General features: G+C 66.9%; 52 protein-coding genes and 2 pseudogenes (2 of these 54 running past the window's edge). 29 read left to right on the forward strand and 25 right to left on the reverse strand.

Annotated features, from left to right (window positions below):
• Window positions 1-208, forward strand: the final stretch of a protein-coding gene (locus tag DID96_RS38835; RefSeq protein WP_260463850.1) for a hypothetical protein. The gene continues 341 nt to the left of window position 1, outside the view; only the last 208 of its 549 coding nucleotides appear in the window; its start codon lies beyond the left edge, outside the window; its stop codon occupies window positions 206-208.
• A 396-nt stretch (window positions 209-604) separates the two neighbouring features.
• Here DID96_RS38835 and DID96_RS11155 read toward each other — a convergent pair whose 3' ends face one another.
• Genes DID96_RS11155 through DID96_RS11165 form a run of 3 tightly spaced genes read right to left on the reverse strand, consistent with a single transcriptional unit; the run spans window position 605 to window position 2709 of the window.
• Entirely contained in the window at window positions 605-916 is a 312-nt protein-coding gene (locus tag DID96_RS11155; protein ID WP_124599378.1) for a hypothetical protein, read from the reverse strand.
• Between the two features lie 7 nt (window positions 917-923).
• Entirely contained in the window at window positions 924-1652 is a 729-nt protein-coding gene (locus tag DID96_RS11160; protein WP_124599379.1) for a LytTR family DNA-binding domain-containing protein, read from the reverse strand.
• A gap of 1 nt (window position 1653) precedes the next feature.
• Window positions 1654-2709 carry a sensor histidine kinase gene (locus DID96_RS11165; RefSeq protein WP_260463851.1) on the reverse strand — a complete coding sequence of 352 codons (1056 nt, stop codon included), beginning with the start codon at window positions 2707-2709 and terminating at the stop codon, window positions 1654-1656.
• Between the two features lie 360 nt (window positions 2710-3069).
• Between DID96_RS11165 and DID96_RS11170 the strand changes: the two genes are divergently transcribed.
• From DID96_RS11170 to DID96_RS11180, 3 genes are all read left to right on the forward strand, one after another.
• A complete protein-coding gene (locus DID96_RS11170; protein ID WP_124599381.1) occupies window positions 3070-3621 on the forward strand; it encodes a DUF6622 family protein in 552 nt (183 codons plus the stop codon).
• Between the two features lie 289 nt (window positions 3622-3910).
• Window positions 3911-4171: a hypothetical protein gene (locus DID96_RS11175; RefSeq protein WP_124599382.1), complete on the forward strand. Its 261-nt coding sequence runs from the start codon at window positions 3911-3913 to the stop codon at window positions 4169-4171.
• Between the two features lie 351 nt (window positions 4172-4522).
• On the forward strand, window positions 4523-4726 hold the full coding sequence (locus DID96_RS11180) for a hypothetical protein (protein WP_124599383.1): 204 nt from the start codon (window positions 4523-4525) through the stop codon (window positions 4724-4726).
• 271 nt (window positions 4727-4997) lie between these two features.
• Here DID96_RS11180 and DID96_RS11185 read toward each other — a convergent pair whose 3' ends face one another.
• A complete protein-coding gene (locus DID96_RS11185) occupies window positions 4998-5798 on the reverse strand; it encodes a transporter substrate-binding domain-containing protein (protein ID WP_124599384.1) in 801 nt (266 codons plus the stop codon).
• 430 nt (window positions 5799-6228) lie between these two features.
• Between DID96_RS11185 and DID96_RS11190 the strand changes: the two genes are divergently transcribed.
• The gene (locus tag DID96_RS11190; RefSeq protein ID WP_124599385.1) at window positions 6229-6552 is read left to right on the forward strand and encodes a hypothetical protein; all 324 of its coding nucleotides are present in this window, start codon (window positions 6229-6231) and stop codon (window positions 6550-6552) included.
• Between the two features lie 193 nt (window positions 6553-6745).
• Here the strand turns inward: DID96_RS11190 and icmH are convergent, their stop codons facing one another.
• The 3 genes from icmH to tssJ form a co-directional block, all read right to left on the reverse strand.
• On the reverse strand, window positions 6746-7528 hold the full coding sequence (gene icmH, locus DID96_RS11195) for a type IVB secretion system protein IcmH/DotU (protein ID WP_124599386.1): 783 nt from the start codon (window positions 7526-7528) through the stop codon (window positions 6746-6748).
• On the reverse strand, window positions 7525-8871 hold the full coding sequence (gene tssK / locus DID96_RS11200) for a type VI secretion system baseplate subunit TssK (RefSeq protein ID WP_124599387.1): 1347 nt from the start codon (window positions 8869-8871) through the stop codon (window positions 7525-7527). The genes icmH and tssK overlap by 4 nt, the downstream gene beginning before the upstream one ends.
• Window positions 8872-8973: 102 nt before the next feature.
• Complete coding sequence (gene tssJ, locus DID96_RS11205) at window positions 8974-9585, reverse strand: type VI secretion system lipoprotein TssJ (protein ID WP_124599388.1); 612 nt, start codon at window positions 9583-9585, stop codon at window positions 8974-8976.
• Here tssJ and DID96_RS38255 point away from each other — a divergent pair.
• From DID96_RS38255 to tssA, 10 genes are all read left to right on the forward strand, one after another.
• Window positions 9572-9742, forward strand: a complete 171-nt coding sequence (locus DID96_RS38255) for a hypothetical protein (protein WP_185732220.1) — start codon at window positions 9572-9574, stop codon at window positions 9740-9742. The genes tssJ and DID96_RS38255 overlap by 14 nt on opposite strands.
• Window positions 9743-9958: 216 nt before the next feature.
• Window positions 9959-10597: a M48 family metallopeptidase gene (locus DID96_RS11210; RefSeq protein WP_124599389.1), complete on the forward strand. Its 639-nt coding sequence runs from the start codon at window positions 9959-9961 to the stop codon at window positions 10595-10597.
• Window positions 10598-10634: 37 nt separating this feature from the next.
• Window positions 10635-11150, forward strand: a complete 516-nt coding sequence (gene tssB / locus DID96_RS11215; protein ID WP_124599390.1) for a type VI secretion system contractile sheath small subunit — start codon at window positions 10635-10637, stop codon at window positions 11148-11150.
• Between the two features lie 15 nt (window positions 11151-11165).
• The gene (gene tssC, locus DID96_RS11220) at window positions 11166-12656 is read left to right on the forward strand and encodes a type VI secretion system contractile sheath large subunit (RefSeq protein ID WP_124599391.1); all 1491 of its coding nucleotides are present in this window, start codon (window positions 11166-11168) and stop codon (window positions 12654-12656) included.
• A 72-nt stretch (window positions 12657-12728) separates the two neighbouring features.
• On the forward strand, window positions 12729-13232 hold the full coding sequence (locus tag DID96_RS11225) for a type VI secretion system tube protein Hcp (protein ID WP_026045069.1): 504 nt from the start codon (window positions 12729-12731) through the stop codon (window positions 13230-13232).
• Between the two features lie 63 nt (window positions 13233-13295).
• Window positions 13296-13781, forward strand: coding sequence for a type VI secretion system baseplate subunit TssE (gene tssE, locus DID96_RS11230; RefSeq protein WP_124599392.1), 486 nt, complete (start codon window positions 13296-13298; stop codon window positions 13779-13781).
• Window positions 13782-13887: 106 nt separating this feature from the next.
• A complete protein-coding gene (gene tssF / locus DID96_RS11235) occupies window positions 13888-15723 on the forward strand; it encodes a type VI secretion system baseplate subunit TssF (RefSeq protein WP_124599393.1) in 1836 nt (611 codons plus the stop codon).
• Entirely contained in the window at window positions 15687-16790 is a 1104-nt protein-coding gene (gene tssG / locus DID96_RS11240; RefSeq protein ID WP_124599394.1) for a type VI secretion system baseplate subunit TssG, read from the forward strand. The genes tssF and tssG overlap by 37 nt, the downstream gene beginning before the upstream one ends.
• A 56-nt stretch (window positions 16791-16846) precedes the next feature.
• The gene (gene tssH / locus DID96_RS11245; protein ID WP_124599395.1) at window positions 16847-19522 is read left to right on the forward strand and encodes a type VI secretion system ATPase TssH; all 2676 of its coding nucleotides are present in this window, start codon (window positions 16847-16849) and stop codon (window positions 19520-19522) included.
• A gap of 65 nt (window positions 19523-19587) precedes the next feature.
• The gene (gene tssA / locus DID96_RS11250) at window positions 19588-20715 is read left to right on the forward strand and encodes a type VI secretion system protein TssA (RefSeq protein ID WP_124599396.1); all 1128 of its coding nucleotides are present in this window, start codon (window positions 19588-19590) and stop codon (window positions 20713-20715) included.
• 134 nt (window positions 20716-20849) lie between these two features.
• Here the strand turns inward: tssA and DID96_RS11255 are convergent, their stop codons facing one another.
• From DID96_RS11255 to DID96_RS11270, 4 genes are all read right to left on the reverse strand, one after another.
• Window positions 20850-21830, reverse strand: coding sequence for an OmpA family protein (locus DID96_RS11255; protein WP_124599397.1), 981 nt, complete (start codon window positions 21828-21830; stop codon window positions 20850-20852).
• Between the two features lie 4 nt (window positions 21831-21834).
• Window positions 21835-22827, reverse strand: coding sequence for a type VI secretion system-associated protein TagF (gene tagF, locus DID96_RS11260; RefSeq protein WP_124599398.1), 993 nt, complete (start codon window positions 22825-22827; stop codon window positions 21835-21837).
• Window positions 22824-26741 carry a type VI secretion system membrane subunit TssM gene (tssM, locus tag DID96_RS11265; protein WP_124599399.1) on the reverse strand — a complete coding sequence of 1306 codons (3918 nt, stop codon included), beginning with the start codon at window positions 26739-26741 and terminating at the stop codon, window positions 22824-22826. Before tssM ends, tagF begins: the two co-directional genes overlap by 4 nt.
• A 300-nt stretch (window positions 26742-27041) precedes the next feature.
• Window positions 27042-27887 (reverse strand): M15 family metallopeptidase, encoded by an 846-nt coding sequence (locus DID96_RS11270; RefSeq protein WP_185732221.1) that lies wholly within the window; start codon window positions 27885-27887, stop codon window positions 27042-27044.
• A 122-nt stretch (window positions 27888-28009) separates the two neighbouring features.
• Here DID96_RS11270 and DID96_RS11275 point away from each other — a divergent pair, with 122 nt between their 5' ends.
• Both DID96_RS11275 and DID96_RS11280 read left to right on the forward strand, forming a co-directional pair.
• Complete coding sequence (locus DID96_RS11275; RefSeq protein ID WP_124599401.1) at window positions 28010-28945, forward strand: phage tail protein; 936 nt, start codon at window positions 28010-28012, stop codon at window positions 28943-28945.
• Between the two features lie 206 nt (window positions 28946-29151).
• Complete coding sequence (locus tag DID96_RS11280; protein ID WP_124599402.1) at window positions 29152-30171, forward strand: transporter; 1020 nt, start codon at window positions 29152-29154, stop codon at window positions 30169-30171.
• Between the two features lie 89 nt (window positions 30172-30260).
• On the opposite strand, the gene DID96_RS11285 is transcribed toward DID96_RS11280, so the two are convergent.
• Window positions 30261-32426 (reverse strand): M1 family metallopeptidase, encoded by a 2166-nt coding sequence (locus DID96_RS11285; protein ID WP_124599403.1) that lies wholly within the window; start codon window positions 32424-32426, stop codon window positions 30261-30263.
• Between the two features lie 644 nt (window positions 32427-33070).
• Here DID96_RS11285 and DID96_RS11290 point away from each other — a divergent pair.
• The 3 genes from DID96_RS11290 to DID96_RS11300 all read left to right on the forward strand — a co-directional run bounded on the left by DID96_RS11290 (window position 33071) and on the right by DID96_RS11300 (window position 35848).
• Complete coding sequence (locus DID96_RS11290; protein WP_124599404.1) at window positions 33071-33577, forward strand: LEA type 2 family protein; 507 nt, start codon at window positions 33071-33073, stop codon at window positions 33575-33577.
• A gap of 104 nt (window positions 33578-33681) precedes the next feature.
• Entirely contained in the window at window positions 33682-34815 is a 1134-nt protein-coding gene (locus DID96_RS11295) for a class I SAM-dependent methyltransferase (protein ID WP_124599405.1), read from the forward strand.
• A 142-nt stretch (window positions 34816-34957) separates the two neighbouring features.
• Window positions 34958-35848 (forward strand): SAM-dependent methyltransferase, encoded by an 891-nt coding sequence (locus DID96_RS11300; RefSeq protein WP_124599406.1) that lies wholly within the window; start codon window positions 34958-34960, stop codon window positions 35846-35848.
• A 25-nt stretch (window positions 35849-35873) separates the two neighbouring features.
• Here the strand turns inward: DID96_RS11300 and DID96_RS11305 are convergent, their stop codons facing one another.
• Both DID96_RS11305 and DID96_RS11310 read right to left on the reverse strand, forming a co-directional pair.
• A complete protein-coding gene (locus DID96_RS11305) occupies window positions 35874-36458 on the reverse strand; it encodes a DUF1415 domain-containing protein (RefSeq protein ID WP_124599407.1) in 585 nt (194 codons plus the stop codon).
• A gap of 98 nt (window positions 36459-36556) precedes the next feature.
• The gene (locus DID96_RS11310; protein ID WP_124599408.1) at window positions 36557-37177 is read right to left on the reverse strand and encodes a TetR/AcrR family transcriptional regulator; all 621 of its coding nucleotides are present in this window, start codon (window positions 37175-37177) and stop codon (window positions 36557-36559) included.
• Between the two features lie 264 nt (window positions 37178-37441).
• Between DID96_RS11310 and DID96_RS11315 the strand changes: the two genes are divergently transcribed.
• From DID96_RS11315 to DID96_RS11325, 3 genes are all read left to right on the forward strand, one after another.
• Complete coding sequence (locus tag DID96_RS11315; protein ID WP_124599409.1) at window positions 37442-38725, forward strand: MFS transporter; 1284 nt, start codon at window positions 37442-37444, stop codon at window positions 38723-38725.
• A gap of 191 nt (window positions 38726-38916) precedes the next feature.
• Window positions 38917-39522, forward strand: coding sequence for a nitroreductase family protein (locus DID96_RS11320; protein ID WP_124599410.1), 606 nt, complete (start codon window positions 38917-38919; stop codon window positions 39520-39522).
• Between the two features lie 155 nt (window positions 39523-39677).
• Window positions 39678-40928, forward strand: coding sequence for an Hsp70 family protein (locus DID96_RS11325; RefSeq protein WP_124599411.1), 1251 nt, complete (start codon window positions 39678-39680; stop codon window positions 40926-40928).
• Window positions 40929-41003: 75 nt separating this feature from the next.
• Here the strand turns inward: DID96_RS11325 and DID96_RS11330 are convergent, their stop codons facing one another.
• Window positions 41004-41207, reverse strand: coding sequence for a cold-shock protein (locus DID96_RS11330; protein ID WP_006400508.1), 204 nt, complete (start codon window positions 41205-41207; stop codon window positions 41004-41006).
• A 421-nt stretch (window positions 41208-41628) separates the two neighbouring features.
• On the opposite strand from DID96_RS11330, the gene DID96_RS11335 reads away from it, so the two are divergent.
• Window positions 41629-43227, forward strand: coding sequence for an APC family permease (locus DID96_RS11335; protein WP_124599412.1), 1599 nt, complete (start codon window positions 41629-41631; stop codon window positions 43225-43227).
• Window positions 43228-43363: 136 nt separating this feature from the next.
• Here the strand turns inward: DID96_RS11335 and DID96_RS11340 are convergent, their stop codons facing one another.
• The 7 genes from DID96_RS11340 to DID96_RS11370 all read right to left on the reverse strand — a co-directional run bounded on the left by DID96_RS11340 (window position 43364) and on the right by DID96_RS11370 (window position 49492).
• On the reverse strand, window positions 43364-44155 hold the full coding sequence (locus DID96_RS11340) for a class III extradiol ring-cleavage dioxygenase (RefSeq protein ID WP_124599413.1): 792 nt from the start codon (window positions 44153-44155) through the stop codon (window positions 43364-43366).
• Window positions 44156-44391: 236 nt separating this feature from the next.
• A complete protein-coding gene (locus DID96_RS11345; protein ID WP_124599414.1) occupies window positions 44392-44988 on the reverse strand; it encodes a UbiX family flavin prenyltransferase in 597 nt (198 codons plus the stop codon).
• 13 nt (window positions 44989-45001) lie between these two features.
• Entirely contained in the window at window positions 45002-45313 is a 312-nt protein-coding gene (gene grxD, locus DID96_RS11350; protein WP_124599415.1) for a Grx4 family monothiol glutaredoxin, read from the reverse strand.
• 77 nt (window positions 45314-45390) lie between these two features.
• Window positions 45391-46233 carry a peptide chain release factor N(5)-glutamine methyltransferase gene (gene prmC / locus DID96_RS11355; protein WP_124599416.1) on the reverse strand — a complete coding sequence of 281 codons (843 nt, stop codon included), beginning with the start codon at window positions 46231-46233 and terminating at the stop codon, window positions 45391-45393.
• Between the two features lie 7 nt (window positions 46234-46240).
• Complete coding sequence (gene prfA / locus DID96_RS11360; protein ID WP_124599417.1) at window positions 46241-47323, reverse strand: peptide chain release factor 1; 1083 nt, start codon at window positions 47321-47323, stop codon at window positions 46241-46243.
• Between the two features lie 82 nt (window positions 47324-47405).
• Window positions 47406-48704, reverse strand: a complete 1299-nt coding sequence (gene hemA, locus DID96_RS11365; protein ID WP_124599418.1) for a glutamyl-tRNA reductase — start codon at window positions 48702-48704, stop codon at window positions 47406-47408.
• Between the two features lie 26 nt (window positions 48705-48730).
• On the reverse strand, window positions 48731-49492 hold the full coding sequence (locus DID96_RS11370; RefSeq protein WP_124599419.1) for a response regulator transcription factor: 762 nt from the start codon (window positions 49490-49492) through the stop codon (window positions 48731-48733).
• Window positions 49493-49754: 262 nt separating this feature from the next.
• Here DID96_RS11370 and DID96_RS11375 point away from each other — a divergent pair, with 262 nt between their 5' ends.
• The 4 genes and pseudogenes from DID96_RS11375 (at window position 49755) to DID96_RS11390 (ending at window position 52644) form a co-directional block, all read left to right on the forward strand.
• Entirely contained in the window at window positions 49755-50009 is a 255-nt protein-coding gene (locus DID96_RS11375) for a hypothetical protein (RefSeq protein ID WP_124599420.1), read from the forward strand.
• Between the two features lie 16 nt (window positions 50010-50025).
• Window positions 50026-51840: an aminopeptidase P family protein gene (locus DID96_RS11380; protein ID WP_124599421.1), complete on the forward strand. Its 1815-nt coding sequence runs from the start codon at window positions 50026-50028 to the stop codon at window positions 51838-51840.
• A 6-nt stretch (window positions 51841-51846) separates the two neighbouring features.
• A pseudogene (locus DID96_RS38840) lies at window positions 51847-52024 on the forward strand (cysteine hydrolase); the annotation flags it as partial.
• Window positions 52021-52644 carry an HAD family hydrolase gene (locus DID96_RS11390; protein WP_124599422.1) on the forward strand — a complete coding sequence of 208 codons (624 nt, stop codon included), beginning with the start codon at window positions 52021-52023 and terminating at the stop codon, window positions 52642-52644. The pseudogene DID96_RS38840 and the gene DID96_RS11390, both read left to right, overlap by 4 nt.
• Window positions 52645-52695: 51 nt before the next feature.
• On the opposite strand, the gene ettA is transcribed toward DID96_RS11390, so the two are convergent.
• From ettA to gcvA, 3 genes and pseudogenes are all read right to left on the reverse strand, one after another.
• Window positions 52696-54363 carry an energy-dependent translational throttle protein EttA gene (gene ettA / locus DID96_RS11395; protein ID WP_124599423.1) on the reverse strand — a complete coding sequence of 556 codons (1668 nt, stop codon included), beginning with the start codon at window positions 54361-54363 and terminating at the stop codon, window positions 52696-52698.
• A gap of 210 nt (window positions 54364-54573) precedes the next feature.
• Window positions 54574-54651 (reverse strand): annotated as a pseudogene (locus tag DID96_RS11400) (DUF3761 domain-containing protein); the annotation flags it as partial.
• Window positions 54652-55569 carry a transcriptional regulator GcvA gene (gcvA, locus tag DID96_RS11405; protein WP_124599424.1) on the reverse strand — a complete coding sequence of 306 codons (918 nt, stop codon included), beginning with the start codon at window positions 55567-55569 and terminating at the stop codon, window positions 54652-54654. It lies immediately after the preceding pseudogene.
• Between the two features lie 197 nt (window positions 55570-55766).
• Here gcvA and DID96_RS11410 point away from each other — a divergent pair, with 197 nt between their 5' ends.
• A protein-coding gene (locus DID96_RS11410; protein ID WP_124599425.1) for an MFS transporter crosses the window boundary here: on the forward strand, window positions 55767-56286 show its start. 767 nt of this gene lie beyond the right edge of the window; only the first 520 of its 1287 coding nucleotides appear in the window; the start codon lies at window positions 55767-55769; its stop codon lies off the right edge, out of view.

A 56286-nucleotide genomic window follows, 5' to 3' on the forward strand; every position in this document is an offset into this window, starting at 1 on the left:
GCCGGAGCTTGAGCCGTCACTGCCTCCGCCGCCGCAGGCTGCGAGCACAGCGGTAGCGGCAATGCACAGCGTAAGCCGTGCGATCCCCGAGGAGTCTTTCTTCTTCATGTTGTTGTTCCAGTTGAAGTGGCGGGTTTCGACGGAAACCCGAATGAGCATCTGTCACGCCGCTTCTGGCATCTGGTTCTCAGTGACTTGTGGTGCTTGATCGACAGATACGTGCGCACTACGGCTGGCGTGCCATATACCCACTCGCCGCAATATCGACTCCGCAATGTATTGCCGAATATTAAATAACTCAATAAATAATTTCTTACTGATTCGAAATTAAATCGTCGGAATTTTGCAAGGTGACGCGTTATGCAATGTGCAAGATGAAAGGCTGCGAAGCGTTTCGTTTTCCGCCAGTGATGTATGGTGGTTGTCGAGGGGGTAATAAATCGCCGTCAATTTTCTGCGTCACGATGAGCCGCTCGCACGCACGCAACACGGGCCCGTCGGTGACCTGTCGGGATGCCGGCGACCAGGCGGGATAGTCGAATTCCTCGAAGTAGTTGACGGTCCGTGACGCGAAAGCGCACGCACGCCATCGAGTGATGTAGCGTCACTCAAGACCCCGGTTATTTAGATTCAGGCCTCTAAAATAAGCCGTTGCATCAACTCTGGTTCTGATCCCCAAATCTGGCTGGAAACGAAAATTGAAATGCGTGTGTAATTGTTTGATGTGTGGTGTGTGTTTTCGAGTGGCCTTATACGCGATGGCCGGATGCGCACCAAACAGCAATTCGATGGGCCGCCAGGAGAATTTCAAATCGAGATGACGAAATGGCGATTGGCCGCTGCGCTTCGATCTTTGGCCGGTCTCGTTGCCGGAGCCTTTCGCGTGCATGCCGCAAGATGTGCGATCCTCGCCCACGCCCACCTCACATCTGCCTGAACAACCCCGCATAAGCGCGGCTGACCGGCAGCACGCTCCCCAGCCCGCGCACGTGAATGCGAAGCCTGCCGAGCAGATCGCGTTCGACGCGATCGATCGCCGTGTACGCGACGATCACGCCGCGATGCACCTGCGCAAAGCACGCAGGATCGAGCCGCTGCAGCAGTTCTTTCAACGGCGTGCGAATCACGTGCCGTTCGCTTGCCGTCACGACTTCCGTGTACTTGTCGAGCGCCTGGAAATACAGCACATCGTCGATCGGCACGAGCCGTGTCGCATCTTTCACGCCCACCGTCAGCCAGCGAATCGGCGCAGATTCCGCAGACGGGCGATGCGCGGGCACATCGCCCCGCGCCGCCGCCGGCCCGCCGCGCTGCAGCTTCGCGATGCAGCGCAGCAGCCGTTCATCCGTCACGGGCTTCAGCAGGTAGTCGACGGCCGCGCGATCGAACGCATCGACCGCATACTCGTCGTACGCCGTGACGAACACGACATGCACGCCGGGTACCAGCGAAGCGAGCTTCAACCCGTCGATGCCCGGCATCCGGATGTCGAGGAACGCGATGTCCGGACGCGATGCGTTGAGCGCGGCCAGCGCGTCGACGCCATTGCGCGGCATCGCGACGATCTCCAGTTCGGGCCACAGCTGGCCCAGCCGTTCGGCGAGTTGCGCGGACAGGTTCGGTTCGTCGTCGGCGATGAGGGCGGTCGGCATCTCAGTCGATTGGAATCAGCAAGGTGGCGGCGACGCCATGCGCGGCTTCGGCGTTCGTTGCGACGGTCACGCTGCCGCGCTCGCCGTGGAGGGTCCTGATGCGTGCGGCGACGTTCGCGAGCCCGACGCCGCCACGCAGGCCGGCGTCATCGTCGCCGAGACCGACGCCCGTGTCGAGCACGCTCAATTCGAGCATGTCGTTGCGGCGCCGGCCGCGAATGTGGATCGTGCCGCCGTCGATCGACGGCTCGATCCCGTGCAGCAGCGCATTTTCGACGAGCGGCTGCAGCAGTAGCGGCGAGAACGGCAGCGCCTGCAATTGCGAAGGCACGTCGATCGAATACGCGAGCCGCTCGCCGAGCCGGATCGATGCGATCTTCAGTAGCGCGTCGACGAGTTCGAGCTCTTCGCCGAGCGTCGACGTCGCTTTCCGCGTGCGGCCGAGGCTCGCGCGCAGATAGCGGTTCAGGCTGTCGAGCATCGTCGACGCGCGGGCCGGATCGCGTTCGATCAGGCTCTGCACGTTCGCCAGCGTGTTGAACAGGAAATGCGGTTCGATCTGTGCCTGCAGCAGCGCGAGCCGTGCCGCGGTTTCCGCCTGGCGGGCCTCGGCGGCCTCGCGGCGCTCGGTTTCGAGCGTCGCGCGCATCCGCGCGGCCTGCGTGTACAGCGACACGCACGCGAACGTGATGCCCGCGACGAGGAACGACAGCCCGTAGCTCTGCCATGCACCGGCGCTGGCCGGCGCGAACACGTGCGGAATGTTGCCGCCAAGCGTCGATGCGGCGATTTCGAAACCGATGACCACGCTCAGCGGCGCGAGCACGAATACCTTCAGGGCAAGTCCGTATTTGCGCCGCGTCAGGTGGTCGAGGCCGACACCGAGCAGCAGCGCGCAGAAGCCGATCGCATTCGCGACGAACAGGTACGGAAGCAAGGCGTCGCGGCTGTGGCCGATCCAGAAACCGACCCCGACGATGCTGTTGAAGCATGCGAGCCCGAGCAGCGCGCGGATGTCGTGCAGCCGCGGCGGCGTGCCGCGACCGGATTCCCGCATGCGGAAAGAGAACAAAGACCTGTGTTGCATGGTGTCGAATGAGCGTGGACGCGCACGGCGCGCATGTCTCAACCCTAGCTTCGGACGGTGCGGACCGGTGCTCGATGCGACGGACGGCACCGTAGGCCGACGAGTGGCGCGATCGGCCGATGGCCGGCCGCGTTCGCTAACGAGTGTAGTGGAACGCCGGGACGCTGCCTACGCGGCGCATGGAGCGCGGCACAATCGTGCGCCAGCGCATCCGTCGGCCCGTGCCGCAATTCGTCCGCGAAAACCGTCACCCCGTCGCAAGCGACGCCGCGCACGATTCTCCGGCGGTACCGTGGCGCCGTCTTCAACCCGGCCAATGCGCTTCCGACCATGAACCCGATCCTTCACCTCAAGAGCTACGTCTACGTACTGTTTTGCGCGCTGCTTTACATCGGCATCAAGCGCTGCTTTCCGCGCGAAGTACCGGCCGCGCGCCAGTTGCTGACGCCGGTCGCGCTGGTCGCATTCGCGCTGCTGGGCCTGTCCAGCCTGAACCGGCTGTTTCCGCACGCCGGCAGCGACGCCAACGCGATCGCGCTGGCGTCGCTCGTGGTCGGCGCGACGCTGGGCTGGCTTCATGCGCGCCGCTGGCGGCTGCACTTTCGCGACGGAGTGTCGGGGCTGCGCGTGCGACTGCCCGGTGACGCGAGCCTGCTGGTCACGCTGATGCTGACGTTCGCCGCCGAAAGCTGCATGCACTACGCGGTCGACTCGGGGCAGCCGTGGGCGCAGGCGAGCGGTTTCGTCGCGCTGTCGTTTGCGGTTTGGGGCGTGCTGGTCGGCATGCCGCTCGGGCGCGCGCTCAACGTGGTCGTGCGTTGCCTGCGGCATGCGAACGGATCGCTGCACGACAGCGCGCGTTACACGGCCGATCCGCGCTGACGCTTTCAGACGACGGGAGCGGGGCATACGAACGCGTGCTGCCGCGGTCCATCCGTTCCGGCCGCAGACACATGGTCGACTCGCGTCGAGACCGGATGCGTGGATGGCCCCGCAGGGCGACGTGCATCGCCGCCGCAAAGGCGTATGCTGACACGGTGTCGTGCAACGGTGGCCGAGTTCCTGCTCCGGCCGCCGCGTGAGCGCGGCCGGCCGCTCGTGCACATCGCCCGCAACCGTTCGGGCCTGCGACGTCCGGCATGCCGCGCGCGTCTTTAATGGGGGCGTCATCATGCAAGTCACGCACCATTCCGCAGGCTCCTTTGCGACCGCCAGCGAGATACGCGCGATCGTCGGTCCGATCGAAGACGAAATCATCGCGCAGATTCTCGACGTCGGCCCGACCAGCACCGAAGTGCTCGATGCGTACACATGGCTGCGGGCAGACGACTACCTGGAAGGCAGGCTCGAGCGCGAATTGCACGGCAAGGCCGCGCGCGTGCTCGAGATTCTCGAACAGGACGAAGCCGACGGCGACGACCGAACACGCTGAGCGTCGAGCCCGTCGTTGTGTGTGCCGCGTGCCACATGCCCCGCGCGGCGGGTGTTCTTGCGCCCCATTTTGGCTGTCACGCGAGCGTCACGCTCACCCAATATGGTTTGCGTTCTCGTCGCAGCGGCGCGTCTGACGTGCACGCGAGCGGGCTGTCCCGGACCGTGCCGGCCGGGAACGTTTCCGCGCGACGGCGTGCGATCCGACATGCGGCGGTGCCGCATCCATGCCGAACGGGTCGCCGCAAACTTGCGCGCTACAAGTGCGCCGACAGCGCATGCGCGACATTTCATTCAAAAAAGGATCGATGACGGCTCGTGTCGAACCGTCGGAGACCAGGGAGACAGGACCATGCTGAGTCCGCATGAATTCTCGATGCTGTTGCGCATTGCGCGTGCGCCGGACAGCGTCGATCTATCCAATCCGGCTTATACCGTGCTCGTTGAGAAGCGTCTCGTCGACGACGCGCAGCTTTGTGCGAATCCGGTCGCCGCGCGCCCGGCGCTGACGCCGGTCGGACAGGCGCTGCTCGCCCGTTTCGACGAGGCTGCGTAAGCGGGAACAAAGGGGACGCGTGGGGAAAAGACACGGAGCAGGCGGTGGTGGACGGTGCCGGCACCGGGCGCGCGCTGGCGGAAGGGCACCGTCCGCGCCCGTTGCGTTGACGGTCGGCCCTGAGCAGGCGGCCTGCGCGTGACCGAACTGCGGACATCGACCGCCGCCCGATAAATGCCCGATCGATGTCCGGAGGTGATGCGCGCCACGCACGACCGGCCGGCGTGACGCGCGTGGCGATGTAATCGATTACCGCGCGATTACTGTGCGATTACTGCGCAAGCGGCACCGTCACATCGCTGCCGAACCAGTGCATCGAGATCTTCTTCAGCGTGCCGTCTTGCTTGAGCGATGCCAGCGCGTCGTTGATCGCCTTCTCGAACTTTGGATTGCCCTTGCGGAACGGGATCGCCATTTCCTGCTTGCCGCCGTTCAGCACGGCGCCCGGGCGCAGCGGCAGGTTCGACGTCTTGATCATGTATGGCAGCATCAGGCGATCGTCGAGCGTTGCCTCGATGCGGCCGGCCGCGAGGTCGCGCAGCTTCTCCGGCGCGCCCGGATAGGTCTGCACCTCGATGCCGGGCACGCCGCGCGCCATCTGGTCATAGTTGGTGCCGAGCGTCACGCCGAGCTTCTTTCCCTTGAAATCCTCGAGCGACTTGAAGTCGCGCGTGTCGTCCTTGCGCTGGATCAGCTGCGCGGCCGAGTACGTGTACGGCTGGCTGAAGTCGAGCGCTTCCTTGCGCTGCGGCGTGATGGTGACCTGATTGACGATCACGTCGAACTTGCCGGCCTGCAGGCCCGCGATGATGCCGCTCCATTCGGTCGGAATGAACTCCGGCTTGACGCCGAGCTTGCCCGCGACGGCCTTCGCGACATCGACGTCGAAGCCGACGAGCTGCCCCGAGCTGTCGCGGGAGTCGAACGGCGGATACGTGCCTTCCAGACCGACCCTCAGCACGCCGGCCTTCTTCACCGAATCCAGCAGGTCCTCCGCGTGGGCGGCAACGGCGGTGAAGCCCAGGACCGAAGCGAGCAGCAAGCCCGAGAGCAGGAACTTCTTAGCTTTCATCACACATCTCCTGTTTTGTCTGTGAGCGTCTGGCAGCGACGATGTCCCGGTGCGGCAGGTGGCCCGGACGCCGGCGGCCGATCAGGCCGACGACGGGCGCGGCGCGAATGCCGCGGCCTGCGCGCTTCCGGCACCCGGGATACGGGGCAGATAGACACTACTCGCAACCGGGCGCGACCGGAAGCGGAATTGGCCCTGATTGCAAGCGGATACGAGCCGTCGCATGTCGAGCCGCGCGGTTCATTGGCATAATCTCGGCCTTTGACGATGCGGTGCCGCGCCACGCGCGCCGGTTCCGTGTTCCGTCTCCCGCCGGGCAGGGGGCGCGCCGCGAAGCGCGCGCAAGCATGCGTCGACGACACCCGCACCGGGCGTCCCGCCGCAGCGCGATCCTCCTCGGCGGACGCCTTTACCCAATGATATGCAAACGATGTCCACCACGACTGATCCGGCGACCGTAGTCAGCCTGAAACACATCCTCGAAACCCCCGGCGATTTTTCCGGATGGCTGTACTTGCCGCCGATGCCGTGGACGCTCGAAACCGAAGGGGCGTTCTCGCCTGACACGAAGGACCCGGACGAACACATCGTCCCGGACGTCGCGATGCAGCCCGGCTGGCGCATCACGCTCGACAGCGCGACGATCGAGGACATCGTCATCAACGCGCACGATCAGGTCGACGATCCGAGTCTCGCGCAGTTGCTCGACGCATTCGTCTTCTACGTCGAGCACGACGCGTTCATTCTGCTTTGACGCCCGCGGCGAAACCGTCCGCGTTCGCCGCGTGAAGCGTGCAGGGTGCCGCTTGCCGCGCATCCGGCGCGAAGCGATGACGGCGGCATCTGCCCCGTTTCCGGCTTGCCGCCCGACCGGCAGGCCGCAACAAAAAAGGACCGCCCGTGCGGTCCTTTTCCGTGTGTAGCGACGTTCGCTCGACGCCGAGCACTTACGGCAGCGAAATCGTCAAATTCGCCGATTCCGGCCCGACCTTGATGATCTGCGAATACGGCGCGAGCGTCTGCAGCGTCTTGTTCTTCAGGTACGTGTTGAGCCCGAGATACGCGAGCAGCGCGACGAGCCCGAACACCGCGCCGATCGCCCACACGGGCACTTCGCGCTTCAGCCGGTGCGCGATCTGGTCCGGCAGCGGCCAGTTCGGCGCGAACGGCGCGCGCTTGCCCTTCATGTGCGCGATCTCGTCGCCGAGGCGCGCCGTCAGGTAAGCGAGCTTCTCTGGCCCTTCGAGCAGGTACTTGCCCTGGAACCCGAGCAGCAGGCACATGTGGAACACCTCGAGCGACTGCAGCCGCGCCGCGCCCTGCGCGCGGCACTCCTCGAGATACTGGTAGAACTTCTCGCCCGCGAGCTGCTCGCCGAACAGCACGAGCTGCAGCGGCCGGCGCTCCCAGTCCGCGCGGATCCTGAACTGCGACGACAGCACCATCTCGTCGACGGCCGCGCAGTACGCGAACTTCGCGCTGTATACGTCCTCGGCGGCGATGTTCAGCTTCTTCGCGCCGCGCTCGAAGTCGGTGAGGAATTCCTGGATGCGCGTGCTGAATTCGCTCGCGCTCTCCGGCTCTCGGCCGTTCTTCAGCAGGAACAGCATGAAGAAGCCGTCGTACAGCAGGTCGAGCAGCGAGCGGGCCTGGAACGCGGCATCCGTCGACGCCGGGGAGTGCACGGGAGTCGGCGCGTTGTCGCCGAACAGGGAAGGCGCGTAGCTCATGATGTGACCGCGATCAGTTCGAATTTCAGGTCATTGATGCCAGTCGGCGCGTAGATCATCGCGGACTGGGCCTGCAGCATGCGCTCGTATAGCGCGCCGCGCGAATCGAGCGCGAAGTAGCACGCGCCCGGGCGGACCGGAATCGCGGGCGGCACCTGCGGCGTGTACGCGAGCCGCACGCCGGGCATCGCCGACAGCACGAGCTTGTCGACGTCGTCGGGCGCGCCGACCTTGAAGCGCGCGGGCACCGCATCGACGAGTTCGACGCTCGGCATGTCCGCTGACACCGCGAGGTAGAACGCGGTCTTCTCGTCGATCTTGCCGGAATCGAGGCGGCCGAGGTGGAACGACGGGCGCACCTCGTCGAGCGTGATCGCGAAGTAGCGCGTCGAGATCACGGTGTCGAGCAGCTCGCGCAGCATCAGGTCGAGACGCGCGAACGCGGGGCCCGGATCGTCGTGACGGTACACGGGCAGGTCCGCGAGCGTATAGCCCTTCGAGAACGTCATCAGCTGGCCGGCGAGGCGCAGCAGTTCCTGGAACAGCCGCTCCGGATGCAGCGCCGCATGCTGGTGCAGGTGCGCGAGCGTCGCGAACGCGGCGTTCGCGGTGTGCAGCAGCCAGAACGACGCGATATCGCCCGAGCGGAATTCGATGATGTTTTTCGACGGCTCGCGGTGAAAGCCGTACAGCGCGTTCACCTTCGCCTGCAGCGCGTCGATCAGCTGGCGCAGCCGCTGGTGCAGGATCGGCGATGCGTCGATCGCGAGGCACGGCGGCACGAAGCTGTCGTCGATCTCGAAGCCGGACGTCGCAGTGCGGCGCACGCGCACGAGCGGCACCGACAGCAGCTGGTCGCGCGGTTCGCTGTGCGCGATCAGCTTGACCTGCGTCTTCAGGAACGTGACGTCGGCCTCGGCCGCGTCGGTGAAGTTGTCGGCAACGCTCGACTGCTCGCTGACGAAGCGCGTGATGAAGCCGGCGGCCACATCGTCGCTGTAGTTCGTGCCGTTCTCGCGCAGCGGGTGCAGCGCGAGATAGAACACGAACTCGTTGATGCCTTCGGGCAGCGTGTCGAGCGCGACGGGCGGCGGCAGGTCGTCCGCCTGCGGCGCCGCGTACAGCGCGCCGTCGGGGAACACGAGCGCCAGATCCGCCAGGCGCAGCACGTTGCTGCCGAGCGCGTCGCGGTCGAAGCGCACCGAGCGCACGCCCCAGTTGTACGGCTGGATCGCCTGGATGGATTCGAACAGGCGCGCCTCATGGTACGCATCCTGTCGCTGGAAGTGTTGAGGCCGGAGGAACAGCCCTTCCCCCCACAGCACCTTGGCCGAATAACTCATGTCAAACCCGGTTAATGTCGTGATGCGATGTATTCGATTTGGTCGCGCCCGAATTAAATCGCCAAATGTTAACTCTTGTTAATTGACATTCATGCGTCATGTTTAACCGCAGCTGACAGACGAAAGCAAATTGAGCGGTTGCGAGGGCGCACCTTGTTGCGGCGCGATGACGGTGCCGTTGGTGACCGTCATCGCGCAATTATGCAGGCCGATGATTATGCCGGATTTCTCCGACTTCGCCGGATCGAATGTCAGTTTCCAGCGCTGAAGCGCCGGGTCGCGGAACAGCGCGACGATACCGAATGCCTGCGCTTCGTGCGACACCTTCTCGGTTGCCGTATAGCGCTGGCCGGGAATCAGCGTGATTTCTCGCACATTCAGCAGGTCGGCGCCCAATGCGGCCTTTTCCTTGTCCGGATCGGTAAAACTGTCGAACGGCGCCTGCTGGAACGACGTCGGGTCCTTCAGCGCATAGAGTCGCACGACGAGCGCGAGCGGCTTGTTGTCGTTCGCGGCATTCAGGTTCGGCGCCGCAGCGAGCGTGATGCCGATACTGCGCGGCGGCTTCTGCGCGTCGGGCACGTCGGGCTTGCCGACCCCGGCGGCCTGCATCACGGCGCTGGCGGCCGAGCCGAGCAGCGGGGCGGCCGCGCAGCCGGCCAGGAGTGCGCAGGCAGCGAGCGGCAGCGCATGGCGAATCATGGATGCTTTCATCGTGTTTCCGGCTTGCCGCCTTTTACTCCCTGTCAAAACTACCGGCTATTTCCGCGATCGGCGGCAATGGCGGGCTTTATACGTTTCAGCAATTAAGCACGTGCGCGTTGCGGCAGTGTCCGGCAAATTTTTCCGCCAGGCGGTCGATGCCCCGTGAAATGAGTAAAACTTGCGCATTCCGGGCGAAATCGGCCGCGCCGCGCAGCTGCCCCGAGAGGCCACTCGAAGGGGTAGCGCGCGGATTTAAAAGGAATTACTCTGCACGTGACGATTGAATTATGAAAAATTGATCGGTACTATACCCGCGCGCTTCTCTCAAAGCAAAAGAAGCAGATTCTCAACGATTTAAATCTCACGCGCCGGTGATATAACGATGAAAGACCGTCTGTTCGCAAAACTTTCCGGGGTAGTAGTAGCTTGCGGCGTGATCGCCGGTTGTGCGAGTCAGCCCACACCGCCGACCGCGGACGTATTCAACAAGTCGCTTGCCGACGCCGATGCCGTTGCGAAGTCGGGCGACCAGGAGCGCGCGCTCGGTCTGTACCAGGCACTGGCGAAGTCGGATCCGACGCGTGAGGAACCGTGGTCGCGCATCGCGCAGATCCAGTTCGCGCAGAACCATTACGGCCAGGCGATTGTCGCCGCGCAGGAAGCGCTGCAGCGCGACCAGACCGACCGCCAGGCAAAGAGCGTGCTGGCTGTTGCTGGCCTGCGGATCGCGACGCAGTCGCTCGGCGAACTGCGTCAGGATGCGTCGCTCGCGGGCGACGCGAAGTCGGATGCGCAGACGCTCGCGAAGCAGTTGCGCGACACGCTCGGCGAAAACGCGCTGTTCCCGCCGGAGCAGCAGACGCGGACGCCGGCGAAGAAGAAGTACCGCACCCCCGTGCACGCGAAGAAGAGCGTCGTGGCGCCGGCCACGGAAAGCGCCAATGCCGCGACGACGCCCGCGAACGCGTCGGCCGGCACGCCGCAGAAGGGCGGGGCCGATCCGTTCAGCGCGCTGCGCTGACCGGAGCGGATAACCACATCTAACCGGGAGCCGTCGAATGGCCAAGAACGAAAGCATCCAGAAGCGCTTGCAGAAAATACGGCCGCCGCGCGTCCAGCTGACCTACGAGGTCGAGAAAGGCGACGCGATCGAGGTGAAGGAACTGCCGTTCGTCGTCGGGGTCGTCGGCGATCTGGCGGGCCAGTCGGAAGTCGAGCAGCCGAAGCTGCGCGACCGCAAGTTCGTCAATATCGACCGCGACAACTTCGACGACGTGATGAAGGCGATCGAGCCGCGCGCCGCGTTCCAGGTGGAAAACCGCCTGAGCGAAGACGGCGGCAAGTTCGCGGTCGACCTGAAGTTCCGCTCGCTCGCGGATTTCAGTCCGGACGACGTGGTCCAGCAGGTCGAGCCGCTGCGCCGGCTGCTCGAGGCGCGCTCGAAGCTCGCCGACCTGCGCAACAAGCTTGCCGGCAACGACAAGCTCGAGGATCTGCTGTCCGACGTGCTGAAGAACACGCAGCAGCTGCAGGCGCTCGCGAAGGGCACGGGCGACGGCAAAGACGGCGAATGACGACGGGGTGTTGAGATGAATCAGCAAACGGCTGCGGCCGAGACAAACGGCGCGGAATATGCCGCCGGGACCACGCTGCTCGACGAGATCGTCGAGAAGAGCAAGGTTGCGAAATCCGATTCCGAGCATGCGCGCGCGAAGGACCTGATCGGCGAACTCGTGCACCAGGTGCTCGACGGCACGGTGATCGTGTCGGACAACCTGTCGGCGACGATCGACGCGCGCGTCGCGGAACTCGACCGCCTGATCTCCGCGCAGCTTTCCGCCGTGATGCACGCGCCGGAATTCCAGCGCCTGGAAAGCACGTGGCGCGGCCTCGACTATCTGGTCAAGGAAAGCAACACGGGCCAGACGATCAAGATCAAGGCGCTGCACGCGCCGAAGCGCGACCTCGTGCGCGACTTCAAGAGCGCGACCGAGTTCGACCAGAGCGCGCTGTTCAAGAAGGTCTACGAAGAAGAATTCGGCACGTTCGGCGGCGCGCCATTCGGCACGCTGATCGGCGACTACGAGATCTCCCGCCAGCCGGAAGACATGTACTTCATCGAGCAGATGTCGCACGTCGCGGCGGCCGCGCACGCGCCGTTCATCGCGTCGGGCTCGCCGGAGCTGCTCGGCCTCGAATCGTTCGCCGACCTCGGCAAGCCGCGCGACCTCGGCAAGGTGTTCGATACGGTCGAATACACGAAGTGGAAGTCGTTCCGCGATTCCGAGGATTCGCGCTACGTCGGCCTCACGCTGCCGCGCTTCCTCGGCCGCCTGCCGTTCAATCCGAAGGACGGCCAGATTGCCGAGAGCTTCAACTTCGTCGAGGACGTCGACGGCACCGACCACGACAAGTACCTGTGGTGCAACGCCGCGTGGGCGTTCGCCGCGCGCCTGACGGCCGCGTTCGACGACTTCGGCTGGTGTGCGGCGATCCGTGGCGTCGAAGGCGGCGGCCTCGTCGAGGACCTGCCGACCCACACGTTCAAGACCGACGACGGCGAGATCGCGCTGAAGTGCCCGACCGAAATCGCGATCACCGACCGCCGCGAGAAGGAGCTGAGCGACCTCGGCTTCATCCCGCTCGTGCATTGCAAGAATTCCGACTACGCCGCGTTCTTCGCCGCGCAATCGGTGCAGAAACCGAAGAAATACAGCACCGACAGCGCGAATGCGAACGCCGTCCTGTCTGCCCAGCTTCAGTACATCTTCTCGGTATCGCGCGTCGCGCACTACCTGAAGGCGATGATGCGGGACAAGATCGGCAGCTTCGCATCGGCCCAGAACGTCGAGACGTTCCTCAACCGGTGGATTTCGCAATACGTCCTGCTCGACGACAACGCGACGCAGGAACAGAAGGCGCAATTCCCGCTGCGCGAGGCCTCCGTACAAGTGTCAGAGATTCCGGGCAAGCCGGGCTCGTATCGTTCGGTCGCGTTCCTGCGGCCGCACTTTCAGCTCGACGAACTTTCGATTTCTCTGCGACTTGTCGCTGATCTGCCCAAACCGGCAAATTCATAAGCGAGCAAATCTCGCCCGGGCGGGCCGCCTGGGTAGGACGTTAAAACCACCTCTTTGGGGAGTCGAAGGGCCATGTTAGACATGTATCTGAAGTTCGGTAATCCGGCGATCAAAGGCGAGTCCGCAGACAAGGACCACGCCAGCTGGATTGAACTGAAATCCTGGGACCATTCCATCATCCAGCCGCGTTCGGCGACCGCGTCGACGGCCGGCGGCCATACGTCGGAGCGCTGCGAGCACGGCGACATGGTGTTCACGAAGGAGATCGACTCGTCGAGCCCGCTGCTGTACCAGCACGCGTCGGGCGGCACGACGTTCGATGAAGTCACCATTGACTTCATGCGTTCGGACGGCGAAGGCCAGCGCGTCAAGTACCTCGAGGTCAAGCTGAAGTACGTGATCATCTCGAGCGTAACGCCGAGTGTTCAGAAGGAAGGCCTGCCGCACGAGACCTTCTCGCTGAAGTACGCGGCCGTGCAGTGGAAACAGACGCAGCAGAAGATCGGCGGCAACCAGGGCGGCAACACGCAGGGCGCCTGGAGCCTGACGAAGAACGACAAGACCTACGCGGTCTAAGGTCGGTGGCGGCAACGGGGCGCGCGCCGTCCCGTTGCTGCTTTCGCTTCACGCTTCGCCCCGATGAAACGATTCGAACCGAGCTTTCTCGACAAGCTGTTCGACGACGAACCGCATCTGCCTGCTTCAGCGGCAATGCGGCAATTGTCGCTGGACGAGCTGAAGAACACGGTCGCCCGCGACGTCGAGGCGATCCTCAACACCCGTATCGCGCACACCGAGCACGAGCTGGCGGCGCTGCCGGAATGCCAGAAATCGGTGCTGACCTACGGGCTGAACGATTTCGCGGGCTTGAGCCTCGCGAGCCATTACGATCGCACCTTCATCTGCAAGTCGATCCAGCAGGCGATCGCGCGCCATGAGCCGCGGCTGCAGCAGGTACAGGTGACGTTCGAGCTCAACGAGCAGTCGACCAACGCGCTCTATTTCGCGATCCAGGCGCTGCTCGTCGTGCATCCGGCCGAGGAGCCGGTCAATTTCGACGCGATGCTGCAGCCGTCGACGCTGCAGTATTCGGTCACGCGCGCGCGCGGCGCAAAACCGCTGTAACTCGCGCAGTAAGTCACGCTGTCAGTCAGTCATGCCGCCGCGCGGGCTGTCCCGCCGCCCGGCGGGACGTCATCCGGCAACGGAAGGAAGAGGTTCGGGGTCATCGATGGAAGAATTGCTGCCGTATTACGAGCGCGAATTATCGTTTCTGCGGCGCTATTCGCGGGATTTCGCCGAACGCTATCCGAAGATCGCGGCGCGGCTCGCGCTGTCCGGCGAGCACTGCGAGGATCCGCACGTCGAGCGGATGATCGAGTCGTTCGCGCTGCTCGGCGCGCGCATCAACAAGAAGCTCGACGACGACTACCCCGAATTCACCGAAGCGCTGCTGGAAGTGCTGTATCCGCACTACCTGCGGCCGTTCCCGTCGTGCTCGATTGCGCAGTTCGCGCCGGGCCAGCCGGGCCAGCAGACCGAGCCCGTCGTCGTCGCGCGCGGCACCGAGCTGAAGAGCCGGCCGATCCGCGGCGTGCAGTGCCGGTTCCGCACCGCCTATGACGTGACGCTCGCGCCGATCCGCATCTCTGAGGCGCGCTACGTGCCGGTCGCGCTCGCGCCGAGCGCGACGGTGCTGCCGCCGAACGCGACGGGCGTGATCTCGATCACGTTCGAATCGCTCGCCGCGCAGCTCGATCTCGGCGCGCTGAAGCTGTCGACGCTGCGCGCGCACCTGCACGGCGAGCAGTCGTTCGTCGCCGCGCTGACCGACTGCCTGTTCGTCAACGTGCTCGGTGCGTACGTCGAGCCCGAGCGCAATGGGCGCTGGACGCCGCTGCGCAAGCTGCCGATCGCGCAGGCCGGCTTCGACGAGGCCGACGCGCTGATCGACTATCCGGCGAAGTCGCACCCCGCGTACCGCCTGCTGACCGAATATTTCGCGTTCCCCGACAAGTTCGATTTCGTCGACTTCGACCTCGCCGCGATCGCGCGCGCGTCGGGACGCTGCCAGCGCGCGACGCTGCACCTCGTGCTGCAGGACGTGCGCGGCGATTCGCACGTCGCGCGGCTGCTCGAGCTGCTGTCCGCGAACCACTTCCGGCTGTTCTGCACGCCGATCGTCAACCTGTTCCGCCAGCACGGCGAGCCGATCCGCATCACGCACCGCGCGGTGTCGTACCCGGTGATCGCCGAGGCACGGCGCGCGTTCGCGTACGAGGTGTACTCGATCGATTCGGTGAAGCTCGTCAGGCAGCAGGCGCACGAGGAATCGGTGATCGAGTTCCGGCCGTTCTATTCGCTGCACCATGGCGAATCCGCACGCGTCGGCCACTACTGGTTCGCACGCCGCAACGACTGGGTCGCGCAGAAGAGCCCCGGCTACGAGACCGAGATCTCGATCGTTGACATCGATTTCGAGCCGACGTCGCCGCAGACCGACACGCTGAGCCTCGACCTGACCTGCACGAACCGCGACCTGCCGGCGATGCTCGCGTTCGGGCTCGAGGGCGGCGACCTGTTCCAGGAGGGCGGCGCGCAGACGAGCGGCGTCGCGATGCTGCGCCGCCCGACGCCGAGCGTGCGCTTCGAGCGCGGCCGCGCCGCGCACTGGCGGCTCGTGTCGCATCTGGCGCTCAATCACGTGTCGCTCGTCGACCACGGGCTCGCACCGCTGAAGGAAATGCTGACGCTGTACGACCTGCGGCGCACCGCGGTGTCGACGCGGCAGATCGACGGGCTCGCGGGCATCGAGCAGCGCGGCGCCGTCCAGTGGTTGCCCGGCAAGCCGTTCGCCACCTTCGTGCGCGGCATCGAGATCCGGCTGACGATCGACGAGGAGCATTTCGTCGGCTCGAGCCTCGCGTCGTTCGTGCGCGTGCTCGACAGCTTCTTCGGGCTGTACGTCCACCTCAACAGTTTCGTTCAACTAGTCGTCGTGTCGAAGCGCACCGGCGAGGAGATCATCCGATGCAAGCCCCGGACCGGCGAATCGATCCTGGCGTAGTCGACGCGCTGCTCGACGAGCCGCACCGCTTCGAGTTCTTCCAGGCGGTGCGCGTGCTCGAAGGGCTGTTCGCGCGGCAGGCGTCGGACGCGCCCGGCGCGTGGCGGCACGGCGACATCGTCGCGCAGCGCATCGCGTTCCGGAACTCGCTGTCGCTCAGCTTTCCGGCCAGCGAGATCGAACGCCTGCGCTCGTTCGACGAGAGCGGCGCACTGCTCGACGACGACGACGGCGCGCGCGACGCCGCGCTCGCGGCCGGCGAACTCGGCCGCGTCGAGCTGACGCCCGCGTTCTTCGGCCTGCTCGGCGGGCAGGGCGCGCTGCCGCTGCACTACACCGAGCAGATCGTCGCGCGCGAGTACCTGAAGCGCGACCATGCGGCGCGCGCGTTCTTCGACGTGTTCTCGAACCGCGCGACCGCGCTGTTCTACTCGGCGTGGAAGAAGTACCGGCTGCCGTTCCATTACGAGCTTGACCGCGACGAGCGCTACCTGCCGCTGCTGCTCGCGATCGCGGGCGTGACGAGCGACGAGGTGCGCGACAGCCTGCAGGCGGGCGCGGGTGGCGTGCTCGACGAGGCGGTGGCCGGCTACGCGCTCGCCGCGCGGCACCGGCCGATGTCGGCCGCGTACCTGCAGCGCACGCTGTCCGACTACTTCCGCGTGCCGGTGAAGATCGACCAGTTCGTCGGCAAGTGGTACGACGTGCCGCCCGACCAGCTGAGCGTGCTCGGCGAAGTCAACGCGGTGCTCGGCGCGACCGCGCTGGTCGGCGAGCGCGTGTGGCAGCGCGACATGCGTGCGCGGCTCGTCGTCGGCCCGCTGTCGAAGCGCGACTACGAGGCGTTCCTGCCCGGCGGCGCGCAGGCGGTCGCGCTCGAACGGATGCTGACGCTGCTCGCCGGGCTCACGCTCGAATACGAGGTGTCGCTCGTGCTGAAGCGCAGCGAAGTCGGTGCGAGCGTGCTCGGCGCAGGCGCGCGGCTCGGCTGGGACGCGTTCCTGTGCACCCGCGACGCGGCGCACGACCGCGCGGACGCGCGCTACGAGCTGCACGTGATTCATTGATTCATTCCGAACACCGAACAACAACACGCGACGCAATCGAACCTGAGACCGACTTCATGAGCACGCCCCTCAAGACCCTGATCCTGAAACTGAACCCGCTGTGCCGGCAGGCGGCCGAACGCGCGGCGAGCGCGTGTCTTGCCCGCGGCCACTACGAGGTCGATCTGGAGCACCTGTTCGTCGCGCTGCTCGACGAGCCGGCCGGCGACCTGCCGCTCGCGCTGCGCGCGAGCCGCATCGATCCGCACGCGCTGCGCGCGGACCTCGAGCGCGAGCTGACGCGGCTCAAGACGGGCAATACGCGCACGCCGGTGTTCTCGGTGCACCTGATCGCGCTGTTCGAGCAGGCGTGGCTGATCGCGTCGCTCGATTCGCAGCTCGGCCGGATTCGCTCGGGGCATCTGTTGCTCGCGCTGCTGACCGCGCCGGACCTTGCGCAATTCGCGCAGCGGATGTCCGCGCAGTTCGCCGAGATGCGCGTGACGGACCTGAAGCACAAGTTCGACGAGATCACGGCCGGGTCGAGCGAGGCGGAGCCGCGGCAGGCGGATGCGGAAGACGGCGGCGACGCGCCGGAGTATGGGACGACAGGCGGGGCGCCTGCGGGCGGCCCGTCGAAGACGCCCGCGCTCGACACCTACACGACCAACCTTACGCAGCGCGCGCGCGACGGCAAGATCGATCCGGTAATCGGCCGCGAGGCGGAGATCCGCCAGGCGATCGACATCCTGATGCGGCGCCGCCAGAACAACCCGATCATGACGGGCGAGGCGGGCGTCGGCAAAACCGCGGTGGTCGAAGGGCTCGCGCTGCGCATCGCGGCCGACGACGTGCCGCCGCCGTTGCGCGGCGTCGCGCTGCACGTGCTCGACATGGGGCTGCTGCAGGCCGGCGCGAGCGTGAAGGGCGAGTTCGAGAACCGGCTGAAGAGCGTGATCGACGAGGTGAAGAAGAGCGCGCATCCGATCATCCTGTTCATCGACGAGGCGCACACGATCATCGGCGCGGGCGGCCAGGCCGGCCAGAACGATGCCGCGAACCTGCTGAAGCCCGCGCTCGCGCGCGGCGAGCTGCGCACGATCGCCGCGACGACGTGGAGCGAATACAAGAAGTACTTCGAGAAGGATGCGGCACTCGCGCGGCGCTTCCAGGTCGTGAAGGTCGAGGAGCCGAGCGAGCCGCTCGCGGCCGCGATGCTGCGCGGGATGGCGGGCCTGATGGAGACGCACTTCAACGTGCGGATCCTCGACGATGCGATTACCGAGGCCGTGCGCCTGTCGCACCGCTACATCAGTGGCCGCCAGCTACCGGACAAGGCGATCAGCGTGCTCGACACCGCGTGCGCGAAGGTCGCACTCGCGCAGAGCGCGACGCCGGCCGCGATCGACGACACGAAGAAGCGCATCGAGCGGATCGACGCGGAAATCGCGTCGCTCGAGCGCGAGGCGGCGAGCGGCACCGCGCACGACGAGCGGCTCGGCGAACTGCGCGGCACGCGCGACGCGGCGCTTGAACAGCTCGCGACCGACGAAGCCCGTTACGAAGGCGAGCGCGCGATCGTCGCCGAGATCACCGAGCTGCGCGCGGCGCTCGACCGCGCGCGCGGCCCGTCGGAGGACGGCGAGCCCGTCGACGTGTCGGCCACGCGCGACAAGCTCGCCGAGCGCGTCGCGGCGCTGCGCGCGCTGCAGGGCGGCGAGCCGATGGTGCCGCTGCAGGTCGACGGCCATGTGGTTGCCGAGATTGTCGCGTCGTGGACGGGCATCCCGCTCGGCCGGATGGTGAAGGACGAGATCGGCACGGTGCTGAACCTGCAGCCGCTGCTCGCCGCGCGCGTGATCGGCCAGGACCATGCGCTGGAAGCGATCGCGCAGCGCGTGCGCACCGCGTCGGCGAGCCTCGAGGATCCGAACAAGCCGCGCGGCGTGTTCATGTTCGTCGGGCCGTCGGGCGTCGGCAAGACCGAGACCGCGCTTGCGCTCGCGGACATCCTGTACGGCGGCGAGCGCAAGATGATCACGATCAACATGAGCGAGTACCAGGAGGCGCACAGCGTGTCGGGCCTGAAGGGCTCGCCGCCGGGTTACGTCGGCTACGGCGAGGGCGGTGTGCTGACCGAGGCCGTGCGTCGCAACCCGTATTCGGTCGTGCTGCTCGACGAGGTCGAGAAGGCGCACCCCGACGTGCTCGAGATGTTCTTCCAGGTGTTCGACAAGGGGATGATGGACGACGCGGAAGGGCGCGAGATCGACTTCCGCAATACGCTGATCATCCTGACGTCGAACGTCGGCTCGCCGGCCGTGATGCAGGCGTGCCTGAACAAGCCGGCCGACGAGCTGCCCGATCCGGACGCGCTCGCCGAAGCGCTGCGCCCGCAGCTCTACAAGGCGTTCAAGCCCGCGTTCCTCGGCCGGATGAAGGTCGTGCCGTATTACCCGATCTCCGACGACGTGCTCGCCGAGATCATCGAACTGAAGCTCGACCGCATCCGCCGCCGGATCGACGCGAACCACAAGGCCGTGTTCGAATGGGACGAGTCGCTCGTCGACGCGGTGCTCGCGCGCTGCACCGAGGTCGATTCGGGCGCCCGCAACGTCGATCACATCCTGAACGGCACGCTGCTGCCGGAGATCGCGGGCCATGTGCTCGGCCGGATCGCCGACGGCGCGGCGATCGCGCGCATCGCGGTGCGCGCGGACGATGCCGGCGAGTTCGAATACACGGTCGAATGAGCGGCCGAACGAGCGATCGAACGAGCGCCGCGCGCAACCCCATGCCTCAACGGATTCACTGAACCATGCCGATCAATCTTCCCGAGTTGCTGACGCCGATCAGCGACGCGTCGCCGTGCGGCGACGACCTGCTGTTCTCGCACGATTTCGACGCGATCCAGGAGGCGCGGCGCTACGACGATCCGTCGCTCGACCAGGGTGAATGGGTGACCGAGATCAAGGAAGCCGACTGGAGCTTCGTCGTCGACCGTGCAACCGAGCTGCTGCGCACGCAGACGAAGGACCTGCGGCTCGCCGTGTGGCTGACCGAGGCGCTCGCGCTCGAGGACGGCATCACGGGCCTCACCGACGGCTACGCGCTGCTCGACGGGCTGTGCGGCCAGTACTGGGATGGCGTGCATCCGCTGCCCGAAGGCGACGACACCGAATACCGGCTCGGCAACGTCGCGTGGCTCGCCGGCCGCACGGCCGAGCTGCTGCGCGCGGTGCCGCTGACGGACGGCGCGTCGAGCGCGTACAGCACGCTCGACTGGGAGGTCGCGCAGCACGTCGCGCAGGCGGTGAAGCGCGATCCGGATCACGCGCACGACATCGCGCGCGGCAAGCCGTCGGTCGAGCAGATCGACGCGTCGCGGCGCGTGACGCCGCTCGCGTTCTACTCGGCGCTGCTCGGGAACCTGAAGGCGTTCGAATTTGCGCTCGACGCGTTCGAGGCGACGCTCGAAGCGCGCGCGGGCGACGCGGCGCCTAGCTTCCGGCAAACACGCGACGCGTTCGAGACCGTGTACCGGCTCGCCGAGCGTTTTGCGCGCGAGCAGGGCTATACGGGCGCGCAGCAGCACGCGCAGTCGCAGGCGCAGTCGCAACCCGCGCAGCCGGACCGCATCGAGCCGAGTTTCGGTGCGCCGGCTTACATGGAGGAGACCCACGTGCAGCAGCAGCCCGTTTCGCGTCCGGTGGCGCCGATGATTGCCGGGATCCAGAACCGTGCGCAGGCGGTCGACCAGCTCCGCTCGGTCGCGCGCTATTTCCGGCAGACCGAGCCGCACAGCCCGGTCGCGTATCTGGCGGACAAGGCCGCCGAATGGGCCGACATGCCGCTGCACAAGTGGCTCGAGAGCGTTGTGAAGGATGATGGGTCGCTGTCGCATATTCGCGAGCTGCTCGGCGTGAAGCCGGACGAGCAGTCGTAAACGCAAAGCGGGCGGCGCATCGCTGCTGCCGCCCGCCTTAGGGCGCCCGCGGCCGGTCGCCCGCCTCAGGCCACCCGCCTCCGGCTACCCGCCGTCGGCCGCGCCGGCTCGCAACGGAGCCGGCAGCAGCGCGACTACTGCCCGACCCGGAACTCGATCCGTCGATTCCGCGCGCGCCCTTCGGCCGTATCGTTCGGCGCGATCGGCTGGTCGGGGCCCACGCCCGTCGTCGTCATCTGCTGTGACGCGATCCCCTTGGTGATGAGATACCCCTTCACCGCATCGGCGCGTGCCTGGCTCAGCGCAATGTTCGACGTGCGGTTGCCCGAGTTGTCGGTATGGCCGATCAGGTCGACCGTGCGGTTCGGCATCTTCGAGAGCGCCGAGGCCATCTGGTCGAGCACCACCTTGCCTTGCGGCGTGAGTGTCGCGCTGCCGGTTTCGAACTCGATCGTGCGGTTCGCGAGCGTCTGGTCGAGCAGCCCCTGCTCGGACGCAGACACGCGCAGCCCGTTGCGGATCGTGTAGGTCGGGTTCAGCGTGTTCGCCATGTCGCTCGCGATTTGCTGGCGCTGCGCCTCGTTGTGCACCTCGCCCTTCATCTCGATCTGCGTGCCGTCGATCTTCAGCTGGCCCTTGCTGATCTGTTTCAACTGCGGGCCGATCAGCTTCTGCACGTTCGCGCTCCAGTTCGGCGGCGTCGCGACGTCGCCAACCTCGATCTGGTCGACCACGTTGGTCGCGCCATACGTGTCGCGCAGCTTCTGCAGCACGGCGGCCTTGGTCGCCTCGTCGGGCACCTTGCCGCCGGCGACGACCTGGCCGGGCGCGGCGTTCGCGGGCGGCGGCGACGCAATGGCGGCCGGATGTGCAGCCGGATATGCGGCCGGATGCGCGGCGGTGCCGGACGTCAGCGACGCGGGCGCGGCGGCGGCCGGCAGCGCGGTCGCCTGCACGTTGCCGTTGCCGACCGGCATGACGGTTGCGCCGGTCGCGCCGCTCGTCTGCGCGAAGCTGGCGTGGCCGGCGAGCAGGCCGGCAAGCAGGCCGGCAAGCAGGCCGGCGGAGAGGAGGGCGGCGCCGAGCGCGCGGCGGGCGTGAATCGTGTTGCCCATCCCGTCAGCCTCCGATGAACGCTTCGCGGAACGCGTCGATCGCGACGCGCAGCGACAGTTGCGGTTGGTCGAGGTAGCTGACGAGCTTGCTGATCCCATGATCGTTTTGCGCATGTGCGTCGATCCACTCCGGATCGTCGATATCGATGTTGTGGGCGGCGTAGGTCTGCGGATCGACGACGCTCAGGAGCGTCTTCGCCGACGCGCCGTTGAAGCCGATGACGAGCCGCTCGCGTTCGGCGATCGTGCCGATGAAGATCGCGAGCTCGAAATCGGCCTGCGCGACGAACGGCGCGATCAGCTCGAGCCAGAACGCCGCGACGAGGCTGCGATAGAACGGGTCGACGGGCAGCGGCAGCGTGAGGCCGCGCTCGATGTGCGACGAGCCGCTCTGCATCACCGGGCGCAGCAGCGAGCCGAGCGCGAGCATCGCGCCGCGCAGCCGCACCGGGTGGCCGCTCGCGAGCAGCATCTGCTCGAGGCCGTACAGCGACTGGTGCTCGACGAAATCGTTGAAGGTGCCGTCGTGCGGATTGCCGGGGCCGCCGCCGATGTCGATCGGCACCTGCGTGTCGCCGAGCGCCTGCAGCGCGCCGGGCGGCTCCTGCTTGCCGAGCAGCGCCGGCATCTGCTGCGCGACGCGCGACCACAGCCGCGCGAACGCGAGCGGGCTGCGCGCGAGGAACGCGACCGGCCGCTCGACCTCGAGCGCGGTCGCGCCGAGGAACGGGAAGCGGCGCATCGACACGTCGTGGCTCGCGACCATGTGCCCGGCGATCACGACCCTGCTGCGCGAGCCGAGGAACGCGAAATGCATCGGCTTCGCGTCCTCGTAGACGATCTTCCAGCGCGGATCCTCGGCGAGCAGTTCGAGCGCCTGCGCGATCCAGCGGTCGAGCGTCTGCAGCAGCTGCGGATTGTGCGCGCTCTTTACGAAGTCGCCGCGCGACGGAATCTTGCCGAAGTACGCGATTTGCGCCTGAACGGTTTGCGTCATTGCGCCCCCTGTGCGTTCGATGCGGCGGCGGCCGCGACAGCCGCCGCGGCGCCCGATGCGCCTGCGCCCGGCTGGGCCGCGGCGTTCTGCGCCGCGCCCGCGCTCGCGTCGGCGACCGACGACGGCAGCGCGAGGCCGCGCAGGCTCTGTTGCTGCGGCTGGTCGCCGCCGCCGCCCGTCGGTTGCGACGTGCTGATGATGCGCATCGTCACCGACACGTTCACGTTGCCCTGCGTCCACGTGAGGTCGAAGGTGCCGTCCGGGCGGCGCTTGCGCTGCGCCGAGTTGATCAGCTTCTCGAGACCGTAGCGGCCCGGCTCGTTGACGAGCTGGATCGTGCGGCCGTCGAAGGTGGTCGCCGACAGCGTCGCGCCCGGCGAGCCCTGCGGGTTCGGCCACACGAAGTTGGTCCACTGCGGCGGCGTGTTGCGGTAGCGCAGCTGCTGGCCGTCGATCGCGACCGTGTACTCGGTCGTGCCGCTGCTCGGCTGCGGCAGGATCTGGAACACGGTCTGCGGCTCGGACGACGCGGCGGCGCCGCCGCCTGCCGCGCCGCCCGCGAGCGGCGCGACCCAGCGCGCGAAGCCGTTCGTGAAGTCCGGCGCGAGCGCGAGGCCCATGTCGCCCCAGGTGCGGGCCGCGAGCGTGTCGCCGCGGCGCACCGCGAGCGGCCCGAGCGTCGTGCCGACGAACTTCGCGATCGAGCCGTCCGGGCCGAACACCTGCGCGATCTCGCCGGCGCCGGCCTCGACCTTCGCGCTCGCCGCGAACGGGTACTTGTTCGCGAGCGAGCTCTGGAACGGCTGGTAGACCTGCGCGTTCCACACCTTGTTGACCTCGACGCTCGCCGGCTGGATCACGACCGAGAACGCCTGCATCAGCGGCCGCACGAGCAGCGGGCGCAGCGACTTGCGTTGCGAGTCGGTCAGGCCCGTCAGCATCTGCTCGTCGACGAACTTCAGCGAATCGGCGAGTTCCGAGCCGTTGCCGTCGAGCGTCTGCTGCATCAGCTGGCGCGCGCCGGGGCCCGGGTCGCCCTGGTTCTTGATCACGTTGAAGCGCGTGCGGACCTTCGACAGCGAGTCCATATAGCCCTTCAGCAGCGACGAGCCGTCATGCGTCGCGACGATCCGCGCGAGGCCGATGAACTCCTGGCCGACCGGGCCCATCGGGACATCCGCCGGGTTGCCGTTGATGTCGATGTTCGCGGCCGCGATCTGGCCCGCCTGCGAAGAACGCGAGAACAGCTGCTTGAACCAGTTCACGACGCCCGTCTGCGCCTTCTTGATCGTGACGTTCGCGAGCGACGGGTTGTCCCACGACGTCTGGTCGTACGCAGTTTCGAGGACCTTGCGGATCGGCGAATCCTGCGGGTCGCCGAGACGGTTCATCCCGTCGACCGCCTGCCCGAAGCTCGAGAAGCCCTGCACCGCGATGCCCTGCATGAACTTCTGCCAGTGCTGCGCGTACTCGGTCTTGTACATGCCGACGAGCGCCTTCTGGATCTGCTCGGGGCTGCCCTCGAGCGTCAGGTCGTCCTGCGACGACGTGTTCAGCACCCAGTCCTTCGCCTGCAGCTCCTTCGTCGCCGCGTCGCGGATCGCCGGCTGCACGTACTGGAACCACGCGTCGCGCGTGAACGTGCCGGGAATCGCATAGCTGCCTGCGATCAGGGCCTGGTTGCCGTCGCCGACGATGCGCGCGATGGTCATCGGCGCGAAGCGGGTCGACGCGCGCGCCTTGATTTCCTCATAGACGCGCTGGCGGGCCGGCATCCCGCGCACGACGTGGCGCAGGTTCTCGCGGGTCTGGTCGACGAGCGCGAGGTTCGCGTCGATCATCGGCCAATCGTTGTCGTTCATGCGCGACAGGTAGAACGAGATCATGCGCTCGGCGCTCTTGATCATCTCGTCGCGCGGCATGTTGCCGCGATTCGTCTCGAGCCAGCCGCGCCAGAAGCGCGCGAGCTGGTCGGTCAGGTGCGCCTGCTCGACGTGACGCTTGTCGGACAGCATCAGGTAGGTCTTCAGCGCGTTGTACGCGTCCTCGACATTGGTCGGCGACGCGTCGCTGTATAGGCCGCCCTGCGGCGCAGCGAGGGCCTGGGCCTGGGCTTGGGCTTGGGCTTGGGGGGCCTGGGTGGCGGCTCCGGCCGGGTTCGTCGACACCGGCACGGCGCCGGCATCCGCCGCGCGGTTCAGCGGCGCGAGCTGGTCCGGATGCGCGTTCACGTCCTTCAGGAACGACGCGAGATTCTGCGACACGGGGTTCAGCAGGATCTGGCGCACGCCGTTGTAGTACTCGGTCAGCAGGTGCTGTTCGAGGCGGTCGCCCTGGTAGAGGCCGAGCGACACGGACAGCGGCTTGTCGCGGCGGAACTGCTCGAGCTGCTCGATCCGGTCTTCCAGGATGTCCATCGCCTGCAGGCGCGACTGCAGGTCGTTGCGGCCCTGCTCGAGGCGCGTGACGTTGTCGAGGTCGGCCTGCACGTTCGCGACGAGCTGCTGGTTGCCGATCGTCGACCAGGTCCAGCCGCCGAGTGCGAGCGCGAGCGCCGCGACGAAGCCGAAGAAGGTCGCGTAGCGCAGCCGCGTCTTGGTCGGGCTCGCGAACTGGCGCACCGTCTGGCGGTCCGCGAAGATCACCTTCGAGAACAGGTCGCGCAGGAAGAAGCCGTTCTTCGAGAATGCGCTGTGCGGCTTCGGCAGCGCGTTCGCGTCGAGGCCGAAGCGGTGCGCGATGCGCTGCGCGGCCGTGCTGTTGGTCTCGCCTTCCTGCAACGCGCTCGTGAAGTAGAAGCCGCGGAAGATCGGCTTGTACTGGAACGGGTTGTTCTCGAACAGCGTCGCGAGGAATGCACGCAACGCCGGCTTGATCGTCGAGAACTCGAGCGGGAAGCTGAGCTGGCCCGGCGACAGCTGGTTGCCGCGCGACAGCGACAGCTGCGCGACGCTGATCTCCTTCAGGCCTTCGTACAGCTCCTCGAAGCGCTCGTCGAACAGCGCGACGACGTCGCGCTTCTCGTCGGGTTCGTAGGGCAGGGTGGCGCCCCACACGCGGTCGTATTCGTGCTTGTCGCTGCTGCTGAAGAATTCGGTGAAGCCGGTGATCAGGTCCGCCTTCGTGAACATCACGTAGACGGGCGCGAACACTTCGAGCTTCTCGGTCAGTTCCTGCACGCGCTGGCGCAGGTTCTTCGCGAGGTTGATCGCGAATTCGGGGCGGTTGCCGGTGAGCTCCGCGATGCTCGCGGTGACGATGATCCCGTTGATCGGCGCCTTCGGGCGGTAGCGCTTCAGCAGCCCGAGGAAGCCGAGCCACTCGGAGCGGTCTTCCTCGTGGACCGAATAGCGGCCCGCGGTGTCGAGCAGGATGCCTTCGGTCGTGAAGAACCAGTCGCAGTTGCGGGTGCCGCCGATGCCGTGGATCACCGCGCTGTTCTTGTCCGCGAACGGGAATTGCAGGCCGGAGTTGACCACCGCGCTGCTCTTGCCCGCAGCGGGGTTGCCGATCACGATGTACCACGGCAGTTCATACAGCGCGGAGCCGCCCGACACCTGGCCGATCTTCGACGTCTTGATCGTCTTCACCGCGTCGGCGAGGCGCGTGCGCAGCACGTCGAGGTCGGCCGACTTCTCGGCGGGCGCGGCCGCGGCGGCCGGCGCGGAGATCTTGCCGGTCTCCGCCTGCTCCTCGAGGATCGCGCCGAGCGCGCGGTTCGCGCGCTTCACGCGCCAGCGCCGGAACAGCGCGACGCCGAGCCACAGCACGAGAATCGCCGCGAAGGCGATCGCCGGCCACAGCAGCGGCAGCTGCAGCGTATCGGCGACGATGAAGAGGATCGCCGCGAGCGCGGCGATCCCGACGATCGAGAGCGTACGCGGGTGAGTCAGCACGTTGAGGATGCGTTGCATAGGACGTTCAGATTCCGGTGCGATTCGATGAGGCGACGCAGGCGCGCCGAGCGGCAAGGGTGGCGCCGCGATGTGTCGCCATGCTGTCAAACGGGATGAAAGGAGTCGGCATCAATGCGCCCGCGGCATCGGAGTCGGCGCACGCATTAACGAAAGGATGCTGTGAGATTTAAAACGGAGCCGGCGCCCCGAGAAAATCGCGCACCGGAATGCGCGGTCGATTGCGCCGCCCATATCGTTTCCTGCCGGGATATTAAAAAGCCCCATGCCGCCCTCATTATTTCCTGTCCGGCCGCCGTGCTAGCTGCCGCGTCCCAGTTTAAAACCGGGTTTATGGTATTCAACGTGCCCGAGATCCATCATTTTCCATCTGCCACCCCAGGTCAGGCCGACCTGTTCGGCGACCTGTCCGTATAACTGGTAGCCGCGCATCGCCCATGGATCTTTCTCGGAAATGACCAGCTTGCCGTCGCGCAGGAACGCGTTGTCGGCCGCCAGCCCGAATTGGTGATAGCTCTGGAATGCTGCCGCATTGGTCACGTTGCTGCCCATTTGCGCCAGCCGGTTTTGCCGTTCCGGGCTCCGGTAACCTTCCAGCAACGCCATTTCGTAGCCGTATTGCTCGTGCATGATCTTGTAGACCAGCAGCAAGCGCGTGCGGAAATCCGGATCCAGCAGATTCCAGTCGCGGCTCGCGTCCTTCAGCGCCGGCCGCACCTGCTCGACTTCCTTGGTGGCAAAGACTTCCGGCGGCAACGGCGGGGGCGGCACGAGTTGCTCGCCCTGCAGCAGGGCGGCGATCTTCTCGTCGGGCACGCGCGCCGTGTCGTCGTACTGAAATAATTGCCGGCCGCGTAACGCAATGGCGACCAATGGCGGCGTCGCAAGAATACCTGTCGAGACCATAATCAGCAAGCGTCGCCGAATCAGTAAATTTTGCACGCCGTTTAAAGCATCCCGCGTAACGCTTGCCGATTTAACAATCTGACTGCGGGTGCGTACCGCGCGATCGTTCGCGCGGCGTGTCAGACGGCCGTGAAACTGCGCGACGGATTCAAAAACGGTCGCGCGGACACCCGGTAAAAGCAACAGCGCCGCGATGGCGACGGCGAGGGCGAAATAGGCGACGAGTGCGACGGCAATCAATGAAATCCCCGGAAATTGGAATTGATTGTGTTTTGCAATGCTTGCTCTTAGAATCAGGCCTGCTCCGAGAGGCCGGGCTATATTATCGCGGCGAATTAAACCAGGATTCAATGAGACGCTGAATGAGTGCGCCGGACAATTCAAATTCCAAAACACCGCCCAGCTTGCTGTCCGATCAGAAACCGGCTGGCGGGCCCCAGAGTTCGCGCATTCTCGCGAATCTGGAGGGCCGTGTCACGCCGCCGGCCGAGCCGCCGCGCCGTTCGCTGAAGGCGCCGATCGCGGCAGTCGTCGCGCTGGTGGTCGCGGTAGGCGGCTGGGGCGCATGGCGTTTGCAGCAGTCGGGCGACAGCGCGGCGGCCGTCGCTGCGGCGCCCGCGCAACCGGCGGCGAAGGCCGCCCCGCCAAGCGGCGCTGCAGCGCAGGTCGCGCAGAACAATGCGGCGAGCGCGCCGCAGCCGGCCACGATCGTCAACGAAGACCCGGCATCCAAAACCGTTGCGTCCGCATCGTCGTCGCCCGCGGCCGATAACAGCCGCCTGTCGCGCGCGCTCGCGAACGGCGCTGACAACGCGTCGGGCGCGGCGCCGGCGGCTGCGGCCGCGGCTGCAACTGCCAAGGCTGCGAAGGCCGACACCGCGAAGAACGCGAAGTCCGCCGCGCGCAGCAAGGCCGATACCAAGGCAGACGCGAAGGCCGAAGCGCGCAAGCATCGCAAGGAGCAGCAGGCTGACCTCGCGCAGGCGAAGAAGCGCCATGATGCGTCGGCGCGCACCGCGAGCGCGAAATCGTCCGGGAAGGACGATCCGGACGCGGACCTGCTCGCGGCGCTCGTCGCGCGCACGAAGCCGGCCGACAAGAAGGCCGCGTCATCGGGCGCGCAGGCGGTGCCGACCAAGACGTCGGCGAAGGCCGGCACGACACTTGCCGCGCGCGTGAAGGAATGCGGCGAACGCGGCTTCTTCGAGGATCAGCTGTGCCGGTGGCGCGTGTGCGAAGGCCAATGGGGCAAGGATCCCTCGTGCCCGACGGCCGCGCAGTCGCAGAGCCGCCAGTAAGGCAAGCTGCCGTCCCCTCTTCCATCAGCGCCGCCCGCCGGGCGGCGCGCGTTTTTCTGGCGCCGTGAAGCCGCTTTGTGACACAGTCACGAAAGTGTCGCTTTCATCGGGCATACGTCATCCTTTCTTATCTTGCGCGGCGCCTTGCGCGCGGACGGCGACCGTCCGCGACGCGCGACAGGCGCCGCGCGCCGCACGACTTCGACATGATCGTTCAGACTTACGGCGCGGATACGTCCGGCATCGTGTGCGGGTTCCGCTTCACGCCGGGGGAGCCGGGCGCGACGCTCGACGCGGACGGCGCCGCCGAGTGGCTGCGCACGCAACGCGCGGCCGGCGCCGACGATGCGTTCGTCTGGCTGCACTTCAACCTCGCGCACGGCGCGAGCGAGCGCTGGATGCGCACCCATCTCGGGCTGCCCGACAGCTTCTTCGAATTCCTGCACGAGGGATCGCGCTCGACGCGCATCGGGCAGGAGGACGGCGCGCTGCGCGCGATCGTCAACGACGTGATGTTCAACCTCGAGCTGACGCCATCGGAGATCGCGACGATGTTCGTCCATGTCGAGCGGCGGATCATGGTCACCGCGCGGCTCAAGCCGCTGCGTTCGGTCGACACGCTGCGCGCGAGCGTGCGCGACGGCGAACGGTTCCGTTCGCCCGCGGAGCTGCTCGTGCATCTGCTGCGCGACCAGGCCGACCTGATGATCCACATCGTGCGGCGCACGAGTGTCGACGTCGACCGCATCGAGGATCGTTTCCTGTCGCAGCGCCTGACCGCGAGCCGCGTCGAACTGGGCGTGATGCGCCGCACGCTGACGCGCCTGCAGCGCATGCTCGCGCCGGAGCCGGGCGCGATCTTCCGGCTGCTCGCAAAGCCGCCCGCGTGGCTGCACGCGGAGGACGTGCAGGAGCTGCGCGAGTCGACCGAGGAGTTTTCGCTGGTGCTCGCCGATCTCGCCGGGCTCGTCGAGCGGATCAAGCTGTTGCAGGAAGAGATCGGCTCGCGCCTCGACGAGCAGAACAACCGCACGCTGTTCACGCTGACGCTCGTGACGGTCGTCGCGCTGCCGATCAACATCGTCGCGGGCTTCTTCGGGATGAACGTCGGCGGGATTCCGCTTTCGGAGAACAAGCACGGCTTCTGGCTGATGGTGCTGTTCGTCGCGGGCTTCACCGCGCTCGCCGCGTGGTGGGCGTTCCGGCGTCGCGGCGGCGAACGCTAGGGTCGCCGCCGCCGCCACCGCCGCCGCCGCCGCCGCCGCCGGACGCGCAGTCTTCCGCGCGAACGGCAGGCGGCAGACTCACGCTGCGATTACCGCGTGAGCGCCTTGCGCGGCTTGAACGTGCCCTGGTAGCGCAGCGACGGACGCTCCTTCGTCGCCGAAATACCGTCGAAGCTCGGCGTCTGGCGCAGCAGCATCGCGGCCGGCGACGCAACCGAACCGATCGATGTCGAGCGCGACGCCGGCGCGAGGTTGTTCGCGACGAGCAGCGCGGCTTCGCTCTTCAGGTTCGCGAGCAGCACCGGATCGGTCGAGCGGTTGACCTGCGTGAGCAGCCCGCTCCATGCGGCGTCGCTGTAGTTCACGACGTAGTAGTCGAGGCCGCTCGGATCCGCGACCACCGCCGAGCAGCCGTCGATCCGGACCTGCGTCTGCGTGTCCTTCAGCGCGACCGTCGTGCGGTTCGCGAGCCCTTGCCCGTATGCGAGCGTGACCGGCACCGTCCACTGCGTGCCCGGATACGCGTTCTTGTTCGGGAACGGCTGCTGCTTCAGCGTGATCACGTTCTGGTTCTTCGTCAGGTCGCACTGCGCGTCGAGCGAGATCAGCGGCACGCCCGTCTGGCGCACGTAGCTGTCGCCGATCGGGCCGACCGGCTGGCCGCTCGCCTTCGACAGCGCGTCCCACAGGCGCTTCGGCGTGCCGTTGCCGAACGAGTAGTCGGTCAGGTACTGCTGAAGACCCTTGCGCAGCGTCTCTTCGCCGAGGTAATTCTCGAGCGTCTTCAGCACGTGGCCGCCCTTGTCGTACGTGAACGCGCTCGCGCTCAGAACGAAGTCGTTCGACGCCCAGCCGTTGAAGTTCGGCGCGACCGGGAACGCGTTCGGGCCGATGTCACGGTTGATCACGCGATACTTGTTCTTCACTTGGTCGAGCCACGTGAACTGGTCGGGGAAGAACCGGATCGTCGTCTTCGTCTCGAAGAACGTCGCGAACGATTCGTTGAGCCACACGTTGTCCCACCAGTCGGCGGTCACGAGATCGCCGAACCACTGGTGCGCGACTTCGTGCGTGAGCACCTCGTTGCCATAGCGCGACATCGGCTGGCCCGGCTGCGGCAGGATGTCGTCGGCGAATTCGAGAATCGAGCCCCAGTTCTCCATCCCGCCGAAGTTCAGGTCCTTCTGCTCCTTGAACGCGTCGTTCGCGGCCACCGTGTCGAACTTCGTCAACGGCAGCGGAATGCCCGTGTAGTTGTAGTAGAAGTCGAGCGCCTGCTTGGTGCGGTCCATCGCCGGCTTCGCCCAATCGCGCATGCCCGGCGGCGTGAACACGCGCAGGTGCAGCCCGCCCTTGCCGCCCGGCAGCGGGCTCGTGAAGTCGTCCTCGTAGGTGTCGAACAGGCCGCCGCCGAAGAACAGCAGGTACGACGGCATCGGCGGGGTCTTCTCGAACTGCACGAGCTTGTAGCCGCCGCCGACGTTCGTCGACGGCTTCTCGGCCGCGTTCGACACGACGCGCCAGCTCTGCGGCACTTCGGCGGTCACTTCATAGGTCGGGCGGAACGCCGGCTCGTCCCAGCCGGGGAACCACTGGCGCGACAGGTTGGTTTCGCCTTGCGTGAGGATCGCGCCGCTCGTCGTGCCGTCGGTGCTCTTCAGGTCGACGCGGAAGACCCCTTCGGCCGCCGAGCAGCCCGGATACGGATCGTCGCCGCAGCTGCCGCCGGTCTGCTTGACCGGATCGTCGTACGACTTGAAGTTGATGATGCCCGTCCACTCCATGTGCAGCGAGTAGTTGCCGGCGGCGATCGTACCGCTCACGGGGCGCAGCTGGTAGAAGTCGCCCTTGTCCTGCGGGGTCGCGATCAACTGCACGTTGCCCGGTTGCAGCGTGATGCGGCCGTTCGTGAACTTGATCCGGTGACCGGCGATCACGATCGACGTGACGGGCTTGAGCACCTTGATCTCGACGTCGGCGCGGCCGTCGAACGCATTCAGCGCGTCGTTCGGGCGGAACCACAGCCGGTAGTTGACCGGCACGACGGTGTCGGGCAGCTCGACCGGCGGCACGCTCTTGTCGACATTCGACGCGGTGGGCGGCGTGGTGGCGGCGGGCGACGAGCCCGCGTTCGGCGCACCGGCGGAGCTGAGCGCGGAAGCCGAACCGACGCCGCTGTCGTCGCCGCCGCACCCGGCGAGCGCGAGGGCCGCGACGAGCGGCAGATAACGCATCTTGCGAATGTTCATCGACATACTGAAACCTCGATTATTGAAAGAGTCGTTCAGTGCTGCGAAAACTGCGAAAGCTGCCGGCAAAAGAATTCCCCCGCCGTTAATCAACAGCGATGCGAAATGCCAATGACGGGTTATTCGAAAAGACGGCGGACGGACTACGTGACGGTAATCATGGTTTGCTGCCCCCTCGGTATTCTCGATTGTCGGTGGACTTGCCGGTTCAGGATTACCGGGCGCGGATTGGTCTGAATGGATTTCGCGCGCGGCATACGGCGGCACGCCCGGGCGGGCGCGCAACCGCATCGAACTGACGACCTATGGAGCAGGCCGGGCCTGGCCGCCGGGCGGCGCGGATGGCACGTGCAGCCATCCGTAAAATCGCCGTCATGCGGTTTGAAGGTTTGTCGGTCTGTTCGAAGGATGGGTCAATATACTTGATGGCTTTGAGTAAAGGAAATGAAAAAATTAAGAGCGCGTGTCTATTGAAATTTTCGCGACTCATTGAATGGTCGTGGGCGTTGTCGAATATTTCTGTTTAGTTTTAGGTTTCGTAGTTTTAATGTATTAACGATTGTCCAGTCGCGCGTGGACTACGAAATTCGGTGCGCTCGCGCATGCCCGGTACAATGCCGCAACGACCGTTTGCCGCGAGGAGGCTGTTCATGCCACGAGCCCTGTTCCGGGTGGCGCCGCTGCGCGCCGTGCTGCTGCTGATCGCTGTCGTGCTCGGGTTCGTGCTCGCGCTCGGCGGCTGCGCGAGCCTGACGCGTGAGTCGGTGCGCGTGACCGTCGCGGGCCTCGAGCCGCTGGTCGGGCAGGGGCTCGAGATGCGCTTCAACCTGAAGCTGCGCGTGCAGAACCCGAACGACGCGCCGATCGACTACGACGGCATCGCGGTGACGCTCGAGCTGAACGGCCAGCCGTTCGCGAGCGGCGTCAGCGATCGCACGGGCGTCGTGCCGCGCTACGGCGAGGCCGTGCTCGACGTGCCGGTGTCGGTATCCGCGTTCGCGGCGGCACGGCAGGCGTTCAATCTCGCCGGCGCCGCATCGGCGGGCGAGCTGCCGTATGCGCTGCGCGGCCGGCTTGCGGGCGGCGTGTTCGGCGCCGCCCACTTCACCGATGCGGGCACGCTGCGCCTGCCGGCGATGCCGGGCTGGGGCCAGTGAGTGCGGCGCGCTTTGCCGGGCGCGGCAAAGCAGGGTATAAGGGGGCGTCCGCGCGGCGTGCTGCCGCCGCGCCCTGAAGCCAACCGTTACACCACCGAGTTCGCGTGACCGATTTCCCCGTATTCCACTGGACCGACGCCGACGGCGCCGATCATGCCGTGCGCTGGCGCTCCGAAGCCGGCGTGGCGCCGCCGAAGCGCGCGGTGCCCGCCGACGACCGCCTCAACGCCGACGTCGCCTATCGCCTCGCGTGCGAGGGCACCGCGCTCGTCTGGCAGGGCGACTTCCAGAACGCGCGCCAGCTCGTGCAGGCGCTGGCGCGCCGCGTCGATCGCAAGCCGAAGAAGGCGAAGGCCGCCGCCGGCGTCGACGCGTTCAACCTGCATCGTCTCGCGCAATCGCAGCGCGCGCGCACGCTCGGGATGCTGCTGATCCCGCTCGACGCCGACTACACGATTGCGCTGCGCCGCGCGCCGGACGTGCGGGCCGCGTGCGAGGAGGCGTACGGCCCCGGTGGCGCGCCGTCGGTCGTGTCGCTGCGCGAACTGCTCGGGCTCGTCGGCGCCCACGAATGGCGCAAGAAGGGCGTGCCGATTCCGGCGCTCGGCGGCGCGGCGATTCATCCGCACTACGGCGTGTTCTCGCCGGTGCGCGGCGAGTATGTCGAGCTCGTCGCGCGTGCGCCGCTGCCGGCCGACACGCTCGCGTTCGACGTCGGCACCGGCACCGGTGTGCTGGCCGCGGTGCTCGCGGCGCGCGGCGTCAAGCGCGTGGTTGCGACCGACCAGGATCCGCGGGCGCTCGCGTGCGCGCGCGAAAACGTCGAGCGGCTCGGCTACGCGGCGCAGGTCGACGTCACCGAGGCCGACCTGTTCCCGGCCGGCCGCGCGCCGCTCGTCGTCTGCAATCCGCCGTGGGTGCCGGCGCGGCCGAGTGCGCCGATCGAATACGCGGTCTACGATCCGGACAGCCGCATGCTGCGCGGCTTCCTCGCCGGGCTCGCCGCGCACCTCGAGCCGGATGGCGAAGGCTGGCTGATCCTGTCCGATTTTGCCGAGCATCTCGGCCTGCGACCGCGCGACACGCTGCTGCAGTGGATCGACGAAGCGGGCCTGGTTGTGCTCGGCCGCGACGATATCCGTCCGAAGCATCCGAAGGCGGCCGACGCCGACGATCCGCTGTACGCGGCACGCCGCGCCGAAGTGACGTCGCTCTGGCGGCTCGGCGCGCGGGCGTGATCGGGCGTGATCGGGTGTTTTCGGCGGGTGTGATCGCGCGTTTTCGCGAGGTTTCGCGCGTTTATCGGTAAACTGACGCCATTCCTCACGATTTTCCGCCGCCGGGCCGCGCGTAACGACCGCGGCCCGGCGGCGTTCCACGATGTCGAACAAAACCCACGAAGTCCGTCCGGAGCAGTCCGTCGAGCTGCTGAAGGAACTGCACATCCTGACCCGCGACGGCAAGCTGAACCAGGACAGCCGCCGCAAGCTGAAGCAGGTGTACCACCTGTACCAGTTCATCGAGCCGCTGCTCGCGAGCGTGCAGGCCGACAAAGGCGGCGTGACGCTCGCCGATCACGGCGCCGGCAAGTCGTATCTCGGCTTCATCCTGTACGACCTGTTCTTCAAGCAGCAGCCGGGCCACGGCACGCCGGCGTTCGCGTCGCACATCTACGGGATCGAGACGCGCGAGGAGCTCGTCGCGCGTTCGGCCGACCTCGCCGCGCGGCTCGGGTTCGGCGGGATGTCGTTCCTGAACCTGTCGGTCGCCGATTCGATCACGTCGCCGCGGCTGCCCGAGACGATCGACGTCGTCACCGCGCTGCATGCGTGCGATACGGCGACCGACGATGCGATCCGCTTCGCGCTCGCGAAGCACGCGCGCCACATCGTGCTCGTGCCGTGCTGCCAGGCGGAAATCGCGGGCGTGCTGCGCCGGAACAAGGGCAAGTCGCTCGCGAGCGCGCTGACCGAGGTATGGCGGCATCCGCTGCACACGCGCGAATTCGGCAGCCAGATCACCAACGTGCTGCGCTGCCTGCAGCTCGAAGCGCACGGCTACCAGGTCAGCGTGACCGAGCTGGTCGGCTGGGAGCATTCGATGAAGAACGAGCTGATCATCGCGCAATACAAGAACCTGCCGCGCCGGCGGCCCAGCGAGCGGCTGAACGAGATCCTCGAGATGTTCGGCCTCGCCGAACTGCGCGAGCGGTTCTTCGTGCCCCAGCGCACGGAGGCCGCCGGCGAGGAAACGGCACCGGCCGCCGACTGATTCGCCGGACCCGGCAGCCGGTCACTCAGACGTCGTCGCCGGGACGGCTCATCCAGTCGCGCCAGCCGTCGTGGCCGAGGCGGCGCAGCGTCTCCTGGTTCTTCTCGTAGATCGCGGATGCGTCCGGGAACGCGTCGGCCGCGCGCGCGATGCTGTCCTCGCGCAGCAGGTGCAGGATCGGGTATGGCGCGCGGTTCGTGTAGTTCTCGATGTCGTCCGGCGCGCTGCCTTCGAACTGGTAGTCCGGATGGAAGCTCGCGATCTGCAGCACGCCGTCGAGCTTCAGCTGGCTCACGAGCCGCTCGGCGAAGAACAGCGCGTCGTTGTAGTCGACAAAATCCGCGAACGCATGCGGATAGATCACGAGCGTCGTGTCGACCTGCTGCGGGTCGGCGGCTTCGAGCAGGCGGAGTTCGGCTTCGAGATCGGCGAGCGCGTCCTCGAGCGTCGTCGCTTCGCTGATCGCGTAGCGCACCTGATCCTTCACGTACACGCTCTTCGCGAACGGGCACAGATTGAGCCCGATCACCGCGCGCGCGAGCCAGTGCCGGGTGGCGGCGAGGATGTCGTCGTTCGCGCTGTCGGGCGAAGCGGGGCGGGTGTCGGTCATGGCGGTGCGGAACGGGCGGGGAAGGGCCGCATTGTAGCGGGGGCGGCCCGCGAAGCGTGTCGGCGGCAGGCGGCGCGCACCGGCGGGCGCTGCACCGCTCAAGCGCAAGCGGTCTCGATCAGTTGCGTGACGAGCGCGGGTGCGGTGCCGATCGGCGTCTCGCCGTGCCGATACGTCTGGCTCGCCGCATAGATACCCTCGATCACCAGCGCGAGCGAATCGGCGAGCCACTTCGGCTGCCGCGCGCCGGCGCTTTCGCACAGCTCGACGAGCCGCGCCATCAGCCGTTCCTTGTTCTGCGCGACGCGTTCGCGCGCCGGATGCGATGCGTCCGGAAACTCCGCCGCGACGTTCACGAACGGGCAGCCGCGGTAATCCTTCTGCGTCGCGCGCTCCGCGAGGTCGACGAAATACTGGATCAGCTGCGCCTTCGGCTGGCCGGGATGCTTTGCGACGCTTGTATCGAAGCGCTCGAAGAAGCACGCGTCCATTCGCTCGAGATAGGCCAGGATCAGCTCGTCCTTCGACGAGAACTGGCGATACAGGCTCATCTTGTTGACGCCCGCGAGTTCCACGACGGCCTCGACGCCGACCGCGCGCACCCCTTCCTTGTAAAACAGCTCCTCGGCGGCGCGCAGCAGATGCTCCTGTGCGGTGGCGCCCGCGATCGGCCGCCGCGCGCGCCGCGACGCGGGTTTGGAGGCTTCGATATCGGACATGTTGGTCTCGGTTGCGAAATTGAATGCTTGACATGTTACCGACTGGTCACTACGATCGCAACACAGTTGTGACCGATCGGTAACATTGCGGTCGGATCGAAGGCGATTGCCATGCGTCGGCCCGGGCCGGCCGACGCGGCGTGCGGCGGACGCGGCCTGTTTGCAGCGGACCGGATCAGGTTGAAGGGTCAGGTCTGGGCGACAGCGCTGCATGGGACCTGAGTAAGCGCCGAAGCGCTCACTCCGACACGGGAGAACGTGGACATGAATTGGGCAGCAAGACGAATCGGCGGGCGGTTCCACTACGGATGGCTCGCGGCGGCAGTGGTATTCCTGATCCTGCTGGCGGCGGCCGGCACGCGCGCGACGCCGAGCGTACTGATGATCCCGCTCGAACGGGAGCTCGGCTGGAGCCGCGCGGCGATCTCGCTGGCGATTTCGGTGAACATCGCGCTGTACGGGCTTACCGGCCCGTTCGCGGCCGCGGCGATGCAGCGCTTCGGGCTGCGGCCGACGATCCTGGCCGCGCTGGCGACGCTGAGCGCGGGCGTCGCGCTGTCGTCGATGATGACGCAGAGCTGGCAGATGGTGCTGATCTGGGGCGTGATGGTCGGCAGCTCGACGGGCGTCGTCGCGCTGACGCTGTCGGCGACCTTCGTCACGCGCTGGTTCCACGCCCGCCGCGGCCTCGTGATGGGGGTGCTGACCGCGAGCACGGCGACCGGCCAGCTCGTGTTCCTGCCGATGCTCGCGGCGATCGCGCAGCATCACGGCTGGCGGCCGGTCGTGCTGGTCGTCGCGGTGGCGGCGGCGATCGTGATTCCGCTCGTCGCGCTGCTGCTGCCGGAGCGCCCGGCCGACGTGCAGTTGCGCCCGTACGGCGAGCCGGCCGATGCGCCGCCGGCCGCCGAAGCGACGAAGGAGAACCCGCTCGCCGTCGCGTTCCGCACGCTGCTCACCGCGAGCCGCTCGCGCGACTTCTGGCTGCTGTTCTTCAGCTTCTTCATCTGCGGAGCGAGCACCAACGGCTACGTCGGCACGCACCTGATCGCGATGTGCAGCGATTACGGGATGACCGAAGTGCAGGGCGCGTCGCTGCTCGCTGCGATGGGCGTGTTCGACCTGTTCGGCACGACGCTGTCGGGCTGGCTGTCGGACCGCTACGACAACCGCGTGCTGCTGTTCTGGTACTACGGGCTGCGCGGGCTGTCGCTGATCTACCTGCCGCATGCGTTCGGCATCGACTTCTTCGGGCTGCCGCTGTTCGCGATGTTTTACGGGCTCGACTGGATCGCGACCGTGCCGCCGACCGTGCGGCTTGCCACCGACGTATTCGGCAAGGCCGCCGCGCCGGTCGTGTTCGGCTGGATCGTCGCGGGCCACCAGCTCGGCGCGGCGTTTGCGGCGCTCGGCGCGGGCATGCTGCGCGCAAGCCTCGGCACCTATACGATCGCGTCGATGATATCCGGCGGGCTGTGCATCGTCGGCGCGCTGATCGTGCTGCGCATCAACCGCGGCGCAGCGCGCACCGCTGCGCAGGCAGTCTGACGGGCGTCGCGCATCGGATAACGGGGCCGCGGGGGCGCGGGGGCGCGGGGGCGCGGGGGCCGCGCGGCCCGGTCGTTTCCGGATCGGCGATCGGTATTGCTCGGCGCAGCCGGGCACGCAGGCGCGCAAGCGGTTATGCTTGCGATTCGCCCGGCGTTCGCGCCCCTTCATCGATGTCAGCGAGGATCCGCATGTCTGTCAAACCTGCTCCCACCACTGTTTCGATCCACGAACTGATCGCGGGCCGCTGGAGCCCGCGCGCCTATTCGAACGCGCCGGTCAGCGCCGACGACCTGCATGCGGTGCTGGAGGCGGCGCGCTGGGCGCCGTCCGCTTACAACGCGCAGCCATGGCGCTTCGTCGTGTTCGACCGTACGCGGGATGAAGCGGCGTTCAAGCGGGCGTTCGCGACGCTGGTGCCGTTCAACCAGGGCTGGAACGCGCCCGGCCAGGTGCTGATCGCGGTCACCGCGCATACGCTCACGTCGAAGGGCGAGCCGGCGCCGACCGCGCTGTACGACGCGGGCGCCGCGGCGATGGCGCTGGTGCTGCAGGCGCATGCGCTCGGGCTGGCTGCGCACCAGATGAGCGGCTTCGACGCGAATGCGTTCCGCGCGGCTTTCGCGATCCCCGCGGACGTCGCCATTCCGGCGATGATCGCGCTCGGCCATTACGGCGACGTCGACAAGCTCGATCCGGTGCTGCGCGATCGCGAGAAAGCGCCGCGCACGCGGCATCCGCTGGGCGAGGTCGTGTACGCAGGGGCGTGGAAGAAGAGTTTCGCGTCGGCGGCCTGACGGCGGCGGCCGGTTTGCCGCAGGCCCGGCCGGACGATATGGCATCGGGCGGGATCCACCGGTCGGGGGCCGCCCGCCGGTTGTGATCCCGCGGGCTTCATGTTAAAAAGCCCCTCCTTTCCGTTTTCGCGCCGGCCATGCGGCGGCACCTTCCCATGACTTACTGCGCGATCGACTTCGGCACGTCCAATTCCGCTGTGGCGCTGCCCGACGGCGACGGCATGCGCCTCGCGCCCGTCGAGGGCGATCACCTGACGCTGCCGACCGCCATCTTCTTCAACAACGACGAGGAAACGGTCGAATACGGCCGCACGGCGCTCGCGTCGTATATCGACGGTTTCGATGGCCGCCTGATGCGCTCGATGAAGAGCATCCTCGGTTCGCCGCTCGCGGAGACGACCACCGATCTCGGCGACGGCTCCGCGATCGCTTACACGGACATCATCGCGCGCTTCCTCACGCACCTGAAGCGCAAGGCCGAAGCATGCGCGGGCGCGCCGATCGGCCGCGCGGTGCTCGGCCGGCCGGTGTTCTTCGTCGACGACGATCCGCGCGCGGACCGCCTCGCGCAGGACCAGCTCGACGCCGCCGCGCATGCGGTCGGCTTCGCCGACGTGCAGTTCCAGTACGAACCGATCGCCGCCGCGTTCGACTACGAGTCGCGCCAGAGCGCGGAGCGGCTCGTGCTCGTCGCCGACATCGGCGGCGGCACGTCCGACTTCTCGCTGGTGCGGGTCGGCCCGGACCGGATGGCGCGCCTCGAGCGCAAGGACGACGTGCTCGCGCACCACGGCGTGCACGTTGCCGGCACGGATTACGACCGGCGCGTCGAGCTGTCGGCGATCCTGCCCGCGTTCGGCTACCGCTCGCTCGACCCGGAAGGGCGCGAGCTGCCGAACCGGACCTACTTCGATCTCGCGACCTGGCACCTGATCAACACCGTCTACACGCCGAAGCGGCTCGGCGAGCTGAAGCTGATGAAGCACCTGTATCGCGACGTGCGGCAATTCGACCGGCTCGTGCGGGTGGTCGAGTTGCGGCTCGGCCATGCGCTGATGGCGCGCGCGGAAGAGGCGAAGATCGGCGTCGCGGCGGGCGGGGACACGATGATCGACCTGAACGATGTCGAGGAAGACTTGCAGATCGCGTTCGACGCGGACCGCCTGGTCGACGCGAGCCGCGACGACACTGCGCGGATCGTCGATGCCGCGCGCGAAACGGTGCGGCTCGCCGGCGTCGCGCCGCGCGATGTCGGCGCACTGTACTTCACCGGTGGCTCGACCGGGCTCGCGTTCCTGTCGGGCGCGCTCGCGGCGGCGTTCGCGGATGCGCAGCCGGTGTTCGGCGACCGTCTCGCGAGCGTTGCGACCGGTCTCGGGATCCACGCGCAGCGGCTGTTCGGCTGATCGTCGCCGGTGACGAAACAAAAAAAGCCCCGCCGAAGCGGGGCTTTTTCATTCAGACGAATTCTCGCGCTGAACTTACAGCGGGCGAATGTTCGCAGCTTGCAGACCCTTCGGGCCCGTCTTCACTTCGAATTCGACCTTCTGGTTTTCTTGCAGCGTCTTGAAGCCTTCGACGCGGATTTCCGAGAAGTGCGCGAACAGATCGTCGCCGCCGCCTTCCGGGGTGATGAAGCCGAAGCCCTTAGCGTCATTGAACCACTTGACGGTACCGGTTGCCATGTTACTTGTTCCTAAAAAGATAAAACGGGGCCGAAGCCCATGGGGCGCGGAAAATCAAGGAAGGGGTAATGGGACCAACCGGAGTACCGTTGATGGGCGAACTACGAAAGAACCAATTCACTCGCCGCTTGAAATCCTGCGTGGATCTTTATACGGCGAATTCGCCGCGCGGTCAACCGTATTTCCATGCTCTCAGGGTTATTACGAATTTAGAGCTTACAAACATTGCAGTTTTCGCGAATTTTTTGTAGGGGGCGATCGATTTTGGCGCAAATGTGCAGGTGCAACCGTTAAACTACGCGCCGCGTGGACCGGGTTGCTCCGACCGAGTGATCCGTCCCTCCAAGAATGCGTGCGCGGTGCAGTTCGAGCCGATCCCGGGCTGCGGGCCGACCATGCTTTTTGAGACACAGGAGAGGATGTGAAGAGTTCTATTCAACGGAACATCGGCCCGTTTGCACTGATGCTGACGGGGCTGGGTTCGATTATCGGCTCGGGCTGGCTGTTTGGCGCCTGGAAGGCCGCAAAGATCGCCGGTCCGGCCGCGATCTGTGCATGGATCATCGGCGCGGTCGTGATTCTCGCGATCGCGCTGACGTACGCCGAACTGGGCGCGATGTTCCCCGAGTCGGGCGGCATGGTTCGCTATGCGCGCTACTCGCACGGTTCGCTGGTGGGCTTCATCAGCGCGTGGGCGAACTGGATCGCGATCGTATCGGTGATCCCGATCGAGGCTGAGGCGTCGATCCAGTACATGAGTACGTGGCCGTATCCGTGGGCGCACGCACTGTTCGTCAACGGCGAGTTACAGACGATGGGCCTGCTGCTGTCGGCCGTCCTCGTGGTCATTTACTTCCTGCTGAACTACTGGGGCGTGAAGGCGTTCGCGCGCGCGAACACGGCGATCACGATTTTCAAGTTCCTGATCCCCGGCCTGACGATCGCCGGCCTGATGCTGTCGAGCTTCCACTCGGAGAACCTCGGCACGGCGTCGAGCGCGAGCTTCGCGCCGTACGGCTGGTCGGCGGTGCTGACCGCGGTCGCGACGAGCGGCATCGTGTTCGCGTTCAACGGCTTCCAGAGCCCGGTCAACCTCGCGGGTGAAGCGCGCAATCCGTCGCGCAGCGTGCCGTTCGCGGTGATCACGTCGATCCTGCTCGCGCTCGTGATCTACGTGCTGCTGCAGATGGCGTACATCGGTTCGGTGAATCCGGCCGACGTCGCGAAGGGCTGGGCGCACTTCAACTTCTCGTCGCCGTTCGCCGAACTGGCGATCGCGCTGAACCTGAACTGGCTCGCGATCCTGCTGTACGTCGACGCGTTCATCAGCCCGAGCGGCACCGGCACGACCTACATGGCGACGACCACGCGGATGATCTACGCGATGGAGCGCAACAACACAATGCCGAAGATGTTCGGCAACGTGCACCCGCTCTACGGCGTGCCGCGCCAGGCGATGTGGTTCAACCTGCTGGTCTCGTTCATCTTCCTGTTCTTCTTCCGCGGCTGGAGCTCGCTCGCGGCGGTGATCTCGGTCGCGACGGTGATCTCGTACCTGACCGGCCCGATCAGCCTGATGGCGCTGCGCCGCGCGGCGACCGACATCGAGCGTCCGCTGTCGATCCCGCTGATGAAGCTGATCGCGCCGTTCGCGTTCGTCTGCGCGTCGCTGATCCTGTACTGGGCGAAGTGGCCGCTGACCGGCGAAATCATCCTGCTGATGATCGTCGCGCTGCCGGTGTACTTCTACTTCCAGGCGAAGTCCGGCTGGGGTGGCTGGGGTGACGACCTGAAGGCTGCGTGGTGGCTCGTCGCGTACCTGCCGACGATGGCGATCCTGTCGCTGATCGGCAGCAAGGAATTCGGCGGTCATGGCATCCTGCCGTACGGCTGGGACATGCTCATCGTCGCGGCGATCTCGCTCGTGTTCTACTTCTGGGGCGTGAATACCGGCTACCGGACCAAGTATCTCGACGAGCGCGAGTCGCACGACGAGATCCTCGAAGGCGTCGGTGCCTGACGCAGGCTGACCTGCCGCCGGAATCGGCGGCGGCAGGTCCAGCAGCAAGAAAAGCCCGTTCGAGCGGTTCGCTCGGACGGGCTTTTTGTATTTTGTTCGTGCCGGCGGCGCAGGCAGCGCCACCGACGGCTGACGCTTACGCGGTCGCGCCGGCGAACACGTAGTTCGTCATCGCGAGCACGCGCTGATAGGTGCCGAGCGACTGGATGCCGAGCTGGTAATCGTCGTCTGCGGCGCCCAGTGCCGCGAACACCGGCAGCAGGTGCTCGTCGGTCGGATGCATCAGCACCGCATGCGGCGCCTGGCGGCGATAGTCGAGCAGCGCGTCGATGTCGCGCGCGGCGAGCTTCGCGTCGAACCAGTCGGTGAATTCGGCGACGCGCGGATCGGCATCCTCGGGTGCCGCGCCAAAGTCGGCGGCGCGCAGGTTGTGCGTGATCTGGCCCGAACCGATCACCATCACGCCTTCGTCGCGCAGCGGCCGCAGCGCGCGGCCGAGCGCGAAGTGATGGGCCGCGTCCGCGCGCGGCTGGATCGACAACTGCGCGACCGGCACGTCCGCTTCCGGAAACATCAGCAGCATTGGCACCCACGCGCCGTGATCGAGGCCGTGCTCGGTCGTGCCCGTCGCGATGCCGGCCGCGTTCAGCAGGCTCGCCGCGCGTTCGGCGACGTCCGGCGCGCCCGGCGCCGGGTACTGGATCTCGTACAGCGCGCGCGGGAATCCGTAGAAGTCGTGGATCGTTTCCGGACGCTGCGCGACGCTCGCGACCGGCTGCTGGGTGCCCCAGTGCGCGGACAGCATCAGCACCGCGCGCGGGCGCGGCAGCTCGGCGCCGAGGTGGGTGAACGCCCCGGACGGCAACGTCGGATCGATCGGCAGCGTCGGGGCGCCGTGGGACAGGTAGAGCGACGGCAAGCGGTTCATGATGGTGGTCTGCAGTGATGTTGCCTGTGACTATAGGCGTGCACCGGATATTGATAAATGGGCCGCCGGGAATTTGATTGACTCTCGATGGTTGTCAATTGGCCGGGATTGCCGCTCGCAGATCGGGTGCGCGCGCGAAGGCGTGGCGTTCGGCGGAAATGCCTGGTGAAGCGGTCGAAATCGCGGAAATTCCACGAAGAAGGGGCGAAGAAGGAGGCGGGAAGGGATGCTTGAGGTTACTGAGCGTGCCGGATGCCTTCCCACGGCGTGGTCAGCGGTGCGCTCAGCGCGAACAGGTCGAGCACGCGCGCGACCGTCTGGTCGACGAGTTCCTCGATCGTCTTCGGCATCGCGTAGAAGGCCGGCAGCGGCGGAAACACGATGCCGCCCATTTCGGTGACGGCGGTCATGTTGCGCAGGTGCGCGAGGTTGAACGGCGTTTCGCGCACCATCAGCACGAGGCGGCGGCGCTCCTTCAGCGTGACGTCGGCGGCGCGGGTGATCAGGTTGTCCGACAGGCCGTGCGCGACGCTCGCGAGCGTCTTCATCGAGCACGGCGCGATCACCATGCCGTCGGTCGCGAACGAACCTGATGCGATCGTCGCACCGACGTCGCGCACCGAGTGGACGACGTCCGCGCGGCGTTCGACATCGGTCTTCGTCAGGTTCAGTTCGTGCTGGATGTTGAGCCAGCCGGCGCTCGAAATCAGCAGGTGCGTTTCGACGCCGCCGGCGGCGCGCAGCATGTCGAGCAGCCGCACGCCGTAGATCGCGCCGGTGGCGCCGGTGATCGCGACGATCAGGCGGCGCGGCGGCGCGCTGCGCGGTTCCATCGACGGAGGGGGATTACGCGGCAGCGAACAGTTGCTGCAGTTCGCCCGACTGGTACATCTCCATCATGATGTCCGAGCCGCCGACGAATTCGCCCTTCACGTACAGCTGCGGGATGGTCGGCCAGTTCGAGAATTCCTTGATGCCCTGACGGATTTCTTCGTCTTCGAGCACGTTGACCGTCTTGAACTGGTCGACGCCGCAGGCCTTCAGCACCTGCACGGCGCGGCCCGAGAAGCCGCACATCGGGAATTGCGCGTTGCCCTTCATGAAGAGCACGACCTGGTTTTCGTCGACGATTTGCTTGATACGTTGTTGGGTGTCCATGACTGACCTTGCGTTGGCGGGGCGTTAGAAGGAAATGATAGCGGATTTCAACCGCGCGGGCCGGGCGTGGGCATGCATCAGCCGGGCAGCCTGCCGCCCGTCGTGCGCTCGATCGCGGCAAGATCGGCGAGCGATTCGACCGCGACGAAACCGTGCGCGGCAAGCAGCGCGCGCACCGCTTCGGCCTGGTCGTAGCCGTGCTCGATCCACAGCGTGCCGCCCGGCTTCAGGTGTGCTCTGGCGCCTGCGACGATCGCGCGGATCGCGCTCAGGCCGTCGGCGTCGTCGGTAAGCGCGCCGCGCGGCTCGAAGCGCAGGTCGCCCTGCGACAGGTGCGGATCGTGCTGCGCGATGTATGGCGGGTTGCTGACGATCGTGTCGAACGCGAGCGCCGGATCGAGCGCGGCATACCAGTCGCTTTGCAGCAATTGCAGCGGCCCGCCCGGCCGGCGCGCGTCGAGCAGCTTGCCGGCGTTGCGTGCGGCGACGTCGAGCGCGGCCGGCGAGCGGTCGAGCGCCCATACGCGCGCGTCGGGCCGTTCGGCCGCGATCGATACCGCGATCGCGCCGCTGCCGGTGCCGAGATCGAGCACGGCCGGATGCGGGATCCCGTCGATCGCGTCGAGCGCCGCTTCGACGAGCAATTCGGTTTCCGGGCGCGGGATCAGCACGTCGGGCGTCACGTCGAACGGCCGCCCGAAGAATTCGCGCATGCCGACCAGCTGCGCGACCGGCTCGCCGGCCGCGCGGCGCGCCTCGAGCGCGCGATAGCGTTCCACCGCGGCCGCGTCGAGCGGCTCGTCGCCGCGCGTGATCAGCTGCGTGCGCGTCCAGCCGAGCGCGCAGGCGAGCAGCACGCGCGCGTCGACCGCGTCGAGCGGCGACGCGCGCAGCAGGTCGAGGGCGGTCGGGGTGCTCATTGCGGGCTCAGTCGGCATCGCCGAGCGATGCGAGCAGCTCGGCCTGGTGCTCGCTGACGAGGGCGGCGATCAGCTCGTCGAGATCGCCGTCCATGATCGCTTCGAGCCGGTACAGCGTCAGGTTGATCCGGTGATCGGTCATCCGGCCCTGCGGGAAGTTGTACGTGCGGATCCGTTCCGAGCGGTCGCCCGAGCCGATCAGGCTCTTGCGGGTCGCGGCTTCCTTCGCGTGCTGCTCGTGATACTGCTTGTCCTTGATCCGCGCGGCGAGCACCTTCAGCGCGCGATCCTTGTTCTTGTGCTGCGAACGGTCGTCCTGGCATTCGACGACGATGCCGGTCGGCAGGTGCGTGACGCGCACCGCCGAATCCGTCTTGTTGATGTGCTGGCCGCCCGCGCCGGACGCGCGGAACGTGTCGATCCGCAGGTCGGCCGGATTGATCTCGATCTCGCCGATCTCGTCGGCTTCCGGCATCACCGCGACCGTGCACGCGGACGTGTGGATGCGCCCCTGCGTCTCGGTCGCCGGCACGCGCTGCACGCGATGGCCGCCCGATTCGAACTTCAGCCGCGAGTACGCGCCCTGGCCCGCGATCCGTACGATCACTTCCTTGTAGCCGCCGAGATCCGACGCGCTCTCCGACATCATCTCGACCTCCCAGCGCTGGCGTTCCGCGAAGCGCAGGTACATGCGCAGCAGGTCGCCCGCGAACAGCGCCGATTCGTCGCCGCCCGTGCCCGCGCGGATTTCGACGAAGATGTTGCGGTCGTCGTTCGGGTCCTTCGGCAGCAGCATCTTCTGCAGCTCGGTCTCGAGACGGGCCATGCTCTCCCGCGCGCTCTTGATCTCGTCCTCGGCGAAATCGCGCATCGACGCATCGGCGAGCAGTTCCTGCGCCGCCGCTTCATCGCTGAGCGACTGGCGCCACAGCGCGTATTGTCCGACGACCGGGTCGAGTTCCGCGTGCTCGCGGGTCAGCTTGCGGTACTGGTCGAGATCGGCCGTGACGTTCTCGCGGCTCAGCAGGTCGTTCAGTTCGGCCAGCCGTGTGGAAAGCTGGTCGAGCTTGCGTTGCATGCTCGTCTTCATGGGTGTGGAGCGGCGCTCCCGGGCAAGGTATACGGAAAGAATAGGCCGGCTGGCGAGCCGGCGGCGCGGCGATCGGTCGGCGCTAGTGGCCCGACTGGTCGTTCGAGCGCGGTGCGTGCTGGTAGAAGCTGCGCATCAGGTCGATCAGCGAATCGCGGTCGGTGCCGTTCGCGCGGTTGAGCGCGCTCGTCGGGCCGTGGATCAGCTTGTTGGTCAGCGCCTGCGACAGCGCTTCGAGCACGGCGGCCGGATCGTCGCCGCGCGCGAGCATCTTCTGCGCCTTGTCGACTTCAGCGCGGCGCAGTGCATCGGCCTGCGTGTGCATGTGACGGATCACCGGCACGACGCTGCGCGTATCGAGCCACTGCATGAAGTTCTGCACGCGTGTTTCGATGATCGCTTCGGCCTGCGCGACCGCGGCCTGGCGCGATGCGTTGCCTTCGCGCACGATCGCGCCGAGATCGTCGACGGTGTAAAGGAACACGTCCTTCAGCTTGCCGACTTCGGGCTCGATGTCGCGCGGCACCGCGAGGTCGACCATGAAGATCGGCCGGTGGCGGCGCGCCTTCACCGCGCGCTCGACCGCGCCGAGGCCGATGATCGGCAGCGTCGACGCGGTGCACGACACGATGATGTCGAACTCCTGCATGCGGGCCGGCAGCTCCGACAGCGGCATCGAGCGGCCGTTGAAGCGCTCGGCGAGCTTCTGGCCGCGCTCCGCGGTGCGGTTCGCGACGACGAGCTCACGCGGGCCTTGCGCGGCGAAGTGGGTCGCGCACAGCTCGATCATTTCGCCTGCGCCGATGAACAGCACGCGCTGATCGGACACTTTCTCGAAGATGCGCTGCGCGAGGCGGACCGCCGCAGCGGCCATCGACACCGACTGCGCGCCGATCTCGGTCGTGCCGCGCACTTCCTTCGCGACTGCGAACGTGCGCTGGAACAGCTGGTTCAGGTAGGTGCCGAGCGCGCCGGCCTCCGACGCGGTGCGCACCGCGTCCTTCAACTGGCCGAGGATCTGGGTTTCGCCGAGCACCATCGAATCGAGGCCCGACGCGACGCGGAACGCATGCCGGACCGCTTCCGACTGCGGCAGCGCGTACAGGTGCGGCGCGAGCTCGTCGACGGGAATCCGGTGATACTCCGACAGCCAGCGCACCGCGCCTTCGCGTGCCGCACGGTCGTCGGTCGCGCAGTAGAGCTCGGTACGGTTGCAGGTCGAGAGGATCGCTGCTTCGGGCGTGTTGGGCGCCTGGGGGCCGAGGAAGACGTTCTGGAACGTCACGAGAGCCGGCTTGATCTGTTCGAGCGGAAACGCCACGCGTTCGCGCAGGGCGACAGGCGCAGTGTGGTGGTTGATTCCGATCGTGAGGAGTTGCATATCAAGGGCTATCGTTTAGCCTCGTATTATAGCGTCTCGGCGATTCCGTCACTCGAAGTGTAGCGGGCGTCCGCGAGACCCGGGCGGCAATTCGGGGGCTCGACCGGCACCTGGTCGAGCTGGTAGCCATAGCCGTAGAGCGGCAGCAGCTGGTAGCCGCGCTCGGGCAGCAGCTTCAGCTTGCTGCGCAGCCGTGATGCGTGGGTGTCGAGGGTGCGCGACTTCATGTCGCGCCGGCGCGCCCAGACCGTTTCCAGGATATGCGCGCGCGACACGGGCCGGGACAGGTTTGCGAACATCAGCAGCGCGAAGCGGAACTCCTTCGGCGTGAGCGCGACGACTTCGTCGCCGAAGCGCACGAGGCCGTGCGTGGCATCGAACGCGTATTCTCCATACGTATCGCGCGAACGGTTCGGCGGGCGCCGGACGCCCGCGCGGCGCATCAGCGCATTGACGCGCGCGAGCAGTTCCGGGCCGCTGACCGGCTTGACGATGCAGTCGTCGGCGCCCGCGTGCAGGCACGACACGATCTCGCTTTCGCGCGGCATCCGCATCACGGCGATCGCCGGCAGGCCGGGCAGGATCGCGCGCGCACGCGGGATCACTTCCTCGGCGGGCTGGTCGCCGGCCCAGTCGCCGGTAATCAGCATGTCGCAGGTATCGGTCGCGAGCCACTCGAAGAAGCGGGCGCTGGACGCGAACGGGTGGCAGACGTGGCCGCCCGCGAAGAGAAGGCGATTCAAGAGCGCTGAGTGACGCGCATCCGGATCGATCAGGGCGATTCGCATGGGAATTTCTTCATTACGGCAGCCGGTGCGCGCTTGCCATAACCTCCGGTCGGCCCCTACACTGGAACGTTCCGCGGCAAGTACCTGCTGATCTCAGGTTCGATGGATGGGTCGATGCTAGCCGCATGAATCGTTCACGCCTATGGGACGAATCCGAAATTGCAGGGTCTGTTTACATTTGGAACGGGCATTCCCGTGAAATGAACTTTCAATTCGGGCCTGCATGCGCGTTCCCTATGTAAACAGACCCTAAGGGCGTCGAATGAACTGGTTTGGAATCATCGTTCTGGGAACGGCCGTCGGGCTGCTCGGCCAGTGGCTGCATCCGTTGCGGCGCGACGGCTGGCCGGGCTGGCGGGCGGCTGTCCTCGTCGGCATCGTCGGCGCGGTTGCGGCGAAGATGGCCGGGAATCTCTCAGGACTCTTTTACGACGGCGAGACGCTCGAATGGCCGGTCTGCACCGGCGTCGCGTTCCTTGCCGTGGCCGCGACGGTCGCGCTGGCGGCGCGTCGCTGATTGCTCAGGTGAAATCATGAATGCCCGTCTTCCCGAAGCCACGTCGGTGCCGGCTCGTCTCGCGCTGCTACGCGGCGTGATGGTCCGCGAGAACCTGGCCGCCTATCTCGTGCCGTCCGCCGATCCCCACTTGTCCGAATACCTGCCCGAACGCTGGCAGGCGCGCCGCTGGCTGTCCGGCTTCACGGGCTCGGTCGGCACGCTCGTCGTCACTGCCGATTTCGCGGGGCTGTGGGTCGACAGCCGCTACTGGGTGCAGGCCGACGCGGAACTGGCCGGCAGCGGCGTCACGCTGATGAAGATGACGGGCGGGCAGCAGAGTGCGCCGCACGTCGACTGGCTCGCGCAGAACGTGGCGGCAGGCGCGACGGTGGGCGTCGACGGCGCGGTGCTCGGCGTCGCGGCCGCGCGTGCGCTCACCGCTGCGCTGACCGCGCGCGGCATCGCGCTGCGCACCGATCTCGACCTGCTCGATGCGATCTGGCCCGAGCGGCCGGGGCTGCCCGGCGACGCGGTGTTCGAGCACGCCGCGCCGCAGGCCGACGCGACGCGTGCGAGCAAGCTCGCCGAGGTGCGACGCGCGATGCATGCGCAGGGTGCGCAATGGCATTTCGTGTCGACACTCGACGATCTCGCGTGGCTGTTCAACCTGCGCGGCGCGGACGTCAATTTCAACCCGGTATTCGTTGCGCACGCAATGATCGGCGCCGATCGCGCGACGCTGTTCGTGGCCGACGGCAAGGTGCCGCCCGCGCTCGCCGCGTCGCTCGCGCAGGACGGCGTCGACGTGCGGCCGTACGACGCCGCGCGCGCGGCGCTCGCCGCGCTGCCCGACGGCGCGACGCTGCTGATCGATCCGCGCCGCGTGACCTACGGCACGCTCGAGGCTGTGCCGTCCGGCGTGAAGCTGATCGAGGCCGTCAATCCGTCGACGTTCGCGAAATCGCGCAAGACGCCCGCCGAGATCGAGCATGTGCGCGTGACGATGGAGCACGATGGCGCTGCGCTCGCCGAATTCTTCGCGTGGTTCGAGCAGGCGGTGAACCGCGAGCCGATCACCGAACTGACGATCGACGAAAAGCTCACTGCCGCCCGCGCCCGGCGTCCCGGCTACGTGTCGCCGAGCTTCGCGACGATCGCCGGCTTCAACGCAAACGGCGCGATGCCGCATTACCGCGCGACGGCCGAATCGCATGCGGCGATCGCCGGCGACGGCCTGCTGCTGGTCGATTCCGGCGGCCAGTACGTGAGCGGCACGACCGACATTACGCGCGTCGTGCCGGTCGGCACGGTCAGCGACCTGCAGCGGCGCGACTTCACGATCGTGCTGAAGTCGATGATGGCGCTGTCGCGCACGCGCTTTCCGCGCGGCATCCGCTCGCCGATGCTCGACGCGATCGCGCGCGCGCCGATGTGGTCGGCCGGGCTCGACTACGGCCACGGCACCGGCCACGGCGTCGGCTATTTCCTGAACGTGCACGAAGGCCCGCAGGTGATTTCGCACTACGCACCGGCCGAGCCGTACACCGCGATGGAAGAGGGGATGATCACGTCGATCGAGCCGGGCGTGTACCGGCCCGGGAAGTGGGGCATCCGGATCGAGAACCTGGTCGTCAACCGGGCGGCCGGCCAGACCGAGTTCGGCGACTTCCTCGCGTTCGAGACGCTCACGCTTTGCCCGATCGATACGCGTTGCGTGCTGGTCGAGATGCTGCACGAGGAAGAGCGCGCGTGGCTCAATGCGTACCATGCGACGGTGCGCGAGCGCGTCGGCCGGCACGTGAGCGGCGAAGCGAAGGCATGGCTGGAGGCGCGCACGCAGCCGATCTGATGCGGGGCGTTACTCGGCTACCGGACGATGGTCGTGTCCGACCTGCATACGACGAACGAGCGCGCACCGGTTCGCCGCGCAGATCGTCGCGCCTCACCATTTCACTTGGGCAAGCAGCACGTTGTCGGGCAACGCGGTGACGCCGCGTCCGCTCGCCGACGTGCTTGCGACGGAGTTTGCATGACGATCAAGGCAGTCGTGTTCGATTTCGGCGGGGTGCTGATCGACTGGAGCCCCGACTATCTGTACAGCAAGCTGATTCCCGACGACGACGAGCGCCGTTGGTTCCTGACGCACGTGTGCGGGATGGACTGGGTGATCAAGCAGGACGGCGGGCAGACGATCGAGGAAGGCACGGCAGAACGCGTCGCGAAGTATCCGGAACACGACGCGCTGATCCGCGCGTTCTACACGCGCTGGCACGAGATGATCGGTGGCGTGCTCGCGGACGGCGAGGCGCTCGTCGACCGGCTCGACGCGCAGCGGATGCCGATCTTCGGGCTCACGAACTGGTCGGCGCAGACGTTCCCGTATGCGTGGGAGCACTTCCCGGTGTTGCGGCGCTTCAAGGAGATCGTCGTGTCGGGCCGCGTGAAGCTCGTGAAGCCCGACCCGGCGATCTACCACGAGATGCACGCGCGGATCGAACCGCATCTGCCGGGCATCGCGCCGCACGAAATCGTGTTCATCGACGACAACGCAAAGAACGCCGCCGCCGCGACGGCGCTCGGCTGGCACGGCATTCACCACACGAGCGGCGCGGCCACCGAGGCGCGGCTGCGCGAACTGGGCGCGCTCGCGTAGGCGCGGGGCGGCCCTCAGATAAAAAAACGGGCCACTGGCCCGCTTTTTCGTTCAGCGGCTGATCGGCTTGTAGCGCAGGCGATGCGGCTTCGCGGCTTCCTCGCCGAGGCGTGCGCGCTTGTCGGCTTCGTACTCCTGGTAGTTGCCATCGAAGAACGTGACCTGCGAATCGCCTTCGAACGACAGGATGTGCGTCGCGATCCGGTCGAGGAACCAGCGATCGTGCGAGATCACCATCACCGAGCCGGCGAACTCGAGCAGCGCATCTTCGAGCGCGCGCAGCGTTTCGACGTCGAGGTCGTTCGACGGTTCGTCGAGCAGCAGCAGGTTGCCGCCGGCGATCAGCGTCTTCGCGAGGTGCAGACGGCCGCGTTCGCCGCCCGACAGGTTGCCGACGATCTTCTGCTGGTCGCCGCCCTTGAAGTTGAAGCGGCCGATGTACGCGCGCGACGGCGTCTCGTACTTGCCGACCGTCAGTATGTCGGCGCCGCCCGAGATTTCCTCGAACACCGTCTTCGAGCCGTCGAGCGCGTCGCGGCTCTGGTCGACGTACGCGAGCTTCACCGTCGGGCCCTTCACGATCTCGCCCGAATCCGGCTGCTCCTTGCCCGTCAGCATGCGGAACAGCGTCGACTTGCCGGCGCCGTTCGGGCCGATGATGCCGACGATCGCGCCAGCCGGAATCTTGAAGTTCAGGTTGTCGATCAGCAGGCGATCACCGTATGCTTTGCTGACGTTCTTGAACTCGATCACTTCGTTGCCGAGGCGGTCGCCGACCGGAATGAAGATTTCCTGCGTCTCGTTGCGCTTCTGGTATTCCTGGCTGTTCAGCTCCTCGAAGCGCGCGATACGTGCCTTCGACTTCGCCTGGCGGCCCTTCGGGTTCTGGCGCACCCACTCCAGTTCCTTCTTGATCGCCTTCTGGCGTGCCGATTCCGACGCTTCTTCCTGCTTCAGGCGCTCTTCCTTCTGGTCGAGCCAGCTGCTGTAGTTGCCCTTCCACGGAATGCCGTGGCCGCGGTCGAGCTCGAGAATCCACTCGGCCGCGTTGTCGAGGAAGTAGCGATCGTGCGTGACCGCGACGACGGTGCCCGGGAAGCGCACCAGGAACTGCTCGAGCCAGTCGACCGATTCGGCGTCGAGGTGGTTGGTCGGTTCGTCGAGCAGCAGCATGTCGGGCTTTTCGAGCAGCAGCTTGCACAGCGCGACGCGGCGCTTTTCACCGCCCGACAGGTGCTCGATCTTCGCGTCCCACGGCGGCAGGCGCAGCGCGTCGGCGGCCACTTCGAGCTGCTGCTCGGGGCTGCCGCCGTCGCTCGACGCGAGGATCGCTTCGTACTTCGCCTGCTCGGCCGCGAGCGCGTCGAAGTCGGCGTCCGGCTCGGCATACGCCGCGTAGATCTCGTCGAGCTTCTTGTTGGCCTGGAACAGGTCGCCGAGGCCTTCCTCGACCGCTTCGCGCACGGTCTTCGTCGGGTCGAGCTGCGGCTCCTGCGGCAGGTAGCCGATGTTCAGGTTCGGCATCGGCGTCGCTTCGCCTTCGATGTCCTTGTCGACGCCCGCCATGATGCGGATCAGCGTCGACTTGCCCGAGCCGTTCAGGCCGAGCACGCCGATCTTCGCGCCGGGGAAGAACGACAGGGAGATGTCCTTCAGGATCTGGCGCTTGGGCGGCACGATCTTGCCGACCCGGTTCATCGTGAAAACGTATTGGGCCATGTGCTTGAGAAAGTCAAAAGTTGAAGCCGCCGCGGTGCGGGCACGCGTCGCGGCGTCGGGTGATTCGGTCCGGAGAGTGCCGCAGGTCTTGCGGCAGGAGCGCCGCGTGTCGGCGGCGCGAGCGGCTATTGTACTGCGGCGCTGGCCGCCACTGGCGCGGCGCGTGGCCGCTCGGGCCGCTCGGGTCGCTTGGCGCCGCCGCGCCCGGGCTCACAGCCACTCGACGCCGCCGCCGTGCCCCGAGCACGTGCCGCGCCGATGGCGGCTGAAGCTGTATGTGCCGCCGCGTCAGGTCGCGCCGGCCATCGCCGCCGCGCCGTCGACCTGCGCGGCGGCGAGAATCCAGCGGCGGAACGCGGTGACCTTCGGCCGTTCCGCATGATGCGCCGGATAGACGAGGTAGTACGCGAAATCGTCGAGCCATGCGACGTCGGCGAGCTGCACGAGCCGGCCGCTCGTGAGTTGGTCGCGCACCATCGCGGCCGGCAGCAGCCCGGCGCCCTGGCCGGCGAGGATCGCCTGCAGCAGCAGGCCCGAATCGTCGAACGCGGGTCCGCGCGGCGGGCCGAAATCGTCGATCCGCTGCGCGTCGAACCAGATGTGCCAGCCCTTGCGCTCGGCGTCGTGCAGGTGCGGCCAGCCGACGAGATCGGCCGGCGTCGCCGGCATGCCGAGCTGCGCGACGAGTTCGGGCGACGCGAGCGCGACGATCTCGACCGTCAGCAGCCGTTCGCTGCACAGCCCGACGTAGCGCCCGAGGCCGTGGCGGATCGCGACGTCGACGCCGTCGCGTGCGAAGTCCGCGAGCGCGTGGCTCGCAACGATCTGCAAGTCGACGTCCGGACATGCGTGCCGGAACTGCGTGAGGCGTGGCACGAGCCACGCGGACGCGAAGAACGGCGTGACGCTCACCGTCAGCACGCCGCTGTCGGCGGCGCCCGATACGCGCTGCGATGCGTCGGCGATCTGGCGGAACGCGTTGCGCACGGGCGGGAGATAGTCGCGGCCGGCGGCGGTGAGCAGAATCCCGCGGTTCACCCGCTCGAACAGCAGCACGCCGAGATGCGACTCGAGCGTGCGGATCATCTGGCTCACCGCGCCGGGCGTGACCGACAGCTCTTCGGCCGCGGACTTCACCGACAGGTGGCGGGCGGCCGCCTCGAACGCGCGCAACGCGTTGAGCGGCGGCAGGCGGGAACGGTTCATTCAGTTTTTCTAAAGCGAAAGGCCGACGAAATATCGTTTGAGACGAGCGGGGCGCCCGAGTAACGTAGTTGCCACGAATCGTATCGCTGCCGGCGGCTGATGGCGGCCGGTACGATCAACATAGTTCAACTATATCCACGAGGCAATCCGGATGCCGCCTGTTGCTGCGCCGGAATGGACCTGAGAGGAGCATCGTCATGAACCGCCCGGGCGCGTCGCGCCATTTCTATGGCTGGTACGTGGTCGCCGCCGCATTCGCCGTGACGTTCGTCGGTTTCGGCAGCGCGTACACGTTCAGCGCCTTCGTCGAATCGCTGCAACGGGATTTCGCCGCGTCCCGGGGCCAGATCTCGCTCGTGTTTTCGTTTGCGGGCTTCCTGTATTTCGGCTTCGGAATCGTCAGCGGGCCGCTCGCCGACCGTTTCGGCTCGCGGCGGCTCGCGGTCACCGGGATGCTGCTGACGGCCGCCGGGCTCGCGGCCGCCGGGGCCGCGCATTCGCTGCTGCAGGTCTATGCCGCATACGGGCTCGGTGTCGGGTTCGGCGTCGGCTGCGCGTACGTGCCGGCCGTCGGCGCGGTGCAGCGCTGGTTCGTGCGGCGGCGCGGCTTCGCGTCGGGGCTCGCGGTCGCGGGCATCGGCGTCGGCACGCTCGTGATGCCGCCGCTCGCGTCCGCGCTGATCGCGCACGTCGGCTGGCGCGGCGCGTACTGGACGC

The sequence above is a fragment of the Burkholderia sp. Bp8963 genome, from assembly GCF_003854275.1.
GTDB lineage: Bacteria > Pseudomonadota > Gammaproteobacteria > Burkholderiales > Burkholderiaceae > Burkholderia.

Excerpts from the sequence above, each read along its gene's own strand:
- tssJ (WP_124599388.1), bottom strand. The coding sequence starts at position 9,585 with ATGAAAGCATCCATGATTCGCCATGCGCTGCCGCTCGCTGCCTGCGCA.
- tssH (WP_124599395.1), top strand. The coding sequence starts at position 16,847 with ATGAGCACGCCCCTCAAGACCCTGATCCTGAAACTGAACCCGCTGTGC.
- DID96_RS11225 (WP_026045069.1), top strand. The coding sequence starts at position 12,729 with ATGTTAGACATGTATCTGAAGTTCGGTAATCCGGCGATCAAAGGCGAG.
- DID96_RS11375 (WP_124599420.1), top strand. The coding sequence starts at position 49,755 with ATGAACTGGTTTGGAATCATCGTTCTGGGAACGGCCGTCGGGCTGCTC.
- tssK (WP_124599387.1), bottom strand. The coding sequence starts at position 8,871 with ATGAGTTATTCGGCCAAGGTGCTGTGGGGGGAAGGGCTGTTCCTCCGG.
- DID96_RS11165 (WP_260463851.1), bottom strand. The coding sequence starts at position 2,709 with ATGCGGGAATCCGGTCGCGGCACGCCGCCGCGGCTGCACGACATCCGC.
- DID96_RS11340 (WP_124599413.1), bottom strand. The coding sequence starts at position 44,155 with ATGAACCGCTTGCCGTCGCTCTACCTGTCCCACGGCGCCCCGACGCTG.
- tssE (WP_124599392.1), top strand. The coding sequence starts at position 13,296 with ATGAAACGATTCGAACCGAGCTTTCTCGACAAGCTGTTCGACGACGAA.
- DID96_RS11170 (WP_124599381.1), top strand. The coding sequence starts at position 3,070 with ATGAACCCGATCCTTCACCTCAAGAGCTACGTCTACGTACTGTTTTGC.
- prfA (WP_124599417.1), bottom strand. The coding sequence starts at position 47,323 with ATGAAGACGAGCATGCAACGCAAGCTCGACCAGCTTTCCACACGGCTG.
- tagF (WP_124599398.1), bottom strand. The coding sequence starts at position 22,827 with ATGACGCAAACCGTTCAGGCGCAAATCGCGTACTTCGGCAAGATTCCG.
- DID96_RS11275 (WP_124599401.1), top strand. The coding sequence starts at position 28,010 with ATGAGTGCGCCGGACAATTCAAATTCCAAAACACCGCCCAGCTTGCTG.
- hemA (WP_124599418.1), bottom strand. The coding sequence starts at position 48,704 with ATGCAACTCCTCACGATCGGAATCAACCACCACACTGCGCCTGTCGCC.
- DID96_RS11370 (WP_124599419.1), bottom strand. The coding sequence starts at position 49,492 with ATGCGAATCGCCCTGATCGATCCGGATGCGCGTCACTCAGCGCTCTTG.
- DID96_RS11345 (WP_124599414.1), bottom strand. The coding sequence starts at position 44,988 with ATGGAACCGCGCAGCGCGCCGCCGCGCCGCCTGATCGTCGCGATCACC.
- DID96_RS11185 (WP_124599384.1), bottom strand. The coding sequence starts at position 5,798 with ATGAAAGCTAAGAAGTTCCTGCTCTCGGGCTTGCTGCTCGCTTCGGTC.
- DID96_RS11330 (WP_006400508.1), bottom strand. The coding sequence starts at position 41,207 with ATGGCAACCGGTACCGTCAAGTGGTTCAATGACGCTAAGGGCTTCGGC.
- DID96_RS11310 (WP_124599408.1), bottom strand. The coding sequence starts at position 37,177 with ATGTCCGATATCGAAGCCTCCAAACCCGCGTCGCGGCGCGCGCGGCGG.
- tssG (WP_124599394.1), top strand. The coding sequence starts at position 15,687 with ATGCAAGCCCCGGACCGGCGAATCGATCCTGGCGTAGTCGACGCGCTG.
- tssM (WP_124599399.1), bottom strand. The coding sequence starts at position 26,741 with ATGCAACGCATCCTCAACGTGCTGACTCACCCGCGTACGCTCTCGATC.
- DID96_RS11160 (WP_124599379.1), bottom strand. The coding sequence starts at position 1,652 with ATGCCGACCGCCCTCATCGCCGACGACGAACCGAACCTGTCCGCGCAA.
- DID96_RS11210 (WP_124599389.1), top strand. The coding sequence starts at position 9,959 with ATGAAAGACCGTCTGTTCGCAAAACTTTCCGGGGTAGTAGTAGCTTGC.
- DID96_RS11390 (WP_124599422.1), top strand. The coding sequence starts at position 52,021 with ATGACGATCAAGGCAGTCGTGTTCGATTTCGGCGGGGTGCTGATCGAC.
- DID96_RS11280 (WP_124599402.1), top strand. The coding sequence starts at position 29,152 with ATGATCGTTCAGACTTACGGCGCGGATACGTCCGGCATCGTGTGCGGG.
- DID96_RS11255 (WP_124599397.1), bottom strand. The coding sequence starts at position 21,830 with ATGGGCAACACGATTCACGCCCGCCGCGCGCTCGGCGCCGCCCTCCTC.
- DID96_RS38255 (WP_185732220.1), top strand. The coding sequence starts at position 9,572 with ATGGATGCTTTCATCGTGTTTCCGGCTTGCCGCCTTTTACTCCCTGTC.
- DID96_RS11290 (WP_124599404.1), top strand. The coding sequence starts at position 33,071 with ATGCCACGAGCCCTGTTCCGGGTGGCGCCGCTGCGCGCCGTGCTGCTG.
- DID96_RS11325 (WP_124599411.1), top strand. The coding sequence starts at position 39,678 with ATGACTTACTGCGCGATCGACTTCGGCACGTCCAATTCCGCTGTGGCG.
- tssB (WP_124599390.1), top strand. The coding sequence starts at position 10,635 with ATGGCCAAGAACGAAAGCATCCAGAAGCGCTTGCAGAAAATACGGCCG.
- DID96_RS11300 (WP_124599406.1), top strand. The coding sequence starts at position 34,958 with ATGTCGAACAAAACCCACGAAGTCCGTCCGGAGCAGTCCGTCGAGCTG.
- DID96_RS11175 (WP_124599382.1), top strand. The coding sequence starts at position 3,911 with ATGCAAGTCACGCACCATTCCGCAGGCTCCTTTGCGACCGCCAGCGAG.
- DID96_RS11190 (WP_124599385.1), top strand. The coding sequence starts at position 6,229 with ATGTCCACCACGACTGATCCGGCGACCGTAGTCAGCCTGAAACACATC.
- DID96_RS11380 (WP_124599421.1), top strand. The coding sequence starts at position 50,026 with ATGAATGCCCGTCTTCCCGAAGCCACGTCGGTGCCGGCTCGTCTCGCG.
- grxD (WP_124599415.1), bottom strand. The coding sequence starts at position 45,313 with ATGGACACCCAACAACGTATCAAGCAAATCGTCGACGAAAACCAGGTC.
- tssC (WP_124599391.1), top strand. The coding sequence starts at position 11,166 with ATGAATCAGCAAACGGCTGCGGCCGAGACAAACGGCGCGGAATATGCC.
- tssA (WP_124599396.1), top strand. The coding sequence starts at position 19,588 with ATGCCGATCAATCTTCCCGAGTTGCTGACGCCGATCAGCGACGCGTCG.
- DID96_RS11320 (WP_124599410.1), top strand. The coding sequence starts at position 38,917 with ATGTCTGTCAAACCTGCTCCCACCACTGTTTCGATCCACGAACTGATC.
- DID96_RS11180 (WP_124599383.1), top strand. The coding sequence starts at position 4,523 with ATGCTGAGTCCGCATGAATTCTCGATGCTGTTGCGCATTGCGCGTGCG.
- prmC (WP_124599416.1), bottom strand. The coding sequence starts at position 46,233 with ATGAGCACCCCGACCGCCCTCGACCTGCTGCGCGCGTCGCCGCTCGAC.
- tssF (WP_124599393.1), top strand. The coding sequence starts at position 13,888 with ATGGAAGAATTGCTGCCGTATTACGAGCGCGAATTATCGTTTCTGCGG.
- DID96_RS11285 (WP_124599403.1), bottom strand. The coding sequence starts at position 32,426 with ATGTCGATGAACATTCGCAAGATGCGTTATCTGCCGCTCGTCGCGGCC.
- DID96_RS11305 (WP_124599407.1), bottom strand. The coding sequence starts at position 36,458 with ATGACCGACACCCGCCCCGCTTCGCCCGACAGCGCGAACGACGACATC.
- icmH (WP_124599386.1), bottom strand. The coding sequence starts at position 7,528 with ATGAGCTACGCGCCTTCCCTGTTCGGCGACAACGCGCCGACTCCCGTG.
- gcvA (WP_124599424.1), bottom strand. The coding sequence starts at position 55,569 with ATGAACCGTTCCCGCCTGCCGCCGCTCAACGCGTTGCGCGCGTTCGAG.
- ettA (WP_124599423.1), bottom strand. The coding sequence starts at position 54,363 with ATGGCCCAATACGTTTTCACGATGAACCGGGTCGGCAAGATCGTGCCG.
- DID96_RS11315 (WP_124599409.1), top strand. The coding sequence starts at position 37,442 with ATGAATTGGGCAGCAAGACGAATCGGCGGGCGGTTCCACTACGGATGG.